The sequence below is a fragment of the Streptomyces cynarae genome, from assembly GCF_025642135.1.
Lineage (GTDB): Bacteria > Actinomycetota > Actinomycetes > Streptomycetales > Streptomycetaceae > Streptomyces > Streptomyces cynarae.
Genome location: NZ_CP106793.1, coordinates 8,019,651 through 8,077,321, shown reverse-complemented (window position 1 = coordinate 8,077,321; position 57,671 = coordinate 8,019,651). Strand labels below are relative to the sequence as shown.

General features: G+C 70.5%; 41 protein-coding genes and 3 pseudogenes (2 of these 44 cut by a window edge). 18 read left to right on the top strand and 26 right to left on the bottom strand.

Annotated elements, in window-relative coordinates:
* The 3 genes from N8I84_RS36455 to N8I84_RS36445 form a co-directional block, all read right to left on the bottom strand.
* Positions 1–368, bottom strand: the 5' end (the start) of a protein-coding gene (locus tag N8I84_RS36455; protein WP_263233756.1) for a SpoIIE family protein phosphatase. It extends 1,798 nt beyond the left edge of the window; the window shows 368 of its 2,166 coding nt (coding positions 1–368); the start codon lies at positions 366–368; the stop codon falls past the left edge of the window.
* 175 nt (positions 369–543) lie between these two features.
* A complete protein-coding gene (gene katG, locus N8I84_RS36450) occupies positions 544–2,769 on the bottom strand; it encodes a catalase/peroxidase HPI (RefSeq protein WP_263233755.1) in 2,226 nt (741 codons plus the stop codon).
* A gap of 34 nt (positions 2,770–2,803) precedes the next feature.
* On the bottom strand, positions 2,804–3,241 hold the full coding sequence (locus N8I84_RS36445; protein WP_263233754.1) for a Fur family transcriptional regulator: 438 nt from the start codon (positions 3,239–3,241) through the stop codon (positions 2,804–2,806).
* A 260-nt stretch (positions 3,242–3,501) separates the two neighbouring features.
* Between N8I84_RS36445 and N8I84_RS36440 the strand changes: the two genes are divergently transcribed.
* Together N8I84_RS36440 and N8I84_RS36435 are read left to right on the top strand one after the other, a co-directional pair.
* Positions 3,502–4,449 (top strand): SGNH/GDSL hydrolase family protein, encoded by a 948-nt coding sequence (locus N8I84_RS36440; protein WP_263235005.1) that lies wholly within the window; start codon positions 3,502–3,504, stop codon positions 4,447–4,449.
* Between the two features lie 131 nt (positions 4,450–4,580).
* Positions 4,581–5,801 carry an acyltransferase family protein gene (locus N8I84_RS36435; protein WP_263233753.1) on the top strand — a complete coding sequence of 407 codons (1,221 nt, stop codon included), beginning with the start codon at positions 4,581–4,583 and terminating at the stop codon, positions 5,799–5,801.
* Between the two features lie 142 nt (positions 5,802–5,943).
* Here the strand turns inward: N8I84_RS36435 and N8I84_RS36430 are convergent.
* From N8I84_RS36430 to N8I84_RS36415, 4 genes and pseudogenes are all read right to left on the bottom strand, one after another.
* A pseudogene (locus tag N8I84_RS36430) lies at positions 5,944–7,269 on the bottom strand (glycosyl hydrolase); the annotation flags it as partial.
* Positions 7,270–7,307: 38 nt separating this feature from the next.
* Positions 7,308–7,853, bottom strand: coding sequence for a DUF488 domain-containing protein (locus N8I84_RS36425; RefSeq protein ID WP_263233751.1), 546 nt, complete (start codon positions 7,851–7,853; stop codon positions 7,308–7,310).
* A gap of 88 nt (positions 7,854–7,941) precedes the next feature.
* Positions 7,942–8,379 (bottom strand): hypothetical protein, encoded by a 438-nt coding sequence (locus N8I84_RS36420; RefSeq protein WP_263233750.1) that lies wholly within the window; start codon positions 8,377–8,379, stop codon positions 7,942–7,944.
* A gap of 4 nt (positions 8,380–8,383) precedes the next feature.
* Positions 8,384–9,127 (bottom strand): helix-turn-helix transcriptional regulator, encoded by a 744-nt coding sequence (locus N8I84_RS36415; protein ID WP_263233749.1) that lies wholly within the window; start codon positions 9,125–9,127, stop codon positions 8,384–8,386.
* A gap of 111 nt (positions 9,128–9,238) precedes the next feature.
* On the opposite strand from N8I84_RS36415, the gene N8I84_RS36410 reads away from it, so the two are divergent.
* The 3 genes from N8I84_RS36410 to N8I84_RS36400 all read left to right on the top strand — a co-directional run bounded on the left by N8I84_RS36410 (position 9,239) and on the right by N8I84_RS36400 (position 12,822).
* Positions 9,239–9,637 carry a cupin domain-containing protein gene (locus tag N8I84_RS36410; RefSeq protein WP_263233748.1) on the top strand — a complete coding sequence of 133 codons (399 nt, stop codon included), beginning with the start codon at positions 9,239–9,241 and terminating at the stop codon, positions 9,635–9,637.
* 160 nt (positions 9,638–9,797) lie between these two features.
* Positions 9,798–11,201 carry an amino acid permease gene (locus tag N8I84_RS36405; protein ID WP_263233747.1) on the top strand — a complete coding sequence of 468 codons (1,404 nt, stop codon included), beginning with the start codon at positions 9,798–9,800 and terminating at the stop codon, positions 11,199–11,201.
* 196 nt (positions 11,202–11,397) lie between these two features.
* The gene (locus N8I84_RS36400) at positions 11,398–12,822 is read left to right on the top strand and encodes a serine/threonine-protein kinase (protein WP_263233745.1); all 1,425 of its coding nucleotides are present in this window, start codon (positions 11,398–11,400) and stop codon (positions 12,820–12,822) included.
* Positions 12,823–12,900: 78 nt separating this feature from the next.
* Here the strand turns inward: N8I84_RS36400 and N8I84_RS36395 are convergent, their stop codons facing one another.
* Positions 12,901–15,093: an MMPL family transporter gene (locus tag N8I84_RS36395; protein ID WP_263233743.1), complete on the bottom strand. Its 2,193-nt coding sequence runs from the start codon at positions 15,091–15,093 to the stop codon at positions 12,901–12,903.
* A gap of 321 nt (positions 15,094–15,414) precedes the next feature.
* Positions 15,415–15,981, bottom strand: a complete 567-nt coding sequence (locus tag N8I84_RS36390; protein ID WP_263233741.1) for a TetR/AcrR family transcriptional regulator — start codon at positions 15,979–15,981, stop codon at positions 15,415–15,417.
* 87 nt (positions 15,982–16,068) lie between these two features.
* Between N8I84_RS36390 and N8I84_RS36385 the strand changes: the two genes are divergently transcribed.
* Positions 16,069–17,001 carry an SDR family oxidoreductase gene (locus tag N8I84_RS36385; RefSeq protein ID WP_263233740.1) on the top strand — a complete coding sequence of 311 codons (933 nt, stop codon included), beginning with the start codon at positions 16,069–16,071 and terminating at the stop codon, positions 16,999–17,001.
* Positions 17,002–17,119: 118 nt separating this feature from the next.
* On the opposite strand, the gene N8I84_RS36380 is transcribed toward N8I84_RS36385, so the two are convergent.
* Both N8I84_RS36380 and N8I84_RS36375 read right to left on the bottom strand, forming a co-directional pair.
* Positions 17,120–17,836, bottom strand: coding sequence for an SDR family NAD(P)-dependent oxidoreductase (locus tag N8I84_RS36380; protein ID WP_263233738.1), 717 nt, complete (start codon positions 17,834–17,836; stop codon positions 17,120–17,122).
* A gap of 264 nt (positions 17,837–18,100) precedes the next feature.
* Entirely contained in the window at positions 18,101–19,132 is a 1,032-nt protein-coding gene (locus N8I84_RS36375) for a LacI family DNA-binding transcriptional regulator (RefSeq protein WP_263235004.1), read from the bottom strand.
* A gap of 113 nt (positions 19,133–19,245) precedes the next feature.
* Between N8I84_RS36375 and N8I84_RS36370 the strand changes: the two are divergent.
* Positions 19,246–19,965, top strand: a pseudogene (locus N8I84_RS36370) (sugar phosphate isomerase/epimerase family protein); the annotation flags it as partial.
* Positions 19,966–20,146: 181 nt separating this feature from the next.
* Here N8I84_RS36370 and N8I84_RS36365 read toward each other — a convergent pair.
* Both N8I84_RS36365 and N8I84_RS36360 read right to left on the bottom strand, forming a co-directional pair.
* Complete coding sequence (locus tag N8I84_RS36365) at positions 20,147–20,578, bottom strand: tetratricopeptide repeat protein (RefSeq protein ID WP_263235002.1); 432 nt, start codon at positions 20,576–20,578, stop codon at positions 20,147–20,149.
* A gap of 287 nt (positions 20,579–20,865) precedes the next feature.
* Positions 20,866–21,330, bottom strand: coding sequence for a MarR family winged helix-turn-helix transcriptional regulator (locus N8I84_RS36360; RefSeq protein ID WP_263233736.1), 465 nt, complete (start codon positions 21,328–21,330; stop codon positions 20,866–20,868).
* A 140-nt stretch (positions 21,331–21,470) separates the two neighbouring features.
* On the opposite strand from N8I84_RS36360, the gene N8I84_RS36355 reads away from it, so the two are divergent.
* The 3 genes from N8I84_RS36355 (at position 21,471) to N8I84_RS36345 (ending at position 24,045) form a co-directional block, all read left to right on the top strand.
* Positions 21,471–22,511, top strand: coding sequence for an LLM class flavin-dependent oxidoreductase (locus N8I84_RS36355; protein WP_263233734.1), 1,041 nt, complete (start codon positions 21,471–21,473; stop codon positions 22,509–22,511).
* A gap of 4 nt (positions 22,512–22,515) precedes the next feature.
* Positions 22,516–23,247, top strand: coding sequence for an NADPH-dependent F420 reductase (locus tag N8I84_RS36350; protein ID WP_263233732.1), 732 nt, complete (start codon positions 22,516–22,518; stop codon positions 23,245–23,247).
* A 234-nt stretch (positions 23,248–23,481) separates the two neighbouring features.
* Entirely contained in the window at positions 23,482–24,045 is a 564-nt protein-coding gene (locus N8I84_RS36345) for an NADPH-dependent FMN reductase (protein ID WP_263233731.1), read from the top strand.
* 255 nt (positions 24,046–24,300) lie between these two features.
* Here N8I84_RS36345 and pdxR read toward each other — a convergent pair whose 3' ends face one another.
* On the bottom strand, positions 24,301–25,944 hold the full coding sequence (gene pdxR, locus N8I84_RS36340) for a MocR-like pyridoxine biosynthesis transcription factor PdxR (protein WP_263233729.1): 1,644 nt from the start codon (positions 25,942–25,944) through the stop codon (positions 24,301–24,303).
* A 21-nt stretch (positions 25,945–25,965) separates the two neighbouring features.
* Between pdxR and N8I84_RS36335 the strand changes: the two genes are divergently transcribed.
* The gene (locus N8I84_RS36335; protein WP_263233727.1) at positions 25,966–26,913 is read left to right on the top strand and encodes a DMT family transporter; all 948 of its coding nucleotides are present in this window, start codon (positions 25,966–25,968) and stop codon (positions 26,911–26,913) included.
* Positions 26,914–27,041: 128 nt separating this feature from the next.
* Here N8I84_RS36335 and N8I84_RS36330 read toward each other — a convergent pair whose 3' ends face one another.
* Positions 27,042–27,386, bottom strand: coding sequence for an ArsR/SmtB family transcription factor (locus N8I84_RS36330; RefSeq protein WP_263233725.1), 345 nt, complete (start codon positions 27,384–27,386; stop codon positions 27,042–27,044).
* Between the two features lie 123 nt (positions 27,387–27,509).
* On the opposite strand from N8I84_RS36330, the pseudogene N8I84_RS36325 reads away from it, so the two are divergent.
* Positions 27,510–28,486, top strand: a pseudogene (locus N8I84_RS36325) (quinone oxidoreductase family protein).
* Positions 28,487–28,516: 30 nt separating this feature from the next.
* On the opposite strand, the gene N8I84_RS36320 reads toward N8I84_RS36325, so the two are convergent.
* The 5 genes from N8I84_RS36320 to N8I84_RS36300 all read right to left on the bottom strand — a co-directional run bounded on the left by N8I84_RS36320 (position 28,517) and on the right by N8I84_RS36300 (position 34,614).
* Positions 28,517–30,253 carry an amylo-alpha-1,6-glucosidase gene (locus N8I84_RS36320; protein ID WP_263233723.1) on the bottom strand — a complete coding sequence of 579 codons (1,737 nt, stop codon included), beginning with the start codon at positions 30,251–30,253 and terminating at the stop codon, positions 28,517–28,519.
* Positions 30,254–30,333: 80 nt separating this feature from the next.
* Positions 30,334–31,158 carry a carbohydrate ABC transporter permease gene (locus tag N8I84_RS36315; protein ID WP_263233721.1) on the bottom strand — a complete coding sequence of 275 codons (825 nt, stop codon included), beginning with the start codon at positions 31,156–31,158 and terminating at the stop codon, positions 30,334–30,336.
* Positions 31,155–32,138, bottom strand: a complete 984-nt coding sequence (locus tag N8I84_RS36310) for a carbohydrate ABC transporter permease (RefSeq protein WP_263233719.1) — start codon at positions 32,136–32,138, stop codon at positions 31,155–31,157. Before N8I84_RS36310 ends, N8I84_RS36315 begins: the two co-directional genes overlap by 4 nt.
* A gap of 21 nt (positions 32,139–32,159) precedes the next feature.
* Positions 32,160–33,401, bottom strand: coding sequence for a sugar ABC transporter substrate-binding protein (locus tag N8I84_RS36305; RefSeq protein ID WP_263233717.1), 1,242 nt, complete (start codon positions 33,399–33,401; stop codon positions 32,160–32,162).
* Positions 33,402–33,576: 175 nt separating this feature from the next.
* Positions 33,577–34,614, bottom strand: a complete 1,038-nt coding sequence (locus tag N8I84_RS36300; protein WP_263233716.1) for a LacI family DNA-binding transcriptional regulator — start codon at positions 34,612–34,614, stop codon at positions 33,577–33,579.
* Between the two features lie 407 nt (positions 34,615–35,021).
* Between N8I84_RS36300 and N8I84_RS36295 the strand changes: the two genes are divergently transcribed.
* Positions 35,022–38,687 carry a LamG-like jellyroll fold domain-containing protein gene (locus N8I84_RS36295; RefSeq protein ID WP_263233714.1) on the top strand — a complete coding sequence of 1,222 codons (3,666 nt, stop codon included), beginning with the start codon at positions 35,022–35,024 and terminating at the stop codon, positions 38,685–38,687.
* A 163-nt stretch (positions 38,688–38,850) separates the two neighbouring features.
* Here the strand turns inward: N8I84_RS36295 and N8I84_RS36290 are convergent, their stop codons facing one another.
* Positions 38,851–39,930: an alpha/beta fold hydrolase gene (locus tag N8I84_RS36290; RefSeq protein ID WP_263233712.1), complete on the bottom strand. Its 1,080-nt coding sequence runs from the start codon at positions 39,928–39,930 to the stop codon at positions 38,851–38,853.
* 474 nt (positions 39,931–40,404) lie between these two features.
* Here N8I84_RS36290 and N8I84_RS36285 point away from each other — a divergent pair, with 474 nt between their 5' ends.
* Entirely contained in the window at positions 40,405–41,220 is an 816-nt protein-coding gene (locus tag N8I84_RS36285) for an intradiol ring-cleavage dioxygenase (protein WP_263233710.1), read from the top strand.
* A 374-nt stretch (positions 41,221–41,594) separates the two neighbouring features.
* Positions 41,595–43,865 (top strand): ATP-binding protein, encoded by a 2,271-nt coding sequence (locus tag N8I84_RS36280; protein ID WP_263233708.1) that lies wholly within the window; start codon positions 41,595–41,597, stop codon positions 43,863–43,865.
* Between the two features lie 198 nt (positions 43,866–44,063).
* Here N8I84_RS36280 and N8I84_RS36275 read toward each other — a convergent pair whose 3' ends face one another.
* A complete protein-coding gene (locus N8I84_RS36275) occupies positions 44,064–45,962 on the bottom strand; it encodes a CASTOR/POLLUX-related putative ion channel (RefSeq protein ID WP_263233706.1) in 1,899 nt (632 codons plus the stop codon).
* A gap of 249 nt (positions 45,963–46,211) precedes the next feature.
* Here N8I84_RS36275 and N8I84_RS36270 point away from each other — a divergent pair, with 249 nt between their 5' ends.
* On the top strand, positions 46,212–48,206 hold the full coding sequence (locus N8I84_RS36270) for a flavin monoamine oxidase family protein (protein ID WP_263233704.1): 1,995 nt from the start codon (positions 46,212–46,214) through the stop codon (positions 48,204–48,206).
* Positions 48,207–48,321: 115 nt separating this feature from the next.
* Here the strand turns inward: N8I84_RS36270 and N8I84_RS36265 are convergent, their stop codons facing one another.
* Both N8I84_RS36265 and N8I84_RS36260 read right to left on the bottom strand, forming a co-directional pair.
* A complete protein-coding gene (locus tag N8I84_RS36265; protein ID WP_263233702.1) occupies positions 48,322–49,923 on the bottom strand; it encodes a M4 family metallopeptidase in 1,602 nt (533 codons plus the stop codon).
* Between the two features lie 146 nt (positions 49,924–50,069).
* Positions 50,070–51,050, bottom strand: coding sequence for a LysR family transcriptional regulator (locus tag N8I84_RS36260; protein WP_263233700.1), 981 nt, complete (start codon positions 51,048–51,050; stop codon positions 50,070–50,072).
* Between the two features lie 484 nt (positions 51,051–51,534).
* Between N8I84_RS36260 and N8I84_RS36255 the strand changes: the two genes are divergently transcribed.
* Entirely contained in the window at positions 51,535–54,117 is a 2,583-nt protein-coding gene (locus N8I84_RS36255) for a WD40/YVTN/BNR-like repeat-containing protein (RefSeq protein ID WP_263233698.1), read from the top strand.
* A 238-nt stretch (positions 54,118–54,355) separates the two neighbouring features.
* Here N8I84_RS36255 and N8I84_RS36250 read toward each other — a convergent pair whose 3' ends face one another.
* Together N8I84_RS36250 and N8I84_RS36245 are read right to left on the bottom strand one after the other, a co-directional pair.
* Positions 54,356–55,273, bottom strand: a complete 918-nt coding sequence (locus N8I84_RS36250; RefSeq protein ID WP_263233696.1) for a pyridoxamine 5'-phosphate oxidase family protein — start codon at positions 55,271–55,273, stop codon at positions 54,356–54,358.
* Positions 55,274–55,458: 185 nt separating this feature from the next.
* Positions 55,459–55,758, bottom strand: coding sequence for an SHOCT domain-containing protein (locus N8I84_RS36245; RefSeq protein WP_263233694.1), 300 nt, complete (start codon positions 55,756–55,758; stop codon positions 55,459–55,461).
* A gap of 457 nt (positions 55,759–56,215) precedes the next feature.
* Here N8I84_RS36245 and N8I84_RS36240 point away from each other — a divergent pair, with 457 nt between their 5' ends.
* A protein-coding gene (locus tag N8I84_RS36240) for a sensor histidine kinase (protein WP_263233693.1) crosses the window boundary here: on the top strand, positions 56,216–57,671 show its 5' portion. 239 nt of this gene lie beyond the right edge of the window; only the first 1,456 of its 1,695 coding nucleotides appear in the window; it begins with the start codon at positions 56,216–56,218; the stop codon falls past the right edge of the window.

Here is a 57,671-nt window from a genome sequence, read left to right as displayed (position 1 = left end):
ACGGCGTCCCGCCGGGGCTCATAGGTGAGGTCGAAGATCCTCTCCTGCTGCGCCCCCGGCTCCCCGAGGACAAGCCGTTTGTCCCGGGTGCGGTAGGGAACGCCGGTGCGGTACACCTCTCGGATGCGGTTGATCACGCCCTGCAGAGCCGTATCGGGAATCAGCTCGACGATCGGCACGCCGGTCCGCCTCCGGCCGCCGCAGACGATGTCGAAGAACGCCGAGTTCGCGGTCTCCACGATGTGCCCGGGACCGCTGAGGGAGGCGAAGATCACCGGGGCCGGTCCGAACAGGTCCGCGTCCGGCGGCCACTGGGGGGAGAGCATGGCCGCGCCGGGCGGTGCTGGGACATCGGGCCTTATGGGCATGACCGGGTCCCCTTTCCGCCGTCCACTTCCAGACAATTTATACGTCTTTTCAGTGGAATTTCAGGGTTGGGGGGATTTTAGTGTCATTCGGAGTTGGGCGGGTCGTACCGTGCGCACAAACGGACGACGCCCGGGCCGGCCGTAGGGGCCCGCCCGGGCGTCGTGATCGGAGCGATCAGACGAGGTCGAACCGGTCGAGGTTCATGACCTTGTCCCATGCCGCGACGAAGTCCTTGACGAACTTCTCCTTGGCGTCGTCACTGGCGTAGACCTCCGCGAGCGCGCGGAGCTCGGAGTTGGAGCCGAAGACGAGGTCGACCCGGCTGCCGGCCCACTTCAGCTCGCCGGTGGCGGCGTCGCGGCCCTCGAACGTGGTCTGGTCCTCGGAGGTCGCCTTCCACGTCGTGCCCAGGTCGAGCAGGTTGACGAAGAAGTCGTTGGTGAGGACGCCGGGCGTCTTGGTGAGGACACCGAGCTGCGAACCCTGGTGGTTGGCGCCGAGGACGCGCAGACCGCCGACGAGCACGGTCGTCTCGGGGGCGCTCAGGGTGAGCAGGTTCGCCTTGTCGAGCAGCAGGTACTCGCCCGGCAGGCGGTTGCCCTTGCCCAGGTAGTTGCGGAAGCCGTCCGCCGTCGGCTCCAGCGCCTCGAAGGACTCGACGTCGGTGTGCTCCTCGCCCGCGTCCACGCGGCCCGGGGTGAAGGGCACCTCGACCTCGAAGCCGGCTTCCTTGGCCGCCCTCTCCACGGCGGCGGCACCGCCGAGGACGATGAGGTCGGCCAGGGAGACCTGCTTGGCGCCGGAGGAGGCGTTGAACTCCTGCTGGACGCCCTCCAGGACGCGCAGCACCTGGGCGAGCTGGTCGGGGTCGTTGACCTCCCAGCCGCGCTGCGGGGCGAGGCGGATGCGGGCGCCGTTGGCGCCGCCGCGCTTGTCGCTGCCGCGGAAGGTGGAGGCGGACGCCCAGGCGGTGGTGACCAGCTGGGACACGGTGAGACCCGAGTCGAGCAGCTTGGTCTTCAGGGTCGCGATGTCCGCGTCGTCGATCAGCTCACCCTCGCGCTGGGGCAGCGGGTCCTGCCACAGCAGGGTCTCCTCCGGGACCTCCGGGCCGAGGTACAGCGACTTCGGGCCCATGTCGCGGTGGGTGAGCTTGTACCAGGCGCGGGCGAAGGCGTCCGCGAATTCCTCGGGGTTCTCGTAGAACCGGCGGGAGATCGGCCCGTAGATCGGGTCGAAGCGCAGCGACAGGTCGGTGGTGAGCATCCGCGGGCGGTGCCTCTTCGACGGGTCGTGCGCGTCGGGGATGATCTCCGCGGCGTCCTTGGCCACCCACTGGTGGGCGCCGGCCGGGCTCCGCTCGAGCTCGTACTCGTACTCGAAGAGGTTCTTGAAGAACCCGTTGCTCCACTGGGTCGGCGTGGCGGTCCAGGTGACCTCCAGGCCGGACGTGATGGCGTCCCCGCCCTTGCCGGTGCCGTAGGTGCTCCTCCAGCCGAGGCCCTGCTCCTCCATGGAGGCGGCCTCGGGGTCGGCGCCGACGTGGTCCGCCGGGCCCGCACCGTGGGTCTTGCCGAAGGTGTGACCACCGGCGATCAGGGCGACGGTCTCCTCGTCGTTCATCGCCATGCGGCGGAACGTCTCACGGATGTCGCGGGCCGCGGCGATCGGGTCCGGGTTGCCGTTCGGGCCCTCCGGGTTGACGTAGATCAGGCCCATCTGGACCGCGCCGAGCGGGTTCTCCAGCTCGCGGTCGCCGGTGTAGCGCTGGTCGTCGAGCCAGGTGGTCTCGGGACCCCAGTAGACGTCCTCCTCCGGCTCCCAGACGTCCTCGCGGCCGCCACCGAAGCCGAAGGGCTGGAATCCCATCTGCTCCAGGGCGACGTTGCCGGTGAGGATCATGAGGTCGGCCCAGGAGATGCTCTGGCCGTACTTCTTCTTGACCGGCCACAGCAGACGGCGGGCCTTGTCGAGGTTGCCGTTGTCCGGCCAGCTGTTGAGGGGGGCGAAGCGCTGCTGACCGGCGCCGGCGCCGCCGCGGCCGTCGCTGATGCGGTAGGTGCCCGCGCTGTGCCAGGCCATGCGGATCATCAGCGGGCCGTAGTTGCCGAAGTCGGCGGGCCACCAGTCCTGCGACGTGGTCAGCACCTCGGCGATGTCCCGCTTCACCGCCTGCAGGTCGAGGGACTTGAACGCCTCGGCGTAGTCGAACTCCTCACCGAGGGGATTGGCCACGGCCGGGTTCTTGGCCAGGATCTTCACGTTGAGCCGCTCCGGCCACCACTGGCGGTTGCCGCCGCCCTGCGTCGGGTGCAGGGCGCGCCCGTGCGCGACGGGGCAGCCGCCCCCTCCACCCTCCGTCTTCGGGTCTGTGACGACTGCGTCGTGGTTCTCGGTCATGGCAATCCTTCCGGATGAGAGCGGATCACGGTGCTCAGGAACTGCGGGCGGTGGAACATGCGGAGCACAGGCCCCAGTAGACGACCTCGGCCTCGTCGATCGAGAAGCCGTGGTCGTCGGACGCGGTCAGGCAGGGCGCCTCGCCGACCGCACAGTCGACGTCGGCGACGGCGCCGCACGACCGGCACACGACGTGGTGGTGGTTGTCGCCGACGCGTCCCTCGAACCGGGCGGGGCTGCCGGCCGGTTCGATACGGCGTATGAGCCCCGCCGCGGTGAGCGCGTGGAGGGCCTCGTACACGGCTTGAAGCGAGATGTGTCCGACGCGGTCGCGCACTCCGGCGGCGATCGCCTCGACGCCGAGGTGATCGCCTTCCCGGACGGTCTCCAGCAGCGCGACGCGGGCCGCCGTCACCCGCAGGCCGGCACCGCGCAGCTCCTCGGCGGTGGTCGGAGTCCGGGATGCGGTCATGGCGTCGAACCTACCGCCGCAAACACGAATAGTTCAAGAAAACGAGCGAACCAAGTTTTGGCACGTCTCGGCAGGGGACCGCCCGCCGGGCCCTTTGAAGCTGCCATGCCACGAAATGCTCCCTTCCCACCCCTGGCCCCGGTGACGCGGCGACCGGTATACAGGCCCCGGCGAACGTGCGCCGGCCGCCGCCCGACGCGGGCTCCGCGCGCCGTTCCGGCCTCAGGGGGAGGACTTCCATGGCGCACGCCGGGCTTTCCATGGCGCACGACACGCATCCGGGCGAAGCAGCGAGACCTGGAGCGGCGGGACCTGGAGCGGCGAGACGCCGCCGGTGGCCGCTCGCCGTGGGCGCGGCCCTCGGCGGTTGCGCCCTCTTCGCCACCTCAACGGCACCTGCCGCGGCCCACGGCCCGGGGCCCGGTCGCGACACGCACTACGTGTCACTCGGGGACTCCTACACCTCCGGCCCCGTCATCCCCCGGCAGGTGGACGCCGCCTGCGCCCGCTCCGACCACAACTACCCCTCGCTCGTGGCGGCGGAGCGGCACGTGACCGCGTTCAAGGACGTGAGCTGCGGCGGAGCGACGACCGACGACATGTGGAAGGCGCAGGGCACCAATGCGCCCCAACTCGACGCGGTGCGGCGCGACACCGATCTGGTGACCGTTCAGATCGGCGGCAACGACATCGGCTTCGGCTCCATCATCGCCACCTGCGCGCGCCTGAGTTCCCAGGACCCGACAGGCGATCCGTGCCGGCGCTCCTACGCCTCTTCCGGGATCGACCGGTTGACGCTCGCCATCGCGCAGACGGCACCGAAGGTGGACCGTGTGCTGCGGGCCGTGCACGCCAGGGCACCGCACGCCCGGGTGCTCGTCGTCGGCTACCCGGACCTCCTGCCCGACGACGGCAGCGGCTGCTACCCCTCGGTCCCGTTCGCGTCGAAGGACTTCCCCTATCTGCGGGACACCGAGAAGCGGCTGAACCTGATGCTCCGTCTGGTGGCGGAGTGGAACCGGGCGGAGTACGTCGACACCTACGGTCCCACGCGCGGCCACGACATGTGCAAGGCGCCGGCGGACCGCTGGATCGAGCCGTTGCAGCCGGCCTCCCCCGCGGCCCCCGCGCACCCCAACGCCCAAGGCGAGCAAGCCATGGCGCGGGCCGTGCTGGAACGCCTGGGCGAGGGACGCGGACGTCACTGAGCCGGGCGACACCCGCAGTCCCGCCCTTTTGCGGCGGATCCGGACATGCGGCCGAAGAAGATCGTCCGTGCCGGTGTGACGTTCCCTACTACCCCCGAATGAAACGTGGCGAACGGGCAACGTTCCCCTTCATGCCCGTTCGCACACCCCCGGTAGATGACACGACGACGGCGCCCCGGACAGCGCCCGCCGCCACCACCGAGCCCGCCACAAGGGTCCCTCCGTCCGCTCCGGCGCCGTCGCTGCCGTCCCTCACCGGACTGCGCTGGATGGCCGCGCTCCTGGTCTTCGGACTGCACGTGCGCAACTTCGGCTATTTCGGAGGCACCGGCGGCCACATCATGACCTGGGCGTTCGACGCCGGGGGCACCGGGGTGTCGTTCTTCTTCATCCTGTCCGGATTCGTTCTGATGTGGACCGCGCGGCCGAACGACCGCACACTCTCCTTCTGGCGGCGGCGCATCGCCCGTATCTTTCCCGTCCACCTGGTCACCGCCGGAATCGCGCTGCTCATGGTCTACACGCCGCCCCATCTGGCGAAGCCGACGGCGGCCGAGGGACTGGCCAACGTGCTGCTGGTGCACTCCTGGCGGCAGTCCTGGTGGCAGACGCTGAACCCGGTCAGCTGGTCGCTGGCCTGCGAGGCCTTCTTCTACGCCGCCTTCCCGCTGATGGTGGTCGTCCTGCGCCGTCTCGGACCCCGGGCGTCGGCGGCGCTGGCCGGGGCATCCGTGCTGGCGGTCCTCGTCCTCGCCCGGGCGGACGCCCACGACTGGGTGAGCCAGTCGCTCTACTCCCTCCCCGCCGCCCGTCTGCCCGAGTTCGTCCTCGGCGCCGCCACCGCCCGGCTGGTGCGGCTCGAACGGTGGCGCGGTCCCGGCCTGGAAGCCTCCCTCGCCCTGGCGATCATCGGCTACTTCCTCGTGCCGCAGATCACCGACGGGGGGTACCCGGCCACCGCCTGCACCCTCATCGGCTTCGCGCTGCTCATCCCGGCGGCGGCCGTCGCCGACCTGCGCGGCCTGCCCTCACTGTGGCGGCACCGGCGACTGGTGCGCCTGGGCGAACTCTCGTTCGCGTTCTACATGGTCCACCTTCTGGTGCTGCGGGCAGGCACCAGCCTGCTCGGCAACTCGCCCCACTTCGGTCTGCCGACGGCCGTCGTCACCACCGCCATCGCGTTCGGCCTGTCGCTCGCCCTGTCCTGGGTGCTGTACGAGGCGGTGGAACGCCCCGCACGACGGCTGCTGCTCCGCGGCCGCCGCTCCTCCCGCACACAACGGGCTCCGATGGCCGCCAGGCCGGAGCCCATCGCGCCCACCCGCGAGGCTCCGGCCGCGGCACCCGACTGACGGGGCGCCGCACAAGACCGGCGACGACCGCGCCGGGAACCCTGGTCGAGCCGTTCCCCTCGGGAGCGGCTCGACCGCGGCGCACCCGGCGGAGCCGGGCGTGCCAGCGATCACGGGCTGCAGCCCGGTGTGCCGGTCCGCCTCAGTCCACGGTCGCCTGCACGTACGGCACCAGCCGCACAGGTCCGACGAGACCGTGGGCCTGGCGGGCGGCGGCGCCGAACACGGCCGGCTGGACGCCCCTGAGACGGTTGATGAGCGGTGTCGCCACCTCGATCTCGAGGGTGTTGTCGCCGTGGCGCAGCAGGGCGCCGACGTCGACGACGGGGCGCAGGCGGTCGGCCGGTGCCAGTCGCGTGCCGTTGACGGTCACCCGGAACGTGTCGCTGACCTGTCCTAGGTCCAGATACGCACCGTGGGACGCGTCCCAGCCGGCCGGCAGGGCGACCGTCGTGCGGTACCGGCCGATTCCGGCGGTGTCGGCCAGCTCGGGGATCTGCGACCAGGGCAGAAGCGTGTCGAGCGTCAGCGTCCGGCGTACCCGTTCGGTCCGCGTCGCATCGGATCCGGGGTACCAGTCCTCGACCTCCAGCTGCCAGCGGGTCGGCGTGATGACCTCCGGCACCGTCGGGACGACCGTGGTGACCGTACGGCCTCGGGACAGGCGTGTCGTGTAGGTGCCCGCCGTGGTCGCCCGGACGGTCAGGCCGCCCCGGGTGAACAGCACCGCGTCGACGTCCGTGGCGAGGGCGTACAGGCGGTCGCCGTTCCGGTCGCCGAACAGGCCGGGCCTGCCCAGCGCGACGATCACCACCTGGCCCGGCTGGAGGATGACGCGCAGGGTGAAGTCGTCACCTTCCTGGGTGTAGTGGGCGGTCCGCGCGACCTCGCCCGTCCAGGGGTCGAGCAGGTACGGCACGGTGGCGCCGCCCCGTGTCCGGCGCAGTGTCACCTCGTGGTCGATCGCCGCCACGGGTGGCTTGACGGTCTCGGCGTGCTTGCCGTTGCACAGGTAGTAGAAGTCCGCTTCCAGGGTGGCCCGGTGCGCGTTGAAGAGCGTGGAGGAGGTGGCGTAGCGCGCGTCGGGCGTCACGCCGAGCCGGGTGAGGGCGTCCCCGATCGCCGTCTTGTCGGAGACGCGGACGACATGGGGCAGGGCGAGCAGGCGGGCGAGGACCTCGCGCAGTTGCTCCGTCCCTCCCGGCGCGGGCACTCCCGGGGTCAGGGCCTGGTCGAAGGCTCCGAAGAGGACGACCGGAAGTCCGGCCTCGGCCGGCCTCAGCACCTTGCGGGCGTCGCTCAGGGCGAGCGTGGGGGTGAAGGCGTAGAAGAAGTCGCCTTCGATGAACAGTGCTTTGTAGGCGGGGCCGTCGGGGGCGAGCCGTCCGCCGGACACGGTCGCGCCGGGCAGGTCGAGCAGTGGGCCGCTGAGGAACTGATGGGTCCAGCCGAGCGGGACGCCGGTCCGCTGCCTCGGCCGGTCCCCCGCTCCTCGGGCCCGTCCGCTCACTCCCCGGCCGGAGGCTGCACGTCGTAGACGAGCAGTCCGTCGTCGCGCAGTCGCACTCCCTGGCTGAGGGAGTGAGGGACGAGCCGGCCGTCGTGCATCAGATGCAGGACGGGCCGCCCGCGCGCGAGCACCACGAAGTCGGCGATGAGGCGACGGTGACAGCGCCACCAGACGGCCTCCCCGCACATCACGGCCGTCCGCCGCTGTGCGGCTTCCTCGAGGAGCAGCGTGATCGCATCGACGAACTCGGCCGTCCGGGTGTGTCCGGCATACCCGCGGAAGGACTCGTTGCGCCACACGGTGTCGGGTGAGTCGTGCGGCACCTTGCGGAATCCGCCCAGTCGCGGCTCCCAGCGGTAGGCGATGCCGCACTCGGGCAGCCACTGCCGCAGCCGCTCCCTGCCGACGTCCGGGTTGCGGCGGCTTCCCGGCGCGGTCCTGACATCCACCACGGCGGCGATCCCCGCCGCGCGCAACAGGTCCGAGAGCCGGTCGCGGTCCGCCGTACCGTGTCCGAAGGTGACGAGCGCCTGTTGCCTCATACGTCCAGGATCGTCCGAACGCCTGGTCCCGCAGCCGCACCGGCTCGGCAGCAGGCCCCGGTTGCGGGTCCTCCCCGTGCGGTTCGGTTCACCGTGTCAGCACACTGACGCCCAGCGCGATCAGGCCGACGACCTTGAGGATCTCCAGGGCCACGTAGTACAGGTGCGCCCCGGAGCGGGGCGCGTCCTCCCCGGTCTCTCCGGCCAGCACGCGATCGGACCGCCGGTTCAGAAGCGGCCGGACCAGGCCGAGCTGCACAGCGAGCAGCGCCACCACGCACACGGTGAGCACGACGACCCCCGGCGGTGGGCTTCCGGCCGCCACCGCCGCGATCACGACGACCGCCCATACGGCCTCGGCGAGGTTCAGCCCGCGGAAGACCAGGCGGCCGATGCCGAGCCCGATGGGAACCGTCACTCCGGGGGCACGGAACTTCAGCGGCGCCTCCAGGAAGGAGATCGCCAGGACCATGCCGAGCCATACGAAGACCACCGCGGACGCGATCGCGGCCCCCGTCGTATTCATTCCCTCATTCGCCCTTCTGTGCGGCGGCCGCCCCGGTCGGCGCCGGCTCCGTCGGTTCGTGTGCCCGTCCTCCTGCGGCGGGCCGGGGCGCGCGTCCCAGGCGCGCCAGGCAGGCACCGGGTTCGGCGAACGGCTCCAGTGCGGTGGCGGTGACCGGGCCGGCCCATTCCGCGAGCGCGCCCTGCATCAGGCCCAGGTGCAGCGGGCAGACGACGGACCCGTACTCCTCGGCCAACTCGAGGAACGGGCAGTGCCGCAACCGGATCGTCCCCGGCACCGGGGCGCCCTGCTCGGCTTCCGGAGCGAAGCCGAGGTCGGCCAGCAGGGCGGTGAGCCGGGTGATCGCCTCCTCGTCCGTCAGCCGCCGGAACGGAGGTGGCGGGTCGGCCAGGTAGCGGCCCCAGGCGCGACCGGCCTCCCGGGCGGCCTCCGCCGAGCCGGGACCGGCTGACGCCAGGCGGCTGAGCAGCATCCGGGCCAGGAGGCGGTAGTTGCGCATCCCCGCGCGGTCCATGCCCGGCCGCGGTATGTAGACGGCACGGGGGCGTCCGCGGCCCGAGGGTTCCTCCAGACTCCGCTGCGCTTCGCCTCCCTCCACCAGAGCGTCCAGGTGGAAGCGTGCCGTGTTGGCGTGGATGCCGAGTCGCTGCGCGACCTCGGTGACGCCCAACGGCCGCCCCGCCGCGCGCAGCGCCCGCAGCACCTCCTGTCGGCGAGGGCGCTCGACCTCTCCGCTCACGGCGCTCACCCCCTTCTCCGCCACGGCCGCGGACCGGCCACCGGCCGGACACCTCCGCTAATTTCTACGAATATCACATGGAATAATAGACTCACCTATGCACCGGACGAACGGCCATCGATGACTGACCTCTCCGCCCCCGCACCGGACGGCACGCCCGTGGACACCCCCGTTCCGCGCTTGTTGTGCGACATCCGGGCCCTCGCCGGCATGACCCCGGAATCGGCCGGTGCCGTGTGGAAGCTCGCCGAGTCCGGACGCCAGCTCGACGCCAACCTCATCCGGCTGCCCGCCCGGCAGCGCGTGGACACCCACACCGAGCCGGACCTGGACGTCCTTCTCCTGGTCGTCACCGGCGACGGCGTCCTCGGCGGCCCCGACGGGCCACGCCCCCTCGCCGAGGGAACCCTGCTCTGGCTGCCGCACGGCTCCACCCGCAGCGTCACCGCGGGGGAAGACGGCCTGTCCTACCTCACCGTCCACAAGCGCCGCCCGGGCATGCAGATCCGCCGCCGCTGAACGATTCCCGGCTCAGCGCCCGTCACGGCGCATCTTTTGCGGCGCTCGACGGGGCCATACGGGACGAAGGCGTGCGATTTGGAGCGACATCGGGCCATGCCGGACCATGGGTCCGCCGCGGCGATCCCGGGCACCAGTTCGACGAAAGGCGCACCACCCCATGCACGTCACCGGAACCGTCCCTCAGTCGGCTCCGGCCCCTCAGGAGGCCCTCAAGGCCCCCGCCCCTGCCGAGGACTCCAGCGGCAACAACGACAGGCACGCCCGCCGCTTCGGGCTGCCCGTCGCCACCGCGCTGGTCATGGGCAACATCATCGGCGGCGGCATCTTCCTGCTCCCGGCCTCCGTCGCCCCGTACGGCACGGTCAGTTTGGTCGCCTTCGGCGTCCTGACCGTCGGTGCCATCGCCCTCGCCCTGGTCTTCGGCCGGCTCGCCGAGCGTGACCCGCGCACCGGCGGGCCGTACGTCTACGCCCGCGAGGCCTTCGGTGACTTCGCCGGCTTCCTCGCCGCCTGGGCGTACTGGATCACCACCTGGGTGTCGAACGCGGCGCTCGCCGTCGCCGCGGTCGGCTACCTCGACGTGCTGATCCCGGTGAACGGTCACCGCTGGACCGCCTGCCTGGCCGCGCTGACCCTGCAGTGGCTGCCCGCCCTCGCCAACTTCGCGGGCACCCGCTATGTGGGCGCCGTCCAGCTGGTGTCCACCGTGCTGAAGTTCGCGCCGCTGCTGCTCGTCGCCGTCGGTGGGCTGTTCTTCTTCGACCCGCACAACCTCGGCCCGTTCCACGCGGGCGGGGGCAGCGCGATCGGCGCGGTGTCCGCCTCCGCCGCGATCCTGCTCTTCTCCTACCTGGGCGTGGAGTCCGCCGCCGTCAGCGCGGGCGAGGTCAGGAACGCCCGGCGCAACGTGGGACGCGCCACCGTCATCGGCACCGTGGGCGCGGCGCTGGTCTATCTCCTCGGAACCCTGTCCGTCTTCGGCACGGTCGCGCACGACCGCCTGGTGAAGTCCACCGCACCCTTCTCGGACGCCGTGAACGCCATGTTCGGCGGCAGTTGGGGAGGCTGGGCCGTCGCGCTCGCCGCGCTCGTGTCGATGACCGGCTGCCTCAACGGCTGGACGCTGCTGAGCGCCCAGACGCCCTACGCCGCGGCCAAGGACGGCCTGTTCCCCGCCCCCTTCGCGCGCCGGCGGCGGGGCGTTCCCACCGTCGGCGTCGCCGTCACCGTCGTCCTCGCCTCGCTGCTCACCGTCTACAACTACACGTCGGGCTCGGCCAAGATCTTCGAGATCCTGGTCCTCGTCACCACGTTCACCGCGACCGTGCCCTATCTGCTGGCCACCGCCGCGCAGCTCTTCCACCTGGTCTCAGGGCGGCGGGAGTTGGTCGACCGGGCGCGGCTGGTGCGGGACGCCGTGGTCGCGTCGGTCGCGGCCGCCTTCTCACTGTGGCTCGTGGCGGGCGCCGGCTACGCGGCGGTGTACCAGGGCGTGCTGTTCCTGTTCGCGGGAGTCGTCGTGTACGCCGTGCTGGCGGCCCTGCGACAGAGGACGGCCTGACCCCGGAACGACCGTTGCCGTCGGGGCCCGGCCGGGCCGGATGCCTGGGGAAGCGCCGGATTCGGCGACGGGGCCCGGCCGTGCAGACGTGAGAGGCGGTTGACGCCGATTCCGTCCGGTTGCGTGGCGCGGCGGGGGGTACTCGCGCCCGCAGCGTTTCGCTGGTTGCACTGCTGGTGACGGTGACGGAGGACAAATGAAGGGCCCACGTTCCGGGTTGCGGTCGGCTCTGCATGTCTCGTCGGAAATGGTGGGTGGCCGGTACCGGTTGGGTGCCGGGATCGGCCGGGGAGGCGCCGCCGACGTCCATGAGGCGTTCGATGTCCGCCTCGGTCGGGAGGTGGCCGTCAAACTCTTCCGGCCGGACACCGATCCGCGGATGGAAGAGCGGTTCTCCGAGGAGGCCGTCCTCCTCGCGCGTATGCAGCACCCGGGGCTGGTCACCATCTACGACGCCGGCCGGCACGGGGAACGTGCCTACCTGGTGATGCAACTGATCAAGGGCGAGACTCTGCGCGCGCGCCTGGCCGCCGGGCCCCTGCCTCCCGAGCGCGTCGCCGAGCTCGGTGCCGCCCTTGCCCGAGCGCTCGCCCATGTGCACGGTGCCGGCATCGTGCACCGTGACGTGAAGCCGTCGAATATCCTGCTGAGCGCCTCCGGAACCCCTCACCTGGCGGACTTCGGTATCGCCCGGCTGGTGAACGCCACGCGGCACACGGCCTCCGACGTACTGATCGGGACCGCGGCCTATCTGGCCCCCGAGCAGGTCATGGGCAAGGAAGTGGGACCGTCCGCCGACGTCTACGCGCTCGGCCTGGTCCTACTGGAGTGCCTGAAGGGCGAACTGGAGTACGAGGGCACCCCTTTGGAATCCGCCGTGGCCCGCCTTCACCGCCGACCCGTGGTCCCGACCTCGGTGCCCCATGAGCTGGCCTGCCTGCTGCGCGCCATGACCGCTCAGGACGCCAAGGCCCGTCCTGACGCGGAGCACTGCGCCCGGGTGCTGTCCGCTCTGTTCGCCGATACGCGGGTCCCTGCCCGCATGCGTGGTGCCGCGGTCGGGGAGGCCAAGGAGCTTCCGCTCGAGCCCACAGCCGCACATCCGCGCACCGGAACGGGGCATGCCGGCGAAACGAAACACACACGCCGCCGTACAGCGGGCGTCGTCCTCACCGCGCTCTCGGCCACGCTGACGGCCACTCTCGTCATGGCCCCGGGCAGCAGCGACACCAACGCCGAACGGCCCGAATCCGGCTCACCCACGTCCCCGTCGGCCGGCTCACCGGCCAAAACCGCGACCAGGGAAGCACCGTCCACGGCGGTCCCCCGACCGACCGCGTCCACGATCGCGTCCGACTCGAGGACTTCCCGCTCCCCCGTGTCGAACGGCTCGGACGACGGCAACGGCACGGACGACCGTACTCCATCAGGGACCGCACTCCGCGACACCCGCGAACCGAAGCAGAAGGCCAGGAAGACCGCGGATTCCGGGACGCCCACGGATTCCGGGACGGCCGCGGATTCCGGGACCCCCACTGATTCCGGCACGGCAGGCGCGGCAGGGCAGGTCGGGAAGACCAAGAAGTCCCAGGTGTACAAGGGACACGAAGACCACGATTGACCCGCAGCCGGACGCGCGGAGTCACGAGTTCGGTCTGCCGGGCCGCGCGGCCCGGCAGACCTGCCCGTCACACTGTCGCTAGCTGCGACGCCCGGACGGATCGTGCGCGAGCGTGTCCCGGTCCTCGCCGGGGACGGGCCCGGAACCGACGGATTGGGCGGCCGTGCCGGCCGGCGCCCCCTCCGCACGGTCCCCGTGCCCCGGCCACCACGCCGCGTGGCCGATCAGCGCGGTGAGACTCGGTGTGAAGAACATCGCCATGACGAAGGCGGCGACCGCGATGCCGAAGGAGACCGCGAAACCCATCTCCGTGAGCAGCGAGTTGCCCGCCAGCATCATCGTGGCGAAGGTCGCCGCCAGGATGAAGCCCGCGGCGGCCACGGTCGGCCCGGCGTGCCTCAGCGCCATGCCGGCCGCCTCACGTGGCTCGCGGCCCTCCCGGGCCTCCTCGCGGAGCCGGGCGATCATGAGGATGTTGTAGTCGGTACCGATGGCGACCACGAAGAGATACATGATCACCGGGAGCATGAACATCAGCCCCGAGTGTCCCTGTCCCTCCTGGAAGATCCAGACGGTGGCGCCGAGGGTGGCGCCGAAGCCGAGGCCCACCGAGGCGATCAGGTACCAGGGGGCGACCACGCTGCGCAGCAGCAGCCCCAGGATGACCATGATCAGGACAGCGGCGACAGGGAAGACCGTCCGGTAGTCGTGGTTGACCGCGGCATTGATGTCCTTGTAGATCGAGGACATGCCGCCGACGAGGGCCTCGGTGCCCTGCGGGGCGGAGGAGTGGGCGATGTCGCGCACCCTGCCCACGGCGTCGATCGCCTTGTCCGTCGACGCCTCGTACTTGAGCGTGACGGTGAAGTCCGCGGTGGTGCCGTCCTTGTTGACCTGGGTCAAACGGGCGCCGGCGACACCGTCCACGCCGCCGAGTTTCTTCGCGTAGGCGTCGAAGGCGGTCTTGTCCAGCGGCTTGCCGTCGGTGCTGGACAGGTAGACGTCGGTGGGGGCGGCGGCGCCCGCCGAGTACGCCTTCTGCATCTCGTCCTGGACGACCATGGACTCCTTGGTCTTGGGCATGGAGCCCGAGGCCAGGTCGAACGTGGCCTTGTAGCCGAGCGTGCCGAGCGACAGCGCGACCAGGACGAGTCCGGACACCGCGGCGGTCAGGGCCGGGCGGCGCTGCACGCCGCGGCCCAGGGCGGCGAAACGGGCGTTGTCCGGCTCGCGTTGCCAGGACTTGGAGGGCCAGAAGACCTTCGGCCCGATGAGCGAGACCACGGCCGGGATCAGGGTCAGGCCCGCGATCAGGGTGGCGGCGACCGCGATGGCGAGCGCCGGGCCCATCTGCTTGAGGAACCCGAGCGTGGACAGCACCAGTGCGAAGAAGGCGATGATGACCGCTCCGGCGGCCGAGGCGATGGCCTCACCGACCCGGTCCACCGCGTTGACCATGGCCTGCTTGGGCTCGTCGCCGGCGCGCAGGCGTTCGCGGTAGCGGAACATCAGGAAGAGGAAGTAGTCCGTGCCCACGCCGAAGAGCACGACGATCAGGATGGAGGAGATCGAACTGTTGGCCTGCAGATCGAACAGCTTGGTGGCGTAAGCGATCAGTCCGTTGGCGACCGCGGACACCAGGCCGATCAGGATCAGGGGCAGTACGGCCAGGATCGGTGCCCTGAAGATGATCAGCAGCGTCACCAGGATGATCACGAAGGTGCCGATGCCGATCAGTGCCTGACCGCGCTGGGACGAGTCCTGCTGGTCGAGGGCCTGCGCGGCAGAGCCGCCGAGCTTGGCGTCGAGATGCGTGCCCTTGGCGAGCTTCTTGGCATCCTCGCGCAACACCTTGGCCGCGTCCGCCTGTTTGGGCTGGCCGGCGTTCTTGCTGTCCATCTGGACCAGGGTCAGGGCGTACCTGCCGTCCTTCGACGGCTGGCCGGGGACGACCTTCTGCACCTGGTCGATGTGCTTCTTGCCCAGTTCGGAGGTGATCCGGGCGACGTCCTGCTGGTCGGCGGCGGTCAACTTGCCGCCGTCGGTGCGCTGGTACAGCACGATCGCGGACGGGGTGAAGGCGCTGGGGAACGCCTTCGTCTGGAGATCCGCGGCTTTGATGGACTCGTAACTCTTGGGCAGGAAACTGCTCTCGTCACTGTTCGAGGGCAGGCTGGGAGCGGTGGCGACGATCGCCACCGCCGCGATTAACCATGCCACGATCGTCCAGACGGGATGTCGGACGACGGCGTTCCCAATACGTCGGAACATGCGGGAGGGTCCTCCTGAGCAGGAAGATCACCGCAGCCCGGGGAGCGGACCCTGGCATCGGCGACCCCGACCGGCACGCACTGAACGCGCCGGTCGAATGGTTGTCTTGGGGTCCGATCGTAGTGGCCGCACGCCGAGACCATTCCCTCGGGCGTCCCGTGATGTGCGGAGTCGTTGCCTTCGGATCGGGGCTGCCGAGTCTCCGACGGTGAGGAATGAAGTCCGGTCCGGCAAAGGAGGGTTGGCGCGTCGCACGGTGTAGGCCCGCGCCGTGCGGGGCCGTCAGCGGCGGCGCCCGGCAGGCCGCCGGGTACGCCTCCTCTAGCCTCCCGCAGCCACGGCCTTGAGCTCGTCCAGCGATTCCCGCATCAGCTGCGACATCTCGCGTTCCTCGGCCGCCGCGATCCAGCGTTCGAAGCCGACCTTGAAGACGGCGACCCCCGCCTCGGCGGTCAGGCTCGCTGCCGGCTCCCCCACGCCCCGTCGGCGCAGGGTGTCGGCGAGCGCGGCCGACATCGAGGCGAGCTTGATCAGTTCGCGCTCCCGGAGTTCCGCGTTCGCCATGATCACAGCCTGCCGCTTCCGCGCGTGCTCGCGCCGGTCGGCGAACATCCTGGAGACCGCCTCAAGGCCCACCGCCAGCACGTCGATCGGCGCTGCGGACTCCGGAGCGCCGGCGACCGCCTGCACGAGCAGCTCCTCCAGTTCACGGGAGCCGGCGAACAGCACCTCGCGCTTGTCGGCGTAGTGCCGGAAGAAGGTCCGCTCCGTGAGCCCGGCCCTCCTGGCGATCTCGGCCACGGTGGTCTGCTCGAACCCGCGCTCGCTGTAAAGCTCCAACGCCGCCGTCGCCAGGCGCCCGCGCGCGTTCGGCTCCCATCTACCCATGCACCGATCCTAACGTGATGACAGCGACTGACATCAGGTGCTAGCGTCGATGACAGTAACTGACATCAACAGTTCGGGGTCTCTGTCATGCGCATCTTTGTCACCGGCGCGTCCGGCTGGATCGGTTCCGCCGTCGTGCCCGAGCTCATCGACGCGGGGCACCGGGTCGTCGGGCTCGCCCGCTCCGACGCCTCCGCCGACGCGCTGGCCGCGGCCGGAGCGGAGGCCGTCCGCGGCACTCTCGACGACCTCGGCGTCCTGAGGGACACGGCCGCCGCCTCGGACGGGGTGATCCACCTCGCCTTCAAGCACGACATCGCCTTCACCGGCGACTTCCAGGGCGCCGCCGAGGCCGATCGCCGCGCCGTCGACGCCTTCGGCGACGCGCTCGCCGGCACGGACCGCCCCTTCGTCCTCGCCTCCGGCCTCGTCGGAATCGCGCCCGGGCGCGTGGCGACCGAGCGGGACATGCCCACGATCGACGGCTCGCCGACATCGATCCGCCAGGCCACCGCGCAGGCGGTGCTCGCACTCGCCTCGCGCGGCGTGCGCTCATCCGTGGTACGACTCTCTCCGACCTGCCACGGCGAAGGAGACAACGGCTTCACGGCGACCCTGGTGGCCATTGCCCGCAGGAAGGGCGTCTCCGGCTACATCGGCGACGGCGCCAACCGCTGGCCGGCCGTCCACCGTCTCGACGCCGCACGGCTGTTCCGTCTGGCGGTCGAGAAGGCCCCCGCCGGATCGGTGTTGCACGGCGCCGCGGAAGAGGGCGTCGCGATCCGCGAGATCGCCGAGGTGATCGGTCGTCACCTCGACGTGCCGAGGGCCTCCGTGGCCCCCGAGGGCGCGTCCGAGCACTTCTCCTGGCTGGGCGCCTTCCTCCGCGCCGACGCCCCGGCGTCGAACACCCTGACGCGCGAACTGCTGGACTGGGAACCGACCCAGCCCGACCTCCTCGCCGATCTCGACAAGGGCCACTACTTCCACACCCCTGCCACCCCTGCCACCACCGACTGACCAGCCGCCGAGACGCCGTCTCGCGACGCGCCTCCGGCCGGGCGTCCACAACCCGGACGGAGGTGCACGTCGGCTTCACTGTTTGCACGAGCGGGGACCAGAGGCCCGGACGCCCTGGTCAGTGACCAGCGCTCTGGCCGCCGTCGACGTGGAGGATCTCTCCGGTGACGAACGGGGCGTTCTCCAGGTAGACGACCGCGTCGACGACGTCGCCCACCTCGCCCATCCGGCCGAGCGGATGCAGGCCGGCGAGCGTGTCGTGATACTCCTCGGAGTGCATCGGCGTCTTGATGACGCCGAGCGCGACGGCGTTGCTGCGGACACCTCGGGTGGCGTACTCGATGGCCAGGGCCTTGGTCGCGGACTGCAGGCCGCCCTTGGTCAGCGACGCGAGCACTGAGGGCACCGCGGAGTTCGCGTGGTCGACCAGGCTGGTGGTGATCTGGACGACGTGCCCGCCTCCCTGGCGGACCATCTGCTCGACCACGAGCTGGGTGATACGGAAGAAACCGCTCAGATTGATGCCGGTGACTGCGTCGTAGTCACCCTGCGTGTACTCGGTGAACGGCTTGGCCACGAAGATGCCGGCGTTGTTGACCAGGGCGTCGATACGGCCGAAGCGCTCGAGCCCGGCCGCGATGACGCGTTCGGCGGTGGCAGGGTCGGCGATGTCGCCCTGAACGGTGAGGACGTTCGGATCCTCCGAAGGGGCAATGCCGCGGGACGTCGCGACGACGCCGTAGCCGAGTTTGCGGTAGGCGTCGACCAGGGCGGCACCGATGCCCTGCGACGCACCGGTGATGACCGCGACCTTCTGCCGGCCGGTGGTGCTCATGATGTGTCCTTTCGATGGGGGCCGGCCACCTTGTCGGCGTCGGCTCCCCCAAAGTAGACAACCGGTCGACAATTTTCCACTGCGAAGCCCTGCGCCGCGTGTACGGGTGAGCCCGCCTGACGTGGCGTGGGAGGCTGCGCCTACCAGCAGAGAGGAACCCGGTCGCAGTCCTGGAGCAGCGGGCGCTCATCGCGACTCGGGCAGAGGGCGGCTTCTCCCTACTCGACCGGATCGGCGAGGCTCGCAGCGGTGCCGCGTACCGGATCAGCGAGGCGCGGCCGTGGTGCCACGTACGACGAGGTGGGGGGTGAGGACGACCTCGCGCGGCGTGGTGCGGCCCTGGTCGAGGCGTTCGACGGCGGCCGCCACCGCATGTCGAGCCTGTTCCTCCGCCCCCTGACTCACCGTGGTCAGATTGAAGCAGCTCAACCGGGAGAGCCGGTCGTCGTCGTAGCCGGCCACGGACACCTCGCCGGGGACGGCGACGCCGGCGCGTGCGAGCGTGGCCAGGACCCCGATGGCGCACTGGTCGTTGTAGGCGACGACGGCGGTGGGCAGGTCGCCGGAGTCGAGGAGGTGGCGGGCGGCGCGTTCGCCGGCCGCTTCGGTGTTGTCCCCGTGCAGGATCCGGATGTGGGCGTCCAGGCCATGGCGACGCATCGCGGTGCGGTACCCGCGGCGCCGGTCCGTGGCGATCACGCCCTTGCCGCCGTCCACGTACGCGATCGTGCGGTGCCCGAGAGCCACCAGGTGGTCGACGATCTGGCCGACCCCGTCGTCGTCCGCGGTGCGCACGACGTCCAGTTCCCCGTCGGCGATCCGACGGCCGACGGCGATGACGGGCGCCTTGCGGTCGAGGGAGGCGAGCGTGTCGGCGGGGGCGGTGGGGCCGAGCAGGATCAGAGCCTCGCTGCGAAAGGCCAGCAGTGTCTCGACCGCGGTGTGCTCGTCGCGGGTGCGGGTCTGGGTGCTCAGGACGAGGTCGTAGCCGACCTCCTCGGCGGCCGTGTGCAGATGCTCGACCAGTTCGGCATGGAAGGGGCTGTGGACGTCGACCATGACGCCGAGCAGCCGGGTGCGCCTGCCGGCCAGGAGGCTGGCGGTTCGATCGACCTGGTAGCCCAGTTCGGCGGCGGCCCTCAGAACCCGTTGCCGGGTGCGCTCGCTGGGTCCGGGCACACCGCTCAGCACCAGGGAGACGGACGCCGTGGACACGCCCACACGGGCCGCCACGTCCTCCAGCCGTGGGCGCTTCGTCGTGCCGTTCCGGCGACCTTCCGAACCGGCTTCGTCCACTTCCGAACCGGCTTCGTCCACTTCTGCCTCCTGGCAGCGATCTCCTCGCCCGACGCCCTTGACACGCTCACCCGCTCAACCCGCTCCCGGGTGTCGGCCCGAAGCACGCCGACGACCTGCGCCGAACCATCCGGCTCGCGGGCCTGCTCGGTGTGAAGCACGTCGTGACCATGTCCGGCACCCCCGGGTCCGACCCCGACGCCGAGTACCCCTCCTGGGTGGTGAACCCGTGGGACGGCGTGTACATGGACGTCCTGGACTACCAGTGGGGCGTGGCCGTCGAGTTCTGGAAGGAGATCGACGCCCTCGCCCGGGAGAACGACGTCCGGGTCGCCATCGAGATGCACCCGCACAACCTGGTGTTCTCCCCCGTCACTTTGAAGCGGCTCGTCGAAGAGACCGGCGCCACCAACGTCGGCGCGGAGATGGACCCCTCGCACCTGATGTGGCAGGGCATGAACGTCATCGCCTCGATCAAGTGGCTGGGCCCGCTGGTGTTCCACGCCGCCGCCAAGGACGCGACGTTGTGCCCCGGCGCGGACATCCGCGGCGTCCTGGACACGTCGTTCACCCGCGTGCCCGCCGACGCGCCCGGCAAGGTGCCCACCGGGTACGGCTTCTGGTGCAACGCCTGGCCGGAGAACCCGGCGTGGAAGTTCGTCGCCGTCGGCCTCGGAAACGACGTCGCCTTCTGGACCGAGTTCCTGCGCACCCTCTCCGAGATCGACCCCGACATGGCCGTCAACATCGAGCAGGAGGACGCCGCCTACTCCCAGACGGAAGGACTCGCCCTGGCCGCCAAGAACCTCCACAGCGCCGCAGCCGCCCTGTAAGCCCCCTTCCCCGCGTGGCCCCGTTCCCGTCGATCGGGAACGGGGCCACGCCGCTGACCGCCCACGGGAAAACGACATCTCGGAATGCGTACAGAGGGGGATTCATTGTGCCCCGGCGGGACGTGAGCGGCGGGCCCGGTGGACGGTACCCGCCACCCGCTGTCGCACCACCGGTGGCATGTCAGTCGTCGGCCGGGAGCTCTCCGGTGAAAGCGGCGGCCATGCGCAGCCAGGGTGCGGCGTCCTCGTGACGGCCCTGACGTTGCAGGGTGCGGCCCAGCATCAGGTGGGCGTAGTGCTCCACGGGGTCACGGTCGATGATCTGCCGCAGCTGCTCCTCGGCACGCCGCAGCTGTGCCGAGTGGTAGTAGGCGCGGGCCAGCAGCAGCCGGGGCGCGGTCTGCTCGGGGACCTCCTCGACTACGGCGGCGAGCAGTTTCGCGGCCCCGGTGTAATCCCTCGCCTCGAACAGCAGCCGGGCCCGCTCCCAGCGCTCCGCCGTGGTCTCCTCGTGCGGGACGCCGGCGCCGCTGTCGAACAGGTGCAGGGCGCTCGCCCAGCGGTCCGGCGCGACGCCGCCCGTCGCCGGGTAGTCGTTGAAGGTGTCGCTCATCAGTCCTCCTCCAGGGGCTGCGACCAGTGACGCGTGGGTGGGGGCGTCGAAAACGTCGGCCGGCCGGTTCGTCGCGAACTCCTTGCGCAGCACGGGTACGACCTCCTCATCACCGAACATGTCCAGCTGCGGTTGATACATCAACCGACTGCCCGAACATGCGCCGGACCGCCTCTATTCCAGGCGGGCAACGTCGGACGCAGCCACGAGGACATCGCGGCCCGATCGTCGACGATCGAAGCCGTCGGCCATTCACCACGACCACCCACGGCCGGCCGGTCGGTCGGTCAGGCTTCCTCTTCCAGCTTCTCCACCACGCGCTCGGAGACCTCCGCCACCGTCCGCAGCTCCGCCGGTGTGACATGGTCCAGGAACAGGGAGCGAACCGCCTTCACGTGCAGCGGGGCCGCCGCCTCGATGGCCGCACGACCTGCCTCCGTGATCGCCACGAAGGCTCCCCGCCCGTCCTCGAGGCACTCCTCCCGCACTACGAGCCCCCGCCCGGCCATGCGCGCGATGTGGTGGGACATCCGGCTCTTCTCCCACTCCAGTGCAAGTGCGAGGTCCTGGTAGCGCCGCCGCCCCTCCGGCACATCCGTGAGGTTGACCAGGACCGCGAAATCCGCGGCGGACAGATTGGATTCCGTCTGCAACAGGCGCGCCAAGCGGCCGCCCAGTCGCTCATGCAACCGGACGAAGCTCCGCCATGCGTGCTGCTCCTCCGCGGTCAACCAGTTCACTGAATCCTCCACGAGGACGAGTCTAGCCAAATTGTTGATATATCACCGTGCGCATGCACCGAGCACATCCGGCGCCGGAGCGACTTGGTTGACACGTCAATAGCCCACCTGGATTATTGACACATCAACCATCGGTTTCTCAGGAGTCCACCATGTCTGATCTCGTCTTCGGTCTGGACACATTCGGCGATGTGCCGGAGGACGACTCCGGGAACCCGGTGTCCTACGCACGGGCCATCCGGCAGGTCGTCGACGAGGCCGTTCTCGCGGACGAGATCGGCGTCGACGTCATCGCCCTCGGCGAGCATCACCGCCCCGAGTACGCGATCTCGACTCCGGAGACGGTGCTCGCCGGCATCGCCACCCGCACCCGTCGTATCCGTCTCGGCTCCGGCGTGACCGTGCTGAGCTCCGACGATCCGGTCCGCGTCTTCCAGCGCTTCTCGACCGTGGACGCGCTCTCCGACGGCCGGGCCGAGGTCATCCTCGGGCGCGGCTCCTTCACGGAGTCCTTCCCCCTCTTCGGATACGACCTGAGCGATTACGACGTGCTCTTCGAGGAGAAGATCGAGCTGTTCGCCAAGCTGCTCGAGGAGAAGCCCGTCACCTGGAGCGGCACCAAGCGGGCCCCGCTGGAGAACGCCGACGTCTTCCCCAAGACCGAGTCCGGGCACCTGACCACGTGGGTCGGGGTCGGCGGATCACCCCAGTCGGTCATCCGCACCGCGCACTACGGCTTCCCGCTGATGATCGCCATCATCGGCGGGAACCCGCAACGCTTCGCCCCGTACATCGATCTCTACCAGCGCGCCACCGACAAGTTCGGTACGACGGCCCATCCGGTCGGAATGCACTCGCCGGGCTTCATCGCCGACACGGATGAGGAGGCCCGGGAGTTGCACTGGCCGTACTACCGGGTCATCCGGGACCGCATCGGCGCGCTGCGGGGCTGGCCGCCGGTCCGCAAGGAGGAGTACGACGCCGAGATCGAGCACGGCTCCCTCTACATCGGCTCGCCCGAGACGGTCGCCCGCAAGATGGCCCGCGCCATCGAGGCACTCGGTGTCGGCCGGTTCGACCTCATCTACACCGCGGGGGCACAGCCGGTCAGCGCTCGTCTGCGCGCCGTCGAGCTGTACGGCACGAAGGTGCTCCCGATGGTCCGCGACATCCTCGCGGACGCCAGGAGCTGACACCGTGGACGGACACGACATGACCACCAAGGGCCTCGGCACGGTCGGCATCCTGGGTGCCGGGAAGGTCGGCACCGTGCTCGCACGGCTGGCCCTCGCAGCCGGTTGTCGCGTGCTCATCGCCGGATCGGGCGACCCCGCCGAGATCGCCCTGACCACAGAGGTCCTCACACCGGGAGCGGTAGCCGTCACCTCCGCGGAGGCCGGCGCTCGGGCGGACGTCGTCATTCTGGCGCTCCCGCTCGGCAAGTACCGCGGCATTCCGGCCGAAGCACTGCGGGGCAAGCTCGTCATCGACGCGATGAACTACTGGTGGGAGGTCGACGGGATCCGCGAGGATCTCACCGATCCGCTCACCTCCTCCAGCGAGATCGTGCAGGCATACCTGCGCGGAGCGCGCGTGGTGAAGGCCTTCAACCACATGGGCTACCACGATCTCGAGGACGGCGCCCGGCCGGCGGGGACGCCGGGACGCAAGGCGATCGCGATCGCCGGTGACGATCCGGACGACCTCGCCACCGTCGCGCGCCTCGTCGACGCTTTCGGATTCGATCCCGTCATGGCAGGACCACTTGCCGAAGGGCTGCGACTCGAACCGGGCACCGAGCCCTTCGGCGCCAACGTCGGCGCCGCGGAGCTGCGAGCGATGCTCAACCGGTTCCCGGAGTCACAGCGCGGACGAACCGTGAGCCGAGCACGGGCCGCCGCTTCGACCTCGGCCGAACCGGCGGTCTGAGCGCCTTCGTCCTGCCGGGTCGGCGGTGTGAAGCCGCTCACTCGGCCAACAAGTTGATATGTCATCTATACCGGCCTAGGTTAGATGACGCATCAATCATCTTTGGCGGAAACGCTTTCCCGCGGGTCCGCACCGCCCAAGGGTGAGGCCCCCAACGGGCCGTTCGTGAGGAACACCCGCGCCCTGAACCCCCATTCAGGGCGACACCACAACCGACACGGTTAAGGAAACACCATGATCAGGATAGGCATCATTCTCGGCAGCACCCGTCCCAACCGCAACGGCGAGCAGGTCGCCAAGTGGGTCTACGACGCCGCCACCCAGCGCGGCGACGCCGAGTTCGAGCTCGTCGACCTGCGGGACTACCCGCTGCCGCACCTGGACGAGCCCCTGCCCCCGTCCATGGGCCAGTACCAGAACGAGCACACGAAGGAGTGGGCGGAGAAGATCGCCTCCTTCGACGGGTTCATCATGGTGACGCCCGAGTACAACCACTCCACCTCGGGCGTGCTGAAGAACGCCATCGACTACCTCTCCGCCGAGTGGGCCAACAAGGCGGTCGGCTTCGTCTCGTACGGCGGGGTCGGCGGTGCCCGGGCCGTGGAGCACCTGCGGCTGGTCGTCGGCGAGCTGCAGATGGCCGACGTGCGTCAGCAGGTGGCCCTGTCGCTGATGACGGAGTTCGAGAACTTCAGTGTCCTCAAGCCGGGCGAGTACAACGTGCAGGCGCTCGGCGTCCTGTTCGACCAGGTCATCGCCTGGAGCACCGCTCTCGCTCCGCTGCGCGACGCCGCCTGACCCTCCAGGCACGCCCCGGCCGGATGTCGGGCCCGACCGTAACGGGCCCGGCTACGGGTGTTGTCGGGCGGGGCAGGGGCCGATCGCCGTCACGCACGGCAGTTGCCTTCGCCGGTCCGGCACGCCCGGGCGCACCTCGGTCCGGGCCCGTACAGGGTGAGGGGACCATCGGACCGGGCGTGAACGCGGCCAACACCGGATGGGTGTCTGTACGTTCCAGGCCGTCCAGGTATGCGGACACGAGTTCAGCGGTCGTCATGATTGCACTGGGGCCGCAGCTGCGGGGCTGGGCACAGTGGTGCCCAGCCCCGGCAGGAGGCCGCGCAGGGTCGCTCCGATGACGGCGATGCCCTCGTCGATCTCGTGGGCCGGGCCCGCCGCATAGCCAAGGACCAGGCCCGGAGGGCCGGGCGTGATGCGGTGCCAGGACAGTGGATGCACCTTCACGCCTCCCGCGAGAGCGGCCGCGGCGAGGTCGGTGTCACGGAAACCGCTGTCGCGGGCGCCGCCCCGCGGGTCGCTGAAGGTGACCATCAGGTGCAGGCCGGCTGCCGCCCCGTGGACGCGGGCGCCGGGCAGATGCCTGTCGATCGCTCGCAGCATCACGTCCCGGCGTCTGCGGTGGCGCTGCCGGACATGGCGCAGGTGCCGTTCCAGCTCACCCGAGTCCATCAGGCGAGCGAGGACGAGCTGGGTGAGGACGCCGTTTCCGAGGTCGGCGTACCGCTTGGCCGTCACCAGGGCGTCGTGTCGGTCCGGCGGTACGAGGAGCCAGCCCACTCGGAGCGCGGGCGCGAGCAGTTTGGAGACGCTGCCCGCGTAGCAGACGCCGTCCGGCAGCAGCGAGCGCAGCGCAGACACCGGCGGCCGGTCGTAGCGGTGCTCGGCGTCGTAGTCGTCCTCGATGACCACGCCGCCCTCGGCCGCCCAGCTCAGCAGCTCGCGACGGCGTTCCCCGTCGAGGACGACACCGGTGGGGAACTGGTGTGCCGGGGTCAGCAACACCGCCCGGGCACCACTGGCACGCAGCGCTGCCACGTCGAGGCCGCCCGCGTCCACGGGAACGGGCACGATCTCGTGGCCGCCGTACTCCAGTTGCTGGCGCGCTCCGAGCGAACCGGGATCTTCGACGGCTATGCGGCGGATCCCGTCCGCCCGCAGGACCTGCGCGAGCAGGCCGAGAGCCTGCGCCACACCCGCGACGACCACCACCTCCTCCGGGTCGGCCCGAATGCCGCGGTTGCGGGCCAGCCAGCCGACCACGGCCCGGCGCAGTGCGGGAGCGCCCCGGGGGTCGCCGTAACCGAAGTCGGCCGGGCCGACGCCCGCGAGGACGGCACGTTCGGCGCGCAGCCAGCCGGTGCGGGGGAAGGCGGCGAGGTCGGGGACGCCCGGGGAGAGGTCGATGCGGCAGGGCAGGGCGCGCAGGGCGTCGATGAGGCCGTCGCGGTCGCCCGAGCCGAAGAGCGCGGGTCCGGCCCCGGCCTCAGGTGGTCCGCCCGCGTCGCGGGCGTGGTCGCGGGGCGCGGCGGGAGCCGCCACGACCACCGTGCCGAGCCGCCCGCGCCCGGCGATCTGGCCGGACTCGGCGAGGCGCCGATAGGCCTCGGTGACCACGCCCCGGGTGACGCGCAGCTCTTCGGCGAGTACGCGACTGGCGGGCAGTCGTGCGCCGATGGGCAGCCGGCCGTCGGCGATGGCCGACCGCAGCCGGTCGGCGAGCCAGGCGGTACGCCCGCCGGGCGGCGCCTCGCCGATGTCCAGCTGGAGGAAGTCCGAGCCGACGACCGCGCCGGGGGCCGCCGTGTCGTCCACCGGCGCGTCCGCTGCCGCCGCCGTCGGGCGTGGACTTTTGGACCCCCGTGCCGATGGGTTTGTGGACCTGTCCATGGCGTCCATTGTCACGGCAGCGTGGGCGGTATGGACACACCTTCCGCTTCGTTCACCAAACTCGTGCCCGGGATGGTCGGGATGACGCTGGTCGGCAGCAGCGTCACCGTCTCGCGCACGCTCGTCGACGCCCCGCTGTTCACCACTCAGGCGGTCCGGTACGCGGCCGCCACCGTGATCCTTCTGCTCATGGCCCGGCTCACCGGTGCTCGCCTGCTGTGGCCCCGTGGACGGGAGTGGCTGTGGCTGGCCGGGATCGCGGTCACCGGTCTGGTGCTGTTCAACGTGGCCGTGGTCCGGGGCGTCGGCCATGCGGAGCCCGCGGTGGTCGCCGTAGCGGTCGCGTGCGTACCGGTGGTGCTCGGCGTGGTGGGCCCGGCGCTGGAGCGGCGCAGGCCGAGCCGGCAGGTCCTGTTGGCGGCGCCGGTCGTCATGGCGGGCGCTGTGCTGGTGGAGGGGACGGGTCGCACGGATGCCGTGGGGGTGTGCTGGGCGGCGGTGGCCCTCGGGTGCGAGGCCGGGTTCACACTCCTCGCGGTGCCGGTGCTGCGGCGGCACTCGCCGTGGGGGGTGTCCGTGCACGCGATGTGGCTGGCCGGTGTGCTGCTGGCCGTTCTCGGCCTGACCTCGGAAGGTCCGTCGGCGGTCCGGGAGTTGTCCGGCTCCCAGTGGGCTGCCGTCGGTTATCTGGCGCTGATGGTGACGGCGGTCGCCTTCGTGTTGTGGTACTCGACGGTCCGCGCCGTCGGGGCCGGACGAGCCGGACTGCTCACCGGCATCGCACCGCTGTCCGCGGCGGTCGTCGGCGCCGTCTCGGGCAGCGGCGCGCCGGGACCGTCGGTATGGCTGGGCATCGCCGTGCTGATACTCGGCCTGGTCGGTGGCCTGCGCCCGCACGGCGCCCCCGCCCGGGGCGTCACAGCCACGGATCAGTCGGCCACTGCGGACTCCGCACCCGCCTCGGCGCGCTCCAAGTAGCGGGACGCCCGCAGGGGGAGAGTGCGGCCGGCCCTGCAACGGCGTAGGCGATGGAGCGTCTGAGCCGAATGCGCTCATGTCCCTCTCAAGGAGGAACACAGCACCGCGCGGGCATACGTGGAGGCCGCTCAGTCCCTCTGGTCGACGCGGAGAACGAGGTTGAGCAGCCCGGGGAAGCGCGCGTCGAACTCCTCGCGGCGCAGGCGATTGACCCGCCTGGGCCCCTCGTCGCGCTGTTCCACCAGGCCGGCGCCGCGCAGGACCGAGAAGTGGTGGCTGAGCGCGGCTTTACCGACCGGCACGTCGAAGCTGCCGCAACTGCGTGTCCAGTCGGCGGAGCCCGCCAACTCGCGAATCAGCTGGATGCGCACCGGGTCGGCGACCGCGGACAGAGCGGTCAGGACGGACACGTCCTCGGGATCCGTGTGCACCGGCGCCGCACGGTGACTACCGCCCGCAGCCTGGTTCGACATGCCCCTCTCCTCATTCCGCGCTCTGCGGAGCGCGCTCCGCCGCTTGCTGAGTGTTCGATGAATATCTTACAGTGCCAGTGTTCGCTTTCCATTGAACACCTTGCAGAAGGGTGCGTTCCGGTCATGCGCGCAGTCGAGTTCCAGGAGTACGGCGGCCCCGAGGTGCTGGAGGTCGTGCAGGCCGACATCCCCGAGCCGGGGCCGGGCCAGGTGACCATCGACGCCACCTATGCCGGGGTGAACTTCGCGGACCTCAAGGCACGCGCCGAGGGCTACCGGGTGCAGTCGCTGCCCTTCCGCCCCGGCCTGGAGGTCTCCGGACGGATCCGGGCCGTCGGCAACGGCGTCGAGGGACTGCGTCCGGGGCAGGAGGTCGTCGCACTCGTCGACAGCGGCGCTTACGCGGAGGTCGTGGTCGCCGAGAGTGCCACCGTCTTCCCGCTTCCGGAGGGCCTGGACCTGAGGACCGCGGCCACCCTGCCCACCGTGCTGCCGACGGCGCATGCTCTGCTCCACGAGGTGGGGCGACTGCGCGCCGGGGAGAGCGTGCTGGTGCACGGCGCGGCAGGCGGCATCGGCACGGCGGCCGGACAGCTGGCACGGGCGGCGGCGCCGGCGCGGTCTACGGCGTGGTCTCCTCTCCGGACAAGGCCGGGCACGCCGTCAAGCACGGCTACGACGAGGTGTTCACCACTGACACCTTCGCCGACGACGTGCGCCGCGCCACCGGCGGCAGGGGCGTCGACCTGGTGCTCGATCCGGTGGGCGGTGACACGCTGCGCCGTGGTCTCGACGTGCTGGCCGTCTTCGGACGCCTGGTGTCCTTCGGCAACGCGAGCGGGGCGGAGCCGTGGCACGTCGGCCAGCCCGAGCTGTACGCGCAGGGCCGTTCCGTTGCAGGCTTCTCCATCCTGGCGCTCGCGCAGTCGGCGCCCGAGGCGCTGCGCTCGCTGGCCGAGCGCGCCTTCCGCAAGGTCACCGACGGGACCGTGGACCTGCCCGTCACCGCGGAGTTCGCGCTGTCGGACGCGGCCGAGGCCCACCGGCTGATGGGCGGGCGCACCTCGACGGGCAAGCTGCTGCTGCGGACGGCCGACTGAGCACGCCCCGCCGGTGACCGGCGCGGTCGGTCAGTCGCCGCCTCGGCGGGTGTGTGCTTCGGCGAGGAGGAGGTAGCTGCTGGCCGTCCAGGTGTAGGCGCGGTCGCGCAGACCGGTTCCGGTGAGGGCGTCGAAGTTCTCGGCGAAGCCGTGGGTCTCGCACAGGACGCGGAAGCGGGCGCTGATGTCGTCCGCCAGTCGGAGGTGGCCGGCCCTGCGCAAGCCGTCCTCGATGAGGACGGTGGCCGGGGCCCAGATGGGGCCGCGCCAGTAGCCGTCGGCGAGGTAGTGCGGCGAGGTGGTGAGTTCGGTGGCCAGGCCGTACGGCGTCAGGTGAGCCTTGATGCGGTCCGCCAGTGCGCTGCCGACGTGTCCGGGCAGGTGCTCGCCCAGCACGATGGGCATCAGGTCGAGGAGGCTGGTGCTGCTCCAGGTGTCCCCGCTGTCGACGCCCCGGGCGACGAACCTGTCTTGCGTCCAGAGCTGGTCGAGCAGCGCCGACTGGGCGGCATCCGCGGCCCGCGTCCACCGGAGCGTTTGGTCGGCCCTTCCCAACTCCACCGCCAAACCGGCGAGCTCCCGCATCTGGAGGATGAGGAAGGCGGCCAGATCCGCGGTGACGACCACCCGCTCGGGATCGAAGGTGGTGGCGTTGTCCCAGCCGCTGTCGTTGCCGTGCTGGTAGTGGGCCAGTTCGCTGCCGGGTGCTCGCCGTGCGGTGAGCCAGAAGTCCGTCCAACGTTCCAGCCGGTCATAGGTCTGGGCGAGTTCGTTGCGGCTGGGAGGTGCCGGCAGACGGCGGCGCAGGTGACCGTGGGCCCAGCCGTGGATGGGCGGTTTGACGAAGTTGTACAGGACCTCGGAGTGGGTGACCGAGTCGGGCAGGGCGCCGCCGGGTTCCTGGTGGTCGAAGGGCAGGGCGAACTGGTCCAGGGCGAGTTCGGGGCATCCGGGGGCCAGGGCGAGCGCGTTGAAGCAGTGGTCCCAGCTCCACACCTTGTCCATCCAGTGCTTGGACATCAGCACGGCAGGCCGGGTGACCAGGCCCGTCGGGCGTACCGTGGCCGACCAGAGGACGTAGGCGGCGAGTTCGGCGGCCGGGGTGGCGGACGAGCGCCAGGGCGCCACCGCCTCGACGAAGTCCGCGAACGAGCTCCGCGCGGACGCCGCGATCTCGCCGAAGGTCGCCGAGGACACGTACGGCGGGCGGGACGCGTCGAGTTCCTCGATCGCGATCTCCCAGGTGCCGTTCACTCCGGCGGTCGTGACGAGGCCGCGGTCGCTGCTGCCGAGCGCCTGGCCTCCGGCCGTATGGGCCACGGTGCCGGAGAGCACGGTGACGCGGTAGCGACGTCCGGTCTCGTACGACGTGAACACGTGCGCGTCCGCTGCCGGGTCGCGGAAGAAGTACGTGCCGCTGAACGGGGTCAAGGTCTCTGCGGCTGCGGACACCTTGATGTCCAGACCGGTCCCCCGCAGGCGTACGGTGTCCGGCGACTCGAAGGCGAGGTCGACGCGCCCGCCCTCTCCGACCCAGCTGAGCAGGCCTGGTGTCGCCTCGACGCGGGTCTCGGCACGGTCGCCGGTCCCCGTGTGCAGGGGGACCAGGCGCAGGACGGCGTGCATGCCGTTCTGGTGGGAGACGAGGTGGAGGTCCTCGGCGTACGTCTTCTCCGCCACCACGGGCGAGATGTCGAACCAGGATCCGTGTGTGCTGAACGGGATGTCGTGGACGGAGAAGGCCGGACCGGGGCGGGCGGCGGTCATAGGGTGAGACTCGTTTCTCGAGCAGGGGAGATCGGCGGTCCGACGGGCGGACGGTGGAGCCGCGACGAGGTGTGAGGCGGTCAGTCCTTCACGGCTCCGGCGGTCACACCGGCGGCGACGTAGCGCTGGGCGAGGACGAGGATGACCGCGGCCGGCAGCGAGGCCACGACGGCGGTGGCCATGATGGCGTTCCACTCCTGGTTGTTGTTGCCGATGTAGTGGTAGATGCCGAGGGTGATCGGCTCGTGCGCACCGCCGTTGACCAGCGTGCTGGCGAAGACGAAGTCCGACCAGGACCACAGGAAGGCGAACAGCGACACGGTGACGACGGCGTTGCGGCTCATCGGCAGGACGATCGACCAGAAGGTGCGCAACGGCCCGGCGCCGTCGGTCTTCGCGGCCTGGAGCAGTTCGCCGGGGATGCCGGACATGAACGCGGTGAAGATGAGGACCGCGAAGGGAACGGCCAGGGTGGAGTCGGCGACGATCAGGCCGGGGACCGTCTGGAGCAGGCCGAGCTGGAGGTAGATGGCGTAGAAGCCCATTGCCATGATGATGCCGGGGATCATCTGCGCGGCCAGCAGGACGAAGCTCAGGATGCCGCCGCCGCGGGGGCGCAGCTTGGCCAGCGCGTAGCCGGCCGGTGCGGCCAGGAGGACGGTCAGGACGACGGTGCCCAGGCCGATGACGAGGCTGGTGCCGAGGTAGGGCAACTGCTCGTCGAGGACGGTACGGTAGCCGGCCAGCGTGCCGTGGACGGGGAGCAGGTCCGGTGGGCTCTTGCGCATGTCCTGGTCGCGGGTCAGGGAGACGTTGATCATCCAGTAGACCGGGAAGAGCATGATCGCGGTCAGCAGCAGACCGACGGCCGTCTTGATCCACGTACGGCTGGTGCTTCGGTTCATGACAGCGCCTGCTTCCGCTGGACCCGGACGTAGACCAGCCCGAACGCCAGGGCGGCGACCACCAGGAGGTTCCCGACGGCCGCGCCCGGGCCGAAGGCGGGCAGGAGGTTGCCGAAGCCGAGCCGGTAGGACCAAGTGGCGAAGGTGGTGGAGGAGTCCGCCGGGCCTCCCTTGGTCATGATCCAGATGATGTCGAAGACCTTGAGCGTGTAGACCAGGCCCAGGAGCAGCGTGATCGCCGAGACCGGGCGGAGCAGCGGGAAGGTGATGCTCCAGAACCGGCGCCAGGCGCCCGCCCCGTCGAGGGCGGCGGCCTCGTACAGGCCGGCCGGGATCGACTGCAGGCCGCTGTGGAGGACCACCAGGTTGAAGGGGACGCCGATCCAGATGTTGGCGATGATCACCGAGGTCAGCGACCACGTCGGCGAGGTCAGCCAGTTCACCGGTCCGACGCCCAGGACATGCAGGGCCGCGTTGACGATTCCGGAGTCGCTGTTGAGCATCCACGACCAGGTGGACGCCGACACGATCAGGGGCAGCAGCCAGGGCACCAGGAACAGGGCACGCAGGGTCGCCGACAGCCGGAAGTGCTGGTTGAAGAAGACCGCGAGGGCCAGACCGATGGCGTACTGGAAGGCCAGGCACACGGCGGTGAACACCACGGTGTGCAGCAGGGCCGGGGCGAAGGTCGGGTCGTCGAAGACGGTCCGGTAGTTCTTCAGTCCCGTGAAGGGCGCGTTGCCCTGTACGAAGGAGCGGACCGTGTAGTTGCGGAGGCTGAGATCGATGTTGCGGTAGAGCGGATAGGCGTAGAAGAGGGCGAGATAGAGGGTCACCGGGGCGAGGAAGCCCCAGGCGGCCCATTGCGTGGAGGTGGGCCGACGCGGTGTCCTGGTGCGGGCCGGGGCCGGGGCGGCGGTGACCGCCCCGTTCCGGGCGCGCGCGGACCGGTGGTCCGGCAGCTGTGTCGTGTGGTTCATCCGAAATCCGGCGGATCGTGGCTACTTGGCGGCGGACTGCGCCGCGGCCAGCGCGTCCTTGGGCGACTTGGACCCGCTGAGGGCGGACTGGACGGCCTTCCACATCTGCTCGGAGATCTTCGGGTACTTGGTGCCGAGGTCGTCGCTGGTGCGTCCCTTGGCCGACTTGACCGCGTCGACCCACGGCTTCAGCTTCGCGTTCGCCGCCACCTGCTTTGCCTGCACCTCGCTGGTGGGCGCCACGTAGGACAGCGTGGTGTCGGTGTCGTACAGGTTCTGGGTGCTGGTGAGGCAGGCCGCCAGCTTCCCGGAGGTGGCGTAGCGGCCGGTGTCGCTCTGGACCGGGATGGTGACGAACTCGCCGCCGGTCGGGGCCGCGGCGGTGCCTCCCGAGGCGGCGGGAATGGGCAGCACCCCGTAGTCGAAGCCGGCCTTGTCGGCGTTCGCGAGCTGCCAGGTGCCGTTCTCCGCGAACGCGTAGTCACCGGTGGCGAACTCCTGCCAGCTGGTGGTCTGGGTGTTGTTGAGCACCGAGTTGGGTGCGTAGCCCTTCTTCAGCCAGTCCTTCCAGAGCGACAGGGCGGACACGCCCTGGGCGGAGTCGAGTTCGGTCAGCTTGGCGCCCGCGCCCCAGAACCACGGCAGGAACTGGAAGCTGCCCTCCTCCGTGCCGATCGCCGAGAAGGTGACACCCTTCTTGCCCGCCTTCTTGACCTTCTCCAGTGCCGCCGTCAGCGACGTCCAGTCCTTGACCGAGGCTATGTCGACCGCGGCCTCCTTCAGCACCTTCTTGTTGTAGTAGAGCGCGAGCGTGTTGGCGCCGATCGGTGTGCCGTACGTCTTCCCGCCCGACTGGCCGGCCGCGAGGAGGTTGGGGTCCACCTTCGAGGTGTCGAGCTTGTTGTCGTCGGTCGTGGTGAGCACGCCCGCCTCGGCCAGGGTCGACACCACCGGGTTGTCCACGATGAGGACGTCCGGTGAGTTGCCCTGCTGTGCCGCCAGCAGCGTCTTGTTCGCCAGGTCACTGGTGTCGAACCCGGTCCGCTTGATCTTCACGCCGGCCTGGGTGCCGCACTTGTCCAGCAGCTTGGTCCACGCCGAGCCGCCCGCGAACTGCGGGTACGGATCCCAGACGGTGTACGTGCCGCTGTCCGCGCCCTTGGTGCTGGTGCTGCCCGAGCCGGAGGAGCAGGCGGTGCCGACGAGGGCGACGGCTGTCGACAGGGCGGCGACGGCGAGGAGCCGTCGGGGGGAGCTGTGCATGGCGGGTCCTTCGTTTTGGGCACAGGGATGCCGTGGGAGGGGCGACGTGGGGGAAGCGGGCACGCCGAACGGCGGTGGGAGGCGGATGCCCGGTGTCGGGAGGAAGGAGGGAAGGAGGGTTGCGGTACGGCGGCCGTGAACCTGCGGTCAGGAGGCCCGGGCCGTGAGCGTGCGGTCAGGAGCCCCGGGCCTCGGCGGGGGGCGGAGCAGCGGCGGGCCCGGTGCTGGCCCGCAAGGAGATCGGGGGTGTGAGCAGGTGGTGCCGGGCGGGGGCGTCAGGGTGGTCGAGTCGTTCGACGAGCAGGTCGACGGCCAAGCGGCCCATTTCCGCTGCCGGTACGTCCGCCGCGGTGAGTTGCGGGGTGACCGTCTCCGCCCAGCGGCCGGCGGCGATTCCGGTGACGGAGAAGTCGCGCGGCACATGGCGGCCCGCCTGGGCGAGCCCCCGGTACAGGCCGCCCAGCGCGGCCTCGTTCAGCGTGACCAGGGCCGTGGTGGCCGGCTCCTCCTGGAGGATCTGCTCCAGGCATGCCTGGCCCGATGCGGCATCGTCCCCGCAGCAGTAGGTCCGTACCGTCAGCCCGCGCTCGGCCGCGGCCTTGGTGAACCCGTCGAGGCCCCGGTGTGCCGACTCGTACCCCGCCCGCAGGAGCTGTTCGGGACGGTTGACGAAGGCGACCCGGCGGTGGCCCAGGTCCGCCAGGTGGTGGACGCACGCTTCCGCCAGCGCGGTGTGGTCCAGGCCCACCCACCAGCCGCCCTCCGGACGGGCGGTACGGCCGATCGCGACGGAGGGGAAGTCCAGGGCGGCCAGGTGATCGACCCGGTCGTCCTCCAGCCTGATCTCCATCAGGATCGCCCCGTCGACCCGCCGCTCCCCCAGCAGCCGCTGGAACGAGCGGTCACTGTCCACGCCGCTCGGGGACAACAGCACGTCGTAGTCGTACGCCGCCGCGGCCTCCACCACACTGCCGATGAAATCCAGCTGCATCCCCGTGTAATGGTTCCCGGCCGGCGGGAAGACCAGGCCGATCGTGCTGGTCCGGCCGTTCGCCAGAGCCCGCGCGCTGGCGTTGGGCCGGTACCCCAACTCGTCGATCACCTGCTGGATCCTGCGGCGGGTCTCGTCCGACACGGGACGCTTCCCGCTCAGCGCGTAGGACACGGTGCTCCGCGAGACACCGGCCCGCCGGGCGATCTCACCGATGTTCACGGCGACTCCTTGCTCGAACCGGTTCGACACCCGTCGGAGTGAGCGGCTTCCGGTCGTCAGGGGACGGAATGAGGTACGAGGCGGGGACCGGCAGTCGAACCGGTTCGCGTGAAGTGAAGGTAGGAAGACGACGCACATCTGTCAACACTTCGGACACGGCACTTTCGCAGCCCGCCCGACTCCCGGAGATCGCCGCGTCGGAGGGATTGCTGGTCGTCTGTCCCGGTGCTAGCTTCGCCGAACCGGTTCGATGAAGTGATCAACCCGGCAACCTCGAGTCCGCCGGCTCCATAGCCCTGAAGCAAGGGTCGGCGTTCCCGGCTCCCGCACGAAGTTCCCCCGCTCCTTGACGCACGTGACGAACCAGTTCGACAGCCTGCTCACTCAAAGGATTGAGGACGCGATCGATGTCATCCGCTGACAGACCAGTCCGGCCCCGCCGGGCCCCGGCCGCCGTCGCCGTGGCCCTGGGCGCGGGCCTGCTGACCGCGCCGGCCGCCGCCGCACAGGCGGCGGACCCGCCCCGGCCCACCGCCCATTACAGCTTCGACCAGGACGACCTCGCCTCCGGAAAGATCACCGACAGCTCCGGCAACGGGCTCACGGCGAGCCTGGTGAACGGCTCCACCGCCCAGTCCGTCGCGGGCGCGGACGGTGGCAGCGCTCTGGCCCTGCCCGGCGGCGCGCCCGATTCCCAGGGCGCGTACGTCCGTCTGCCCCGCGAAGTGCTCGGGGACGCGGCCGACCTGACGGTCTCCGCCCGGGTGAAGTGGAGCGGTGACGACTCGTCCTGGCAAAGGATCTTCGACCTGGGCACGGACACCACGAAGTACCTCTTCACCACCCCGTCCAACAACGGCGGGGTACTGCGCACCGCCGTGACCACCGGGGGCGGCGGCGCGGAGGCTCAGGTGAGCGGCTACGCGGCGCTTCCCGCGGACCAGTGGCGAACCGTCACCGTCACCCTCGACAGCTCCGCCCAGCGCGTCACCACCTACCTCGACGGTGTCGCGGTCTCCTCCGCCGCGACCGGCGTGAAGGCCAAGGACCTGTTGGACGGTTCCGCCACGGCCGCCGGTTACATCGGCAAGTCCTTCTACCCCGATCCGCTGTTCAAGGGCGCGATCGACGACTTCAGCGTGTGGCACACCGCGCTCACCCCCGAGCAGGTGGCCGACACGGTCGGGCAGGTGCCCACCCTCCAGCAGCTCTCGCAGACGGCGTTCGAAGTCCGTACGACGACGGGGACCGCCCCGTCTCTCCCGGCCGCCGTCCGGTCCTCCTTCTCCGACGGGTACGACCGTGACACGCCGATCGCCTGGGACGCCGTTCCGTCCGAGAAGTACTCCCGGCCGGGGACCTTCACGGTTGCGGGAACGGCGTCCGGGCGCGCGGTGAAGGCAACCGTCACCGTCGTCCGCGAGGGACAGTTGGATGTCGACCTCGGCTCGGACACCGGCGCCTTCCACGGCGGCGCCTCCGGCACCCTCTACGGCGTGTACGGGCCGGACGTCCCCACCGACAACCTCATCGAGGGGATGGGTCTGCGTACGGTCTCCACGAAGGCGCAGGACGGCCCGCAGCATCCCGGCGCAGACGCGTTGGAGGTGGTCGGGCCGCTGGCCGACTCCACCGACGGTGACGTGTACATCTACATGACCGACATCCACCGCGGCTTCCCCTACGAGTGGCCGGGCGACACGCCCGAGGAGAAACTCAAGCTCTACGAGGAGAAGATCGCGAAGCAGGTCGACCAGGTCCTGCGGCTGCCGACGAAGTACCAGGACAACATCGTCTTCGTGCCGTTCAACGAGCCCGAGGGCAACATGTTCGGCACGGGCCAGTGGAGCTACGACAAGGTCAGCTGGCTCAACGACCCGCACGACTACTTCGCCGCCTGGGACGAGGTCTACAGGCTCATCAAGGGGAAGATGCCGAAGGCCCGCATCGCCGGCCCCAACACCAGCGTCCTCTACGACCAGGTGAAGGGCTTCCTCACCCATACCCTGGCCGTCGGCACCCTCCCCGACGTCATCACCTGGCACGAGCTGAGCCACCCCGAGGCGGTGCGCGCCAATGTCGCCAAGTACCGGGCGTGGGAGAAGGAACTGTTCAAGGGCACCAGTCGTGAGGGCACCCGACTCCCCATCAACATCAACGAGTACGCCTTCAACTACCACACCTCGGTACCGGGCGAGATGGTGCAGTGGGTCTCCGCGATCGAGGAGTCCAAGGTGGACGCCGACATCGCGTACTGGAACATCGACGGCAACCTCTCCGACTCCGCGGTGCAGTCGGGTCGAGGCAACGGCCAGTGGTGGCTGCTGCACTCGTACGCCTCGATGAGCGGACACACCGTGAAGGTGACACCGCCGTTCCCCGGCGAGAACTACACCATGCAGGGCGTCGCCACACTCGACAAGGACAAGCGGCAGGCGCGGCTGCTCTTCGGCGGATCCACCGGCAGCGGCCACATCACCTTCAGCGATGTCCCGAAGACGGTCTTCGGGGACCGCGTGCACGCCTGGGTCCGGGAGATCGAGTGGAGCGGGCAGATCGGCGACTCCTCAGGGCCGAAGCTGCTCACGGAGACGGACCTGAAGGTCGGTGACGACGGCAAGGTCGTCGTCGACTTCGGCGACGGCGCGCTGCCGAAGCTGAAGGAGTCCTCGGCGTACGAGATCGTCCTCAGCCCGGCCGGCGAGGCCAAGGGCACACAGTCTCCGCCCGTGCGCTGGCAGGCGTCGTACGAGGCGGAGGACGCCGCCCACACCGGGGCCGGCTACTCCAGGAACGGCCCGGAAGGGTCACCGCGCGACGTGTCGAAGTTCTACACCTCCGGGGGCTACGACGTGGGCGGTCTGCGCACGGGCTCCGACGTCACGCTCGGTTTCACCGTGGACGTGCCCGAGGACGGCACCTACGACCTGAGTGTCTTCGCCAACTCCCTCAACACCTTCGACAAGGTGAAGGAACAGGGCCCCACCAACGTCTTCCTGCGCGTGGACGGCAAGGCGGCCAGCGAGCAGGAGCTCTACCTGCCGCTCGGCTACAAGTGGGTGGTCTGGGACCACACCGACACCAAGATCCACCTCACCAAGGGCGAGCACACCCTCACGCTCGCCGCGAAGAGCCTCGACGGAAAGCGCGCCGCCAAGGGCGACGCCATCGTCGACCGCCTCACCCTCTCCCTGCCCGCGCCTTCGGCCGCGACCCAGGTGTACGAGGGCGAACTGGCCTGGCTGGGCGGCGGGGCACGGCCCGTCTACGACCTGTCCGCACACGCCGGAACCCCCGCCACCGGCTCGGGCGCGGCCCGGCTTCCGCGAGGCGCGACGGCCACGTTCTGGGTCTACTCCCCCGCCGACCGGGAAGCGACCCTCGGCGTCGACACTCTCGGCGCCGCGAACGCCCGGCTCTCCGTCAACGGACATGACGTCGCGCACGTGACCCGGGGCCGTGGAAGCGTGGCGGTCTCCCTCTCGGGCGGCATCAACAAGGTGACGCTCACCGGCGGTTCGTCCGCCACCCTCGTGGACCGCCTCACGGTCACGCCGACCGAGGGCCCCCTCACGGCGCGTACCTACGAGGCACAGGACGCGAGGCTCACGGGTTCCGCCACACTCACCCCGCTCTCCCTGGCCACCGACGGCACGGCGATCAGCGGCATCGGAGGCTACCCCGGCAACGGCAACACCGCGACCTTCACCGTCGACGCCGACCGAACCGGCCTCTACGCGCTGCGCATCCGCTACTCCAACCCCGAACAGTCCGAAGCCACCCACTACAACCCCGACCCGCTCGCCCGCCACGCCGACATCACCGTCAATGGCGGCGACATGCGACGCGTCAGCTTCCCCCACACCTTCCATCAGAACAACTTCTGGGAGCTGACCGTCCCGGTCCACCTCACGAAGGGACGGAACGCGATCACCTTCCGCTCCGAGGAACTGCCGAACTTCGACGGCACCACCTACGCCTCGGACACCTTCCCCGGCATCCTGCTCCGCTCGCGCTACGCACCGCTGATCGACCGGATCACCATCGCGCCCTACGCACGGGAGCTCCGATGAGGTGATCACCACCGGCGGCCGGCGGGCACGGAGCCGTGCAGCGAGTCACCGCCCCGCTCCGGCCGGCCCGCCGGTGCCGCAGACAGACGCTCGGCCCGCAGGCCGTGTCAGCGTCCTCCCCCGGCACTCGGCTGCCGGTGAGCCGATGGCGCAGGGGTCCACGTCACCGGCGGAGACCACTGTCTCGGGGACGCCCGGGAACGGGATGCGCACTCGCCAGCGCTTCCACGGCTGCCGCGACCTCATGAGGGCTGGAGATCATGGTCAGGTGGCGTGCTCGGGGAATGAGGGTGGGCGGTGGTGCGCCGATACGCCGGGCGGTCTCCTGCGGCGTCAGCTGGCTGAACACGTCGTCCTGCGCACCGAACACCACCGACTTGGGGATGCGGAGGGCGTCGAGACGGGCCACCTGGTCGGCGGGGAGGCCGGGCACCCCCTGGCCCAGCATGCTCCACAGAGCGGCCTCGGCGCCCGGCACCTCCAGCGGCCGACGCCACTGATCCAGTCCGGTGGCATCGAGGGGCGGGCAGGCCGGTCCGCACTGGGCGCCGTACACGGAGCGGATCAGCCAGTCGGCACCGAGACCGATGCGCAGCAGGCTGGTGCGGTAGGGCTCGATCAGCACGTACTTGAGGGCGGACGGTGCACCGGCGCCGGTGTCCAGGGCGTCCCCGTCGAGCAGCATCACACTCCCGATCCGCCCTGGGGCCCGCAGCGCCACCTCCGCGACGACTGCGGCCCCGCTGGAGTGACCCACCAGCAGGGGACGCTCGCCCGGGCCGCCGAGGTGCATGGCGCTGAGGAAGCCGAGCAGCTGCTGTGTGAAGTGGCCGACGGTGTACGGGCCGCGGCGTTCGCTGTAGCCGTCTCCGGTCAGATCCAGCGCGTAGACCCGGTGATCCCGCGCGAGGAGCGGTGCGAGTCGCGACCAGGTGTCCACCTGCTCGAAGGCACCGTGGACGAGGACGACGGGTGAGCCGGTCGTGCCCCACGTCTCATAACGGGTGCGGATATCGGCCGCCTGAACGTATCGCAGCCCCCCGGGAGGCTCAGCACGCCGTGAGGTGCACGCGTTGTAGATGAAGGAGGCCGTGGTGACGACCGCCAGCAGAACCGCACAGCCGAGCGCTGCCCGCCGCAGCCACCGCCTGGCCCTCGGGCGGCTCCGCGCGGGTATGTGGTGCGCGGCGTCGGAATCCGCCGACGGGGACTTCACTGGCCCGGCCTGGCGGTCGCCATCCACGTCGGTTTCCTTCCTGTCCTGGCCCGCGAACCCGACCGCTGTCGCGGTCACGGATGATGCGGAACGGCTGTCGCGGTCACGGATGAGCGGACGCGGTGAGAAACGCACACGCTTGTCGCCCCTGCCCACATGATCACCCCATGCTGGACCGAGAACATCCACCCAGAGGCGTCAGTACGCGTACTCCCGTGGGCGTAACTCCCCGCCCGGGCGACGCGGCGTGCCTCAGTCGGCGGCAGAGCGGACCCGCCGACGCGCGACCTCCTGTACGGCGAGTGGCTGCGCGCCGAGTACGAGGCCGGGGAGGTCCCCCGGCCGGAGCGGATGCCCAATGCGCCCCTGCTGATCACCATGGCGCTGGCCGGCGACCGCCCCCTCCCAGGCGGACGTCGGCGCGGTGCGTTTCGTAACGCGCCCGATTCACCGGTCATCCGATCGATCCCACCGGACTGCCGCACGCGCCATCCTCGCAGCATGACTGACACCCCCCGCCCCCATTCCACAGAACGCGAGCCCGGCCCCGAGCCGGCCGACGCACCGATCGGCGCGACCCGCAGGACCGTCATGGCCGCACTGGGCGGTGCGACCCTCGGAGCGGCCGCACTGGGTCTCACGGCCGCGCGGGCTACGGCAGCCGCAGACCGGAGCAACGTGGCCCCTTCCCCGGCCGGGCCCGCCGCCGCCTGTGTCCTCACGCCCGAGCAGACCGAGGGGCCCTATTACCTGGACCTGGAGACGGTCCGCAAGAACATCACCGAGGGCAAGCCCGGCGTGCCGCTCACCCTCCGCATCAAAGTGATCGACACCACGACCTGCTCCCCGCTGCCCGGCACGGCGGTCGACATTTGGCACTGCGACGCTCTCGGCGTCTACTCCGGATATGTGGCAGGCGGCTCCACCCCTGACACGACCTTCCTGCGCGGTGTGCAACTCACCGACTCCACCGGCGTCGCGGAATTCACCACCATCTACCCCGGCTGGTACGTCGGCCGTGCTCTACACATCCACGTCAAGACACATGTGGGCGGCACTGTCACCGGCGGCAGGTACCAGGGAGGCCATGTCTCCCACACCGGCCAGCTCTACTTCCCGGAAACGTACAACAGCAGGGTCGCCGCATTGACCCCCTACCGGAACAACACCGCCACCCGCACGCTCAACGCCAGGGACGGCATCTACCGCAACGGCGGATCCTCCACCTTGCTGACCCTCACGCAAACCGGCAGCGACCTCGGCAAGGGAGTGACCGGCACCGTAGTGCTCGGCGTCGAGCCTGACGCCGCGCCCTGACGCTCCCACCGGAGCGGTAGCCGGAGCGGTAGCCGGTCCGCCGGTCCGGTGCGGCGATGCCGGCTGCCGCCGCCGCGGCGGTCCGCCGCCCACGCCCGCCGCTCGGCGTCGCGTGCGGGCGTGGGAATGGGCGGCGCGGAATCGGGGATGACCGGAGCATGACATGTGAGGTGTGCGGCGCACCGCTGACCGGTCGACCGCTCGGCGGTCGGCCGGCTCGCTACTGCTCCGGCGCATGCAGGCAACGGGCGTTCAGGCAGCGCTCGGCCCGCCCGGATACCCGCGGGGCGCAGACGGGCGCGTCAGCGCCTACACGGAGCCCCGCCTCCCCGGCGGCCCAGGGCCGCGGTCTGCCACGCGCCCTCGACTCCTTCGTGGGCCGACGGGCGGAGCTGTCGCGGCTGCGCACCCTGCTGAGGACGTCACGGCTCCTGACCCTGACCGGCACCGGCGGCGTCGGCAAGACGCGGTTGGCTCTGGAGTTCGCCAAAGGCCTGCCCGGCCGCCACGGGCGGGTCGACCTGGTCGAACTCGCCGCGCTGCACGACGGCACCGCGCTCGCACAGTCCGTCGCCGCCGCGCTGGCCGTGGGGGAACGGGCGGGACGATCCGGTGTCGACGTCCTGGTCCACGCGATCGGCGACGCCCGTCGGTTGTTGATCCTGGACAACTGCGAGCACCTGGCCGATCCGTGCGCCCGGCTGATCGTGACCTTGCTGAGTCACTGCCCCCGGCTGCGGATCGTGGCCACCAGTCGAGAGGCGCTGCGGGTGCCCGGGGAGACCGTGCTCCGGGTCGGTGAGCTGTCCCTGCCGCCGGCCGATGCCGGGGACGACCCGGTGGACCTTCTGCGGGCGGACGCCGTCCGGCTGTTCGTCGAACGGGCTTCGAGCTGCTCACCGGGATTCACGCTTCATCGTGGAAACGGCCGGACGGTTGCCGAGATCTGCCGCAGACTGGACGGCCTGACGCTCGCCGTCGAGCTGGCGGCACGCCGGGCCGGAACGCTTCCGCTCAATGACATCCTGGCAGGACTGGACGACCAGATGTCCCAGCTGTCCCTCTTGACGGGCGGACACAGGACCGGGCCCGGGCGCCACAGCGAACTGGCCGCGGCAATCGACTGGAGCCACCGACTGCTCGATCCGGCCGAACAAGCGGTCTTCCGGCGTCTTGCGGTCTTCGTCGGCGGGTTCGACACGGCTGCGGCGCGGGCGGTCTGCGCCGGTGACGGCATCGCTCCGTCGCAGATACTCGGCATCCTGTGTGCCCTCGAAGCCAAGTCCCTGATCACGCGTCTGTCAGGAGACTCGCAGACCGCACGATTCAGACAGCTGAGCGCCATCCGCGCGTACGCCCTGGAGTGCCTGCACGCATCCGGCGAGCTGCACGTCACCAGGCACCGGGTCCTCGAATGGCTGAACGGGCTGGCAGACCGGGCCGGTGACGAGGTGTTCCCCGACCAGGCCGGCAGCCCGCTGGCCGTGGAGCGGGACAATCTCGCGGCGGCCTTGGCCGGCACCACCGTCCGCGTCCGTACCTCGCACCCAGGGCTGGAGCTCGAACTGGCGCGTGTGCACTACCAGCAGGAACAGCCGTCAGCCGCACGCGCTCTGCTGACGGGGCTGCTGCGGGAAACCGGCGGCCGAGCGCTGGGCGGTGCGGTACCGGCGCTTGCCGCGCGCGTGGCCTGCCAGCGGGCCGACCTGGCACAGGCGCTGCGCCTCGGCGAGCAGGCGGTGGCCATGGAGCGCACGCGCAACCACCCCGCCGGACTTGCCAACGCCTTGGACGCGCGGGCCGCGGCGCTGCTGTGCCGAGGGGAGTTCGCCGCGGCCGTCGCGGATCTGCGCGAGGGCCTTGATCTCGTAGCCACGCTGGGCAGACCCCAGGACACCGCGTGGTGCACCCATCACCTGGCGTGGGCTCTGCTGCAAGCGGGCGGGGAACTGGAGGCCGACATACTCATGTCCCGTTGCCTGCCCGTGCTCAGGGAGCACGCCCCCTGGAGCCGGGTGGCGGCCGCTCTACACACGGCGGGCGCCGTGCGGCTGGCTCTGGGTCATCTGGAGAGTGCCGAAGCGCTGTTCGCCGACGTGCTGCGAATCGTCCCCGAAGCGGGTTTTCACGCGCTCTACCCGGTGGAGGGCCTGGCTCTCGTGGCCGCCGAAAGCGGTGACATGCGGCGAGCCCTCCTGCTGTACGAGGCGAGCGCGCAGGCACGCAGCCGACTCGACACCGTGCCCGAGGATCCATGGCGACGCAGGGTGGAAGGAACGGTGGCTCGTGCCAGGACAGAGCTCCCGGCAGCTGCTCGGGAGGCTGCCGTCAGCGGCGGCCGCCGACTGCGCGGGGATCGGCTCGTCGCGTACGCGCTGCAGACGAGGAGCCAGGACCACCGAGCGACGACCGACGCCGTAGAGGCCGTCGACGACCTGTCCACGCTCACCGGAAGGGAGTTCATGGTGGCCGAACTCGTCGCCGACGGGCTGACCAACCGGCAGATCGCGGAACGGCTCGGGCTTTCGACGCATACGGTTGCCACGCACCTGGACAAGGTACGCGACAAACTGGGCATGCGGTCGCGCACGCAGATCGCCTTATGGGTGGCCGCCCGCACCAGGGCCGGGCACACATCCGGGTGACGCGTCGCCGACTCCTCACCTCCGTGGCGCTGTCCCCAGGCGGTGGCCGAGAAAGGCCTCATACTGGCGGAAGATACAGGTGCCGACGTGCTCGTCGGACTCCCGACCTACGCCGTGGCCCCGTCGTGCGCCGCCTTGCGGATCAGATCGAGGACGGCTGGGGCCGGGAGAGCCGGCCCGAGCCACTCGCCTCGGCCGTCAGTCCTTGCAGACGACGACCACCTCGTCCTCGACCGACCAGTGGCGTCGCTCGGATTTGGGCGGGTTGATCCGCACGCCGAAGCCCGAGCTCGTCGAGGAGTCGTCGTTGCTTCGGTAGCCGATGGCGCATTCGCCGCGATGAAGCGCCGCGGCCACGACCGTGGCGAAGGACGTCTCACGCCCTGGCAACACGTATTGGGTGGCCGGCCGCAGGCGAACCCCCGTGCCGTCCGCGGAGAACAGTTCCTCGAACACCGCCGCCAAGTGCCGGTTCTGGGAGATCTGTGCCATGAGCAGGCCGATGAGCTTACCGCTGATGATCACGTCGGCTCCGGGGCTGATGGGGGCCAGCGCCCGGTTGCGGTCGTCGATCAGTTCGGTGACGACCGGCAGCTCGCGTCCCGTGGCTTCCTCGAGTTGGCGCAGAAGAAGGAGGGTGACGAGCGTGCGGTTGTCGGGGTCGTCCGGCGGTTGTCCGGGAGCGGGGTCCTGGCCGAGCACGATGACACTGTCATAGGAGGGAACGTCCAGACAACGCAGGGTCTCGGGACGGGTGATGTCCCCATGGTGCAGTGTCAGGGTCAGGTCGGTGCCGCTGCGCGTGTCCGCCTCGCTCACCTGCCGGATCGTCGCTTCGCCTTCGTTCGCCACCACGTCGACGGCTGATCCGGGGCGGGCGCGGCGGCGCAGCTGCTCCACCACGAGCGGCGCCCGGCGATTCCAGCCCAGCAGGAGCACCCGCTCCGGTCGCGCGGGCGTGGCAGGGCCGGACGCCATCGCCGCCTTCTCGACCAACGCTGCACAGTCGTCCAGGAAGGCCGTGTCGTCGTCACGGGAGATGACGATGAGCAGGTCGTCGGGAGCCATGGACGTCTGCGGTGGCGGATTGAGCAGAGGGGTGTCTCCTCGCATGATGCCGACGACGCTGGACGTCGGGTAGGACAGCAGAGCGTCCCCGAACGGACGGCCGGCCAGGGCCGGCTCCTTGATCAGGTAGAACTCGTCGCCGGCGAAGTCGAGGAGTTCCTGGTGGACGAGGGCGAGCCCGGGGCGGCGGGCGGCCTGGACGATCAGGCGGGCCGCGACGGTGTCGCTCTCCAGGACGACGCCGCCCGGTCCCACGGCGAGACAGGCGGCCAGACGGTACCGGTCGTCCCGGACGGCGGCGACGACGGGCGGACGCATCTTCTCCCCGGCCAGGGCCGCCCTGAGCGCCAGCAGCGTCTTGACCACCTCGGCGTCGGCGTCGGGCTCGTCCTGGGGCAGGACGAGCACGACACCGGCCGTGGCCGGGCTGGTGAGCGTGAGCACGGCCGGGTCGGTGGTGGGGCCGCTGCGGCAGATCAGCCGCGTACGGCCGACGGGACCCACCTTCGCGCTCAGGGCCTCCTCCATGGCGCTCTTGTCCCGGTCGGCCAACACGGCCACCGCCGCGCCCCGTTGGTTGGCGCCCGCGGCCACCAACTCGCTCACCACCGTGAAGACCTGCTCCGACCACCCGAGGACCACGGCGTGCCCTTTTTCCAGCACGGTGGAACGGCCTCGCCGCAACGCGGTGAGCCGCTCCGTGAGCGCCGTCGTGATCAGGCCCACGAGCGTCGAGACGTACAGCAGGGCGACCAGTGCGAGCAGGACCGACATCGCCACCCGCAGCGGCGCGCCCGTCGCGCCTCCCAGCCGCAGGGTGTCTCCGGTGAGGTGCCACACCTGCGCCAGGCGACCCGTCAGGGACCCCGGCGCGTCGGGATCGGTCCACACCAGTACCGCACTTGCCGGGACGACGACGACCAGACACACGAGCGCCATCCAGCCGACGAGAGCGGAGGCGCCACGGGCCAATGTCGTGTCGAACCAGTAACGGGCTCTGTCACCGAACCGAGTCCGCCGCTGCGCCACCCTTCCCCCCTCCGTCGCCCCGCACTCCGCGCGGCCGGCGCGCACGGAGTGGGTACGTCTGTGGCAGTGTGGGGGATCCAACGCGGCGGCCAAGAAGGTTCGCGCGGCATTCATCCCTTCGGGTTTCCGGAGCCACCCACATCAGCGAACCTGCTGTGACGTCAGGGTTTGTCGCCGTCTTCGCTCCTTCGAGTCAACGCCGGAGCGAAGGTCGGGTGCCCGGCGACGGACGCCATTACAAAGGCCGCCATGACTGAAGATCACTTGGTGGCGCGCTCGAACGTCGGGTTCTCCCGCAGGAGTTTCGCGACGGCGGCCGGCACGGCCACGGTGGCGACCGCCCTGACCGGCGGTGTCGCCGCGGCTCTGCCCGCACCGGCCGCCCCGAGCGACAGCCGTGGCACCGACTTCGACCGGTGCCTCGCCGTCGCTCGCGCACTGCTCGTACTGGACTCCGACGACCGCTCCCTCGTCCCGCGCTACCAGCGCGTTCTCCAGGAAGGACTTCCGGCTCAGCGACGGACACGCCCGAAGAACGTCCTGGTCATCGGCGCCGGTCCGGCCGGTCTTGTGGCTGCCTGGCTGCTGAAGAGGGCGGGGCATCGGGTGACGCTGCTGGAGGCCAACGGCAACCGCGCGGGCGGACGCATCAAGACCTTCCGGGCCGGCGGCCACGAACACGCCGAGCAACCCTTCACCGATCCCCGCCAGTACGCCGAAGCGGGTGCGATGCGCATCCCCGGCAGTCATCCCCTGGTCATGGAACTGATCGACCAGTTCGGCCTGAAGAAGCGGCCCTTCCACTACGTGGACGTCGACCACGAGGGACGTCCCGCGGGCCGCACCTGGATCCACGTCAACGGCATCCGCATGCGGCGCGCCGACTACGCCCGCGCGCCCCGGCGCATCAACCGGTCCTTCGGCGTCCCCCGGGCCCACTGGGACATCCCCGCCGCCACCATCCTGCGCTCCGCACTGGACCCGGTGCGCGACGAGTTCAGTCAGGTCGACCGCGACGGCAAGCGGGTCGACAAGCCGCTTCCGGAGCGGCTGCGGGGCTGGGCCCGCGTGGTGCAGCGGTTCGGTGACTGGTCGATGTTCCGCTTCCTCACCGAGCACGCCGGCCTCGACGAGCGGACCATCGACCTGATCGGCACCCTGGAGAATCTCACCTCACGCCTTCCCCTGTCCTTCATCCACAGCTTCATCGGCTCCTCCCTCATCAGCCCCGACACGCCCTTCTACGAGCTGGAGGGCGGCACGGCCGTACTGCCGGACGCCCTCCTGGAACGGGTACGCAAGGACGTCCGGTTCGACCGCCGTGTCACGCGGATCGAGTACCACCACCCCGACCGCCCCTCGCCGGACACCGAGCACGTCCGGAGCAAGGGTCCGCACGTCTGGGTGGACACCGTGTCCGAGGGCCGTGACGGTCCCGTCGTGCGCGAGCAGTTCACCGCGGACGTCGCCGTGGTCACGGTGCCGTTCTCCGGACTGCGCCACGTGCAGATCGACCCGCCCATGTCGTACGGCAAGCGCCGCGCGGTCTGCGAACTGCACTACGACAGCGCGACCAAGGTGCTGCTGGAGTTCAGCCGCCGCTGGTGGGAGTTCGACGAGGCCGACTGGAAGCGCGAGCTCAACGCCGTCGACCCCGGCCTGTACGACGCCTACCGCACCGGCCGCGCCGCCGCGGACGGCAGCCTCCTCGGCGCCCATCCCTCCGTGCCCGCCGGGCACATCACAGCGGGACAGCGGACCCACTACGCCGCCAACCGTGCGATCGCCCGGGACCAGCCGGAGGCGGTCGACGTCGTGGGTGGCGGCTCGGTGTCGGACAACGCCAACCGGTTCATGTTCCATCCCTCCCATCCGGTCCCGGGCAGCGCCGGGGGTGTGGTCCTGGCCTCCTACAGCTGGGCGGACGACGCGCTGCGCTGGGACTCCCTGGACGACGATGCCCGGTATCCACACGCCCTGTGCGGCCTCCAGCAGGTCTACGGGCAGCGCATCGAGGTCTTCTACACCGGTGCGGGCCGCACGCAGAGCTGGCTGCGCGACCCCTACGCCTACGGGGAGGCGTCCGTGCTCCTGCCCGGCCAGCACACGGAGTTGCTGACCGCCATCCCCGAGCCTGAAGGACCGTTGCACTTCGCCGGGGACCATACGTCCGTCAAGCCGGCCTGGATCGAGGGAGCCGTGGAGTCCGCCGTGCGGGCCTCCTTGGAGATCCACACCGCGTGAGCCCCGCGACCCGCTGAGCCCCGGCGCGGGTGCGGGCCCCGGCGCACCCGCGCCGGGGCCCTCGGCTCTCGCGCTCCGACTCCCTTGCGTTCCCTTCCGGCGGTACGTCGGTGCCTCAGAGGACGTTGACGGCGCTCCAGGCCGCGGCCACGGTGGCGTACTCGGGGCCGGTGGCACCGTACAGGTCCTTCGCCGCGTTCAAAGTCGCCGTGCGGGCGCCCTTGTAGTCCGTGGTGGAGGTCATGTAGACGGTCAGCGCCCGGTACCAGATGGCCGAGGCCTTCTGGTTGCCGATGCCGGTGACGGTGGAGCCGTTGCAGGTGGGGCTGTTGTAGGAGACGCCGTTGATGGTCTTGGCGCCGCTGCCCTCGCTCGCGAGGTAGAACCAGTGGTTGCCGACGCCCGAGGAGTAGTGCACGTCGAGGCGGCCGACCGACTTCGACCAGCAGTCGGCGGAGCGGCCGTCCAGGGACGGCTTGTCGAAGCGGCGCAGCCACGGCGGGGTGGACTGGTCGCTGAAGAGGTAGTCGGGGGTGTCGACCGGGTTCTTGGCGTACCACTCGACCATGGTGCCGAGGATGTCGCTGGTGGCCTCGTTCAGGCCGCCGGACTCAGCGCTGTAGCGCAGGTTCGCGGTGGCCGAGGTGACGCCGTGGGTCATCTCGTGGCCCATGGTGTCCAGGTCGACCTGCTCCGGGTCGGTGGTGCCGTTGCCGTCGCCGGTCATCATGCAGAAGCAGGAGTCCGACCACTGGGCGTTGTCCCAGTTGGTGCCGACGTGGACGAAGACGGTGGCGCCGCGGCCGTCGTTCTTGATGCCGTTGCGGCCGAAGGTCGTCCTGTAGTAGTCGTACGTCTCGGCGGTGTTGACGTGCGCGTCGACGGCGGCGGTGGCGCGGTCGGTGGAGAACTTCTTGCCGTCCCCCCAGATGTTGTCGGCGTCGGTGAACAGGGTGCCGGAGGAGCTCTTCAGGGACGAGGACGAGAGGTTGTGCGCGTCCTTGGTGATGTGGCCGCGCACCGGGTCGATCAGGGCGAAGGTGCCGTCGGCCTGCTGCGTGGTGTCGATGCTGACATCGCCGGTGTACTCGGAGTGGCCGGTTCCGGTCGCCTCGCGCTCGGCGTCGTAGTTCTCGATCGCCGCGCCGGTGGTGGCGTCGGTCACGAAGACCTCGCCGTGCGGCTGGCCCTTGTCGCCCAGGCCCTGGACGGTGGTGCGCCAGGCCAGACGCGGCGTGCCGTCGGCGGCCCACACGATCAGCTCGGGAGTGGACTTGGCTTGCCGCACCAACCCGTGCGAGCGCTTCAGCGCGCCGGCCGCCGTGCCCCTGGCGTCGACGGCGGGAGTGACGGACCTGAGCACCACCTCGCGGGCCTTGGCGCGGGTGGAGCCCTTGAACGAGCCGTCGCCCTTCTGGTGGACGACGAAGTCGCCGCCGACGACGGGGAGGCCGCGGTAGGTCCGCTCGAAGCGGACGTGTTGGGTGCCGTCGGCGTCGATCACGACGTCCTTCGCCCGGAGCGTCTGGCCCGCACCGAAGCCGAAGGTGTCGGCGTGCCGGGTCACGTTCGCCTTGGCCTGGGATATCGCCGTGTCGCGGACGGAGGTGCCGCGCTGCGCTGCTTGAGGCTGCGAGTGCGCAGGTACGGCCATAGCGCCGGTGGTGATCACGCCGGCGGCGACTATCGCGGAAAGGGCAAGAAGGGGACGGGACATGACGGGGTGATTCCTTCGCTCGTCGTGGGGTGACGACGTCCTTGGACGTTGACGCGAAGTGTTCAGCAGATGACATGTCCCTGACGTGACTTCATCTGGGCTATATCAGCGGAGCTATAGGGCAGGGGGATCCGTGGCCCGGCCGGTCACATGCCCTCACGGAGGGCGAACTCCTCTCCCCCGGCCTCCCACCAGGCCAGATACCGCGGCCGTCGTCGCACCAGCGACAGATAGGCGGCCAGCAGACGCTCGCACGCCGCGTCGGCGAGCCCGGGCGAAACCGATTCCTCGTTCCAGGCCAGGAGCAGCCGGCGGTGGAACGGGACGTCCACGAGCGGCCGCTGCACCGTGCCCGGGGCGGAGATGTCGGCAGTCGGCCATACGCCGCAGACGGCACGCCGGCCGGCGACCAGGATCTGCGCCACGGACAGGTCCGGGGTCACATGGGCGATGCGCGGAGTGAATCCCGCCGACCGGCAGGTGAGATGAAGGTACGCGTGCATGCCGCTCTCGTCGGCCTCCGGCATGACCCAGTCCTCGTCGGCCAGTTCAGGGAGGCTGACCATCTCCTGGCGTGCCAGCGGGTGGTCTTCGGCGAGCAGGACGAAGACCGGCTCGCGGAGCAGTGTGCGGGTCGCCACCGACTCGCCGACCGGAAGGGGAAAGCCGGGGAACTCACCGAACACCGCGATGTCGCATTTCGACAGGCTCAGCGATTTCACCAGGGTGTGCACGGAACGGCGGGCGTCGATGGTGAGTCGGCGTTCCGGGACCAGTTCGAAGAGGGCGGAGACCAGCAGGGACACCAGAGGGCCGGCGGTTCCGCCCGCTCTCAGCGGCGCGGCGGCCTGTCTGTCGGCCTCCGCCGCCACTCGCGCGTATTCGCGCAGCCGGTCGAAGCCGACGACGAGGTCACGGGCGCAGCGCAGGACGTATTGTCCGTTCTCGTTCGGTTTCACCCCGTCGGCGCTGCGGATGAAGAGCGGGCCGCCCAGTTCTTGTTCGATCCGCTTCAGCTGAGCGCTCGTGGCCGGCTGAGAGAGCTGCAGCCGTGCGGCGGCCTTGCGGATGCTGCCGGCCTCGGCGACGGTGAGCAGGATACGGAGGTGCCGGAACTCGAGGTGCATGAACATTCCCCGCTCAGCGTCGGGGGACCGCTGCAACCCCCGTGACCTGCATAACCAGCTCTCCGACGGCATGGTGACCGAAACTCCGACGGACCCGTCGGGGCGGCAACCACGGGACGGTAAAACCTATGTGCGAATGCTACGGCGTGTCCCGGCAGCTGCGCACTCCACGCTCCGGTAACGAAAAACCGGCTGGCTGCGCTGCAAGTGATGAGGACTGCGGGGGCTCCGGGAGGCCGGTGGCGAACGAGGCCATTTTTGGCAATCGTTACGTTTGTTGGACTATAAAGTCGGCGTAAACCCCTGTGGTTGAGGGAGGGCACGGGAGTACGGTTCCGGCGCTCGGCAGTAGGAGATCAAGTGCGGCCGTAGGGGCGGCCGCGACTTACGCCGAAGAAGCCGGAGACAATCCATGCGTGTGTATTCCGCACGGCGCAGACCGCGCCGCGAGGCGGAGCGCGGTGGCAGAAAGGTACTCGCCGCCGTGGCCACCGCACTTCTGATAGCGGGGACGGGACCCGTCGCCGCGTTCGGGGCGAGCGACACGGACTCCAGCCGCCATGAGGTGGCGGGCGAGGAGTCCCATGAACTGATGGAGTCCCTCGACGCCTTCAACGAGCCTAGGCTCTCGCCCAGCGGCGAGATCGCGCCGGGCGCTTACGCCGACGCCTGGGCGCACATCAAGAACATGCCCGTCAGGTCCGGCAGTTGGTCCGAGGTCACCACCTCCCCGTACAACGAGGACGCCCTGCACTACCGTGACCAGTCGGCCTCCAACTCCGGAGGCGGCGCGGGGCACTCGGCGGGCCGGATCGCCGCCCTGGCCACCGATCCGACCCACCGGGGCGTGGTCTACGCGGGCGCCGCGGGCGGCGGTGTGTTCCGCTCCACCGACGACGGGAACACCTGGACGCCGATCGCCGACCGGCTGCCCGCCCTGTCCGTGGGCGCCCTCGCGGTCGCGCCCGACGGCTCGCTGTGGCTGGCCACCGGCGAGGCGACCACCGCCTCCGACAACTACCTGGGCAGCGGCGTCTACCGGCTCGCGGACCCGGCCACCGGCACCTTCAGCGAGAGCGACAAGGTGGGCGGCACGGAACTGGACTCCGCCTCCATCCACACCCTCACCTTCGACAAGGCCGCCGGATACGTCTTCGCGGCCTCCTCTCACGGCGTCTTCCGGCGCCCACTGTCGGCCGGCCAGTCCTCCGCCTGGACGAAGGTCCTCGCCCCGTGCGCGGGCGTCGGCATCAGCGGCGTGAGCTGCGGAGTGGACGGCCACTACGCGGACATCGCCAACGACATCGCCGTACAGCCCGGCACCGACGGCAAGAAGCTGCTGGCCAATGTGGCCTGGCGAAGCGGTGCCGACTACAACGGTTTCTACTACTCCGACGACGCGGGCACCACCTGGAAGCGTGCCAACCCGACCGGCGCGATCAACCCCGCCGAGATCGGCAACGCCGCCTTCGCCTACGCGGCCGACGGCAGCAGGCTGTACGTCTCGATGGAGTCCCCCAAGCTCCTCAACAAGTCCTCCGGTTCCGGCGTGTACTCCGTGCTCGCCGGTGTGTACGTCAGCCAGAGCGGCAACGCGAACGGCTCGTTCAAGCAGATCGCGACCTCCTCGTCGCTGTCGACGAGCGGCTCCGCGATGAAGGTCAACGAGATCGGCAGCGGCTACCAGCCCGGCTCCCAGGCCTGGTACGACCAGGTCATCGCGGTCGACCCGAGCGACCCGAACCACGTCTACCTGGGCCTCGAGGAGATGTTCGAGTCCCGGGACGGCGGGGCGACCTGGAAGGCGATCGGCCGGTACTGGAACTTCGGCATGCCGTGCTTCTCGTACGACCCGGCCGCGAACACCTGCGACGGCGACGTGATGCACTCCGACCAGCACGCCCTCGCCTTCTCGCAGTGGAAGGGCAGCACGCCGGAGGTGTTCGTCGGCAACGACGGCGGTGCCTACGCCCGTCCGACCACCCAGACGACCGCCGGCTGGCGCAACCTCAACGAGTCCGGCACCCTGCGCGACCTCCAGTACTACTCGGTGCGCGCGGGCAGGATGACCGACGGCAGCGGCGACGCCGTCTGGGGCGGCCTGCAGGACAACGGCGTCTCTCTGCTCGCGCCCAAGGGCGCCACCTACCAAGGACGACAGCAGCTCAACCCGGACGGCGAGATGGTCTCCCCGTTCGGCGGTGACGGCGGCGACCAGCTGGTCAACCCCGCCAACGGCTGCCAGACGGTCGGCGAGTACGTCGACCTGGCGCTGCAGATCACGAACAACTGCGGCTACACCGCGAGCGACGACGGCTCCGAGGACGTCATCACCGACATCGCACCCGGCGACCCCGGTGCCCGCTTCATCGCCCCCTTCAGCGCGGACGAGACCGACCCGAACGGCCTGTGGGTCGCGGGCGGCCAGTACGTCTGGGGCAACACCAAGACCTGGAACACCACCTCCGGCGCCGACTGGACCAAGCTGTACGACCTGGGCGCGGGTCACTCCGCCTCGGCGGTCGCCAGCCGGGGCCACGTGACGTGGGCGGCCTGGTGCGGCCCGTGCGGATCGGTCGACGAGACCTTCGGGCGGGGCATCGCCACCAACCAAGGCGGCACCTGGCACCAGGTGAACCTGCCGGCCTCCTTCCCCAACCGCTACATCTCCTCTCTGGCCATCGACCCGTCCGACGCCTCCGGCAAAACGGTCTACGCGGTGATCAACGGCTTCTCGCGGCACTGGAACGAGGGCCCCGGCGCCGGCTACGGCCACGTCTGGAAGACCACCGACGGCGGCACGACCTGGACGGACATCAGCGGCGACCCCGCGGCCACGGACTCCTTCCCGGACGCCCCGGCCAACGCGGCGCTCATCACCGAGAACGGCACCCTCGTGGTCGCCACCGACCTCGGCGTGTTCACCAGCACCTCGGCGGGCCACTGGGTGCGCCTGGGCACGAACCTGCCCACCTCGCCGGCGGTGTACCTCTCGCCCAGCCCGGACGGCAGCCAGGTGTACGTGGCCACCCACGGCCGCGGCATCTGGAAGACCCGGACGCCGTGAGCCACACCGGAACCTGCTCCGCTGTGCCACGCGTTGCCGGACACGACGCAGAGCCAAGGCGCCTGATGATCACTCATCGCAGTGCCTTCTGCTCCCAGCGAGCCGGGTGACGGCCAGGCCCGACGCGGGATGTCCCCAGCCAGAGTCCGGCTGGGGACATCCCGCATGCGCGGACGAGAAGACGTTCGTCAAGGATGGTGGCCGGGTCGGTGCCCTCGGGCGGCGTCCTGCGGCCTGGTCACTGGCCGGACGGCCTGATGCGGCAGCCCGTGAGCCGCTCGGGCCGGATCGACACCCACATCTCACGTCTGCCGCCCGCCCATGACTCGGTGTGGGCGTGCTCGGCAAGCCGCCGCACGGCGTCGGGCTCCGTGACGGCACGCGCGGGGCCGACGACGAGTACGCTCCAGCCCTGGCTCATGGCCTCGTCCACATGGTCGACCTCGAAGGCGACCTCCTTCCCCGCAGCCGCCGCAGGCACGGAGTCGGGTGCCGTCCGGTACGCGATCGCGCCATCGATGACCTCGTAGTTCACCGGTACCACCGCCGGGCCGTCGAGGGTCGTCACCGCCACGCGGCCCACGCCGTGGGTGGAGAGCAGGGCGCGGCATTCGTCGGGGCTGAGGTCCCGAAGCTCGGGGTGCAGGAGCGCGTGGCCCTGGCCCGGCGGCAGATCGACACCGCCCCCGCGCAGCGCCGCCACGCTGGTATCCAGTGCCGAGGCCAGACGGAAGAGCGTCGCCAGGCTCGGATCGGCCGGGTTTTCTTCGAGGTATGCGAGGTAGTCCGGCGCCATTGCGGCGCGGCGGGCGGTTTCGTTCCGGCTCAGACCCTGTCGCTCGCGCTCGGCGGCCACGCGTCGTCCGATGTCGCCGGGGTTGGGTTCCGCCTCTCGCAGGGTCCTGCCGGACACCACACCCGCCTCCGCAGTGCCGTGCCCGGGCGGCATGTCGGTGTTCCCGGGCCCGTGCTCGAGATGACGGACGTGCGCGTCGGGTCCGGGGAACACCAGCGTCACCTCATGGGTGTCCGACCAGCGCACGTCGTAGGGAGGCGTTCCATCCGCATGGTGGAGTCCGACGATCTCGCCGTCACGCCGGGTGTCGCCCGTCGTCGGACTTTCGATGACGAGTTGATCGCCGAGTCGAGCTCTCATGATCGCCACCGTCTCCTCATGGTGCCCTGTACTCCTACGTGCCACATACGGCGTGCCGCGGCGTTCGGCCCGGAACTCGGTGGCCGAGCTGCCGTGTCCCCGGACCGCCCGCTCCGGAGGCGGGCCGGGCGGCCCCCCCCCCCCCCCCCCCGGGCTTCGAGTTCCGAAGGACGGTGGGGCGGCAGCTACGAGGCCGGGTGTCTGCCTGCGTCTGTGGGTGACCCACGGAGGGTGGCCAGACGGCGGTGGTATTCCTCCTCGTCGATCTCGCCGCGCGCGTACCGTTCGGCGAGGATGTGCTCGGGGCCGTTGCCCGGAGGCGTCTTCTGCCAGGTGCTGCGCCATCCGCCGGGAGGGAGCGGGCGGGCCAGAGCCCGGAAGAGCAGGACACCGAGGGTGATGAGCAGCGCCCAGAACAGCAGCGTGCCGACCGACATCACGAGCCAGCCCCAGCCGTTCATGCCGTGGCCGTACCAGAACATCATTTTCTGCCTCACCTTCCCAGGTCGTCCCGGGCACGAGCCCGCGGCGGCAGATCTCTCGAGATCCATCGTCGCTCGTCTCCGGGCGAAAGGGCGACGGGCCGGACGGCCCTGCTCCAGGGCCACCGAGCCCTGGGTGGGGCTCTCCCGGCGGAGGGCGAAGACCAGCCCCCGTCCTGGAATCCACAACACCGTCCGACGACAGCCCCGCCCACCCCTCGAAGCGGGCCTTCCGCCAGAACACCCGCCGATGCGCACCCTGCCGGGGGGTGGTGATCAGTGTGCGCGACTCATCACACGACATGAGCCCGCCACTCGTGGGCCGCGTCCTCGCTGCCACCGGGATGTCGTCGAGTGGGTTCGGCTCGTCGGGCATTCTTGAGGCTGGGCCGGCGACATGGTGAGGGGAGCTGTGGTGGACGAGCGCGCGCACGATTCGCGTGAGGGAGAGGCAACCGCGATGTCTCCGCAGCTGCGGCTGGATGCACTGCTGGAGGACCTGCAGCAGCAGGTGGCGCAGGTCCGGGGGGCCCGCGACCGCGTCCACACGCTGCTCGACGCGGTGTTGGCGGTCGGCTCCGACCTCGACCTGGAGGTGGTGCTGCGCCGCATCGTGGAGTCGGCGGTCACCCTGGTCGACGCCCGGTACGGGGCGCTCGGCGTGCTGGGCGAGGAAGGCACGATCAAGCAGTTCGTCACGGTCGGCATGGACGAGGAGGCCATCGCCCGCATCGGGTACTACCCGCGCGGCGAAGGCATCCTCGGGCTGCTCATCCGGCACCCGGAGCCGCTGCGCCTGGCGAATCTGGCCGAGCATCCGGCGTCCGCCGGCTTCCCGTCCGGACACCCGCCGATGACGAGCTTCCTCGGCGCCCCCGTCCGGGTGCGCGACCGGGTCTTCGGGAATCTGTACCTGACCAACAAGCAGAGCGGTGCGGAGTTCGACAGCGACGACGAAGCGGTGATGCAGACCCTGGCCGCGGCAGCCGGTGTGGCCATCGACAACGCCCGGCTGTACGACGAGGCGCATCGCCGGCAGCGATGGCTGGCAGCCAGCAACGAGCTGACCCGTAGCCTCCTGTCCGGCGCTGAGCCCGGCGCGGTGCTTCAGTCCTTCACCGGCGCCGTGCGGGAGATGGCCGGCGCGGACCTGGTCACTCTGGCGGTGCCCGTCGGCCACCGCGGCGAGTTGGTCATCGAGGCCTCCTCAGGCTCGCAGGCCGAGGAGGTCCGCGGACTGGTGCTGCCCGCCACGACACTGGCCGCGAAGGTCTTCACGTCCGGGGAGACGATCACCAACGAGGCCCTGAGCGCCGACCCGAGCTCCCAGGGCGGCAGTGCCTCGGTCGTGGAGCTCGGGCCGGCCTTCTTCGTACCCCTCGGCACCCGGGAGCACGTCCGCGGAGTACTGCAGGTCGCGAACCTACCGGGCGGCGCCCTCTTCACCGACGCCGTGATCGACATGGTCACCGGGTTCGGCAATCAGGCCGCGCTGGCGCTGGACGTCGCCGAGCACCGGCAGAACACGGAACGCATGGTGGTGCTCAACGACCGCGACAGGATCGCCCGGGACCTGCACGACCTGGTCATCCAGCGGCTGTTCGCCGGCGCACTCACACTGCAGTCCACTCTGGGCCAGGTCTCCGACCGGCCGCAGGTGAACGAACGGATCCAGCGGGTCGTGGACGACCTGGACGACACGATCAAGATCATCCGCTCCACCGTCTACGCCCTCCGCGAGGGTGATCAGGCCCGTCGCGGCAGCGGGCTGCGTGCCCAGCTGGTGGCCGCCACCGAACGGGCCACCGAGACGCTCGGCTTCGCACCCGCGCTGCGCATGACCGGGCTGCTCGACACGGCCGTGCCCGCCGAGCAGGCCGAGCAACTGCTGGCCGTGCTCGGCGAAGCCCTGTCCA

Coding starts and splice junctions, on each gene's coding strand:
- N8I84_RS36265 (WP_263233702.1), bottom strand. CDS start 49,923: ATGTCCCGTCCCCTTCTTGCCCTTTCCGCGATAGTCGCCGCCGGCGTG.
- pdxR (WP_263233729.1), bottom strand. CDS start 25,944: ATGGACGCCATGGACAGGTCCACAAACCCATCGGCACGGGGGTCCAAA.
- N8I84_RS36380 (WP_263233738.1), bottom strand. CDS start 17,836: ATGAGCACCACCGGCCGGCAGAAGGTCGCGGTCATCACCGGTGCGTCG.
- katG (WP_263233755.1), bottom strand. CDS start 2,769: ATGACCGAGAACCACGACGCAGTCGTCACAGACCCGAAGACGGAGGGT.
- N8I84_RS36295 (WP_263233714.1), top strand. CDS start 35,022: ATGTCATCCGCTGACAGACCAGTCCGGCCCCGCCGGGCCCCGGCCGCC.
- N8I84_RS36315 (WP_263233721.1), bottom strand. CDS start 31,158: ATGAACCGAAGCACCAGCCGTACGTGGATCAAGACGGCCGTCGGTCTG.
- N8I84_RS36270 (WP_263233704.1), top strand. CDS start 46,212: ATGACTGAAGATCACTTGGTGGCGCGCTCGAACGTCGGGTTCTCCCGC.
- N8I84_RS36385 (WP_263233740.1), top strand. CDS start 16,069: ATGCGCATCTTTGTCACCGGCGCGTCCGGCTGGATCGGTTCCGCCGTC.
- N8I84_RS36390 (WP_263233741.1), bottom strand. CDS start 15,981: ATGGGTAGATGGGAGCCGAACGCGCGCGGGCGCCTGGCGACGGCGGCG.
- N8I84_RS36400 (WP_263233745.1), top strand. CDS start 11,398: ATGAAGGGCCCACGTTCCGGGTTGCGGTCGGCTCTGCATGTCTCGTCG.
- N8I84_RS36425 (WP_263233751.1), bottom strand. CDS start 7,853: ATGAGGCAACAGGCGCTCGTCACCTTCGGACACGGTACGGCGGACCGC.
- N8I84_RS36440 (WP_263235005.1), top strand. CDS start 3,502: ATGGCGCACGACACGCATCCGGGCGAAGCAGCGAGACCTGGAGCGGCG.
- N8I84_RS36395 (WP_263233743.1), bottom strand. CDS start 15,093: ATGTTCCGACGTATTGGGAACGCCGTCGTCCGACATCCCGTCTGGACG.
- N8I84_RS36365 (WP_263235002.1), bottom strand. CDS start 20,578: ATGAGCGACACCTTCAACGACTACCCGGCGACGGGCGGCGTCGCGCCG.
- N8I84_RS36285 (WP_263233710.1), top strand. CDS start 40,405: ATGACTGACACCCCCCGCCCCCATTCCACAGAACGCGAGCCCGGCCCC.
- N8I84_RS36335 (WP_263233727.1), top strand. CDS start 25,966: ATGGACACACCTTCCGCTTCGTTCACCAAACTCGTGCCCGGGATGGTC.
- N8I84_RS36435 (WP_263233753.1), top strand. CDS start 4,581: ATGCCCGTTCGCACACCCCCGGTAGATGACACGACGACGGCGCCCCGG.
- N8I84_RS36330 (WP_263233725.1), bottom strand. CDS start 27,386: ATGTCGAACCAGGCTGCGGGCGGTAGTCACCGTGCGGCGCCGGTGCAC.
- N8I84_RS36355 (WP_263233734.1), top strand. CDS start 21,471: ATGTCTGATCTCGTCTTCGGTCTGGACACATTCGGCGATGTGCCGGAG.
- N8I84_RS36445 (WP_263233754.1), bottom strand. CDS start 3,241: ATGACCGCATCCCGGACTCCGACCACCGCCGAGGAGCTGCGCGGTGCC.
- N8I84_RS36345 (WP_263233731.1), top strand. CDS start 23,482: ATGATCAGGATAGGCATCATTCTCGGCAGCACCCGTCCCAACCGCAAC.
- N8I84_RS36250 (WP_263233696.1), bottom strand. CDS start 55,273: ATGAGAGCTCGACTCGGCGATCAACTCGTCATCGAAAGTCCGACGACG.
- N8I84_RS36245 (WP_263233694.1), bottom strand. CDS start 55,758: ATGATGTTCTGGTACGGCCACGGCATGAACGGCTGGGGCTGGCTCGTG.
- N8I84_RS36310 (WP_263233719.1), bottom strand. CDS start 32,138: ATGAACCACACGACACAGCTGCCGGACCACCGGTCCGCGCGCGCCCGG.
- N8I84_RS36410 (WP_263233748.1), top strand. CDS start 9,239: ATGACTGACCTCTCCGCCCCCGCACCGGACGGCACGCCCGTGGACACC.
- N8I84_RS36305 (WP_263233717.1), bottom strand. CDS start 33,401: ATGCACAGCTCCCCCCGACGGCTCCTCGCCGTCGCCGCCCTGTCGACA.
- N8I84_RS36420 (WP_263233750.1), bottom strand. CDS start 8,379: ATGAATACGACGGGGGCCGCGATCGCGTCCGCGGTGGTCTTCGTATGG.
- N8I84_RS36320 (WP_263233723.1), bottom strand. CDS start 30,253: ATGACCGCCGCCCGCCCCGGTCCGGCCTTCTCCGTCCACGACATCCCG.
- N8I84_RS36260 (WP_263233700.1), bottom strand. CDS start 51,050: ATGCACCTCGAGTTCCGGCACCTCCGTATCCTGCTCACCGTCGCCGAG.
- N8I84_RS36405 (WP_263233747.1), top strand. CDS start 9,798: ATGCACGTCACCGGAACCGTCCCTCAGTCGGCTCCGGCCCCTCAGGAG.